The organism is Burkholderia sp. SIMBA_051 (genome assembly GCF_046534915.1).
Lineage (GTDB): Bacteria > Pseudomonadota > Gammaproteobacteria > Burkholderiales > Burkholderiaceae > Burkholderia > Burkholderia ambifaria.
In genome coordinates, this window is sequence record NZ_JAWRXS010000002.1 from 115,344 (window position 1) to 172,364 (window position 57,021).

Below are 57,021 nucleotides of genomic sequence, written 5' to 3' on the forward strand. Positions count from 1 at the left end.
GGGACTATCGCTACTGCTGGCTGCGCGACGCGACGATCACGCTGCTCGCGCTGATGCGCGGCGGCTACTACGACGAGGCGCGCGCGTGGCGCACGTGGCTCGGCCGCGTGATGGCCGGCTCGCCCGAGCAGATCCAGATCATGTACGGGATCGCCGGCGAGCGCCGGCTGCCGGAAATGGAGCTCGACTGGCTGCCCGGCTATCAGGATTCGAAACCGGTGCGCGTGGGCAACGGCGCCGCGAACCAGCTGCAGCTCGACGTGTTCGGCGAGATCATGGCCGCGCTGCATCTCGCGCGCGTGGGCGGCCTGCAGGCCGACGACACGGTCTGGTCCGTGCAATGCGCGCTGCTCGATCATCTCGAGAAGATCTGGCAGGAGCCGGATGAAGGCATCTGGGAAACGCGCGGCGGACGCCGTCATTTCACGTTCTCGAAGGTGATGGCGTGGGTCGCGTTCGACCGCGCGATCAAGTCGGCGGAGATGTTCCGGCTGCCCGGCTCGCTCGACCGCTGGCGCGCGCTGCGCGACCGGATCCACGCGGATGTATGCGACAACGCATGGCATGAAGGCAAACAGTCGTTTGCACAAAGCTACGGCAGCGACGAGCTCGACGCGAGCGTGCTGCTGATGCCGCTGCTCGGCTTCTTGCCGCCGGAAGACCCGCGCATCGTCGGTACGGTCGAGGCGATCGAGCGGGAATTGCTGCACGACGGGCTCGTGATGCGCTACCGCACGACCGAATACGACGACGGCCTGCCGCCCGGCGAAGGCACGTTTCTCGCGTGCAGCTTCTGGCTGGTCGACAATTACGCGCTGCTCGGCCGGATCGACGACGCGCACCGGCTGTTCAGCCGGCTGCTCGCGCTGTCCAACGACCTCGGGCTGCTTGCCGAGGAGTACGACCCGGTCGAAGGCCGGCTCGTCGGCAATTTCCCGCAGGCGTTTTCGCACGTGGCGCTGGTGCATACCGCGATGAACCTCATGCACCACGAAGATGCAATGGCGCGCGCGGCGGGCCAGCCGGCCCCGGCCCCGGCCATGGCGACGGGGCGCTGAACGGCGGCGGCGCGGCTTCTTCAGAGATCGTCAATTCGCAAAAGTTTGATGAAAAATCGGGGAAATGTTGCATTGCAACATTCATCGTTGTCCGATATGATCAACTCGATTGTCCGGCCGCACTGCAATATGGCCGGTCGCTGACCCACACGGCACGCCGCGACGCACCACACCGCCCCTGCGCACCGTCCCCCAAGCGGGAGTAGTCTGCATGCTTTACCAACTGCACGAATTCCAGCGGGCCATGTTGAGCCCGCTCACGGCCTGGGCCCAGGCCGCCTCCAAGTCGTTCGCCAATCCGTCCAGCCCGTTCTCGCTGATGCCCGGCGCGACGCGGATGGCCGCTGCTTACGAGCTGATGTACCGGCTCGGCAAGGATTACGAAAAGCCCGAGTTCAACCTGCACCAGATCGTCAAGGATGGTCACAACATTCCGATCGTCGAGCAGACGATCGTCGAGAAGCCGTTCTGCCGGCTGCTGCGCTTCAAGCGCTATTCGGACGACGCCGATGCCGTCACGCAACTGAAGGACGAGCCGGTCGTGCTGGTCTGCGCGCCGCTGTCGGGCCACCATTCGACGCTTCTGCGCGATACCGTGCGCACGCTGCTGCAGGATCACAAGGTGTACATCACTGACTGGATCGACGCGCGGATGGTGCCGGTCGAGGTCGGCCCGTTCCACCTGCACGACTACGTCGCGTACATCCAGGAATTCATTCGTCATATCGGCGCGCGCAACCTGCACGTGATCTCCGTGTGCCAGCCGACGGTGCCGGTGCTCGCGGCGATTTCGCTGATGGCGAGCCGCGGCGAAGACACCCCGCTCACGATGACGATGATGGGTGGCCCGATCGACGCGCGCCGCAGCCCGACCTCGGTGAACTCGCTCGCGACGCAGCACTCGACCTCGTGGTTCGAAAACAACGTGATCCACACGGTCCCCGCGAATTATCCGGGCGAAGGCCGCCACGTGTATCCGGGCTTCCTGCAGCACACGGGCTTCGTCGCGATGAACCCGGAACGCCACGCGCAATCGCACTGGGATTTTTATCAGAGCCTGCTGCGCGGCGACGAGGAAGACGCCGAAGCGCACCGCCAGTTCTACGACGAATACAACGCGGTGCTCGACATGGCCGCCGAGTACTACCTCGAGACGATCCGCGTCGTGTTCCAGGAATTCCGGCTCGCGGAAGGCACGTGGGATGTCGAAGGCGAACGCGTGCGCCCGCAGGACATCAAGCACACCGCGCTGATGACGATCGAGGGCGAGCTCGACGACATCTCGGGCAGCGGCCAGACGCACGTCGCGCACGAGCTGTGCACGGGCATCCCGCAGGACGATCGCCGCAGCCTGACCGCGGAGAAGTGCGGTCACTACGGGATCTTCTCGGGCCGCCGCTGGCGCACGATCATCTACCCGCAATTGCGCGACTTCATCCGCGAGCATGCGCCGGAACCGAAGAACGGCATGGCGAAGACGCCCACCGAGGCACCGGTCACGACGACACTCTCCGCCGTGCCGTCCAGCAAGCAGCCCGAAACGACGCGAGCCACCGTCGCGAAACGCGTGCGCGCGAAGGCACCGGCCGCGACGGTTGCTCCCGCCAGGACGGCAGCCGCGAAGGCCGCACCGGCCGCGAAAAGCGCGGGCAGCACGCGGGCGAAATCACTTCGCGCGCGCAAGGCCGCCTGACACGCCGCATTCCGACGCAAAAACGCCGCCGTGGCTTGTATGCACGGCGGCGTTTTCTTATGCAGCGGGCGGCCGCGAGCGGGCCGCGCATCGGCGCACGGCTCAGCGTCGCAGCAGATACGCGAGCAGCACCTCGGTGTTCATCCTGACCATCTCCGCACGTTCGTCGGCGTCGCTGAAGTCGCGCCCGAGCGTCGCCGCGAGCGTGAAGCGGTTCGACACGATGTAGTAGCCGAGCCCTGACAGCGTCACGTAGAAGTGCAGCGGATCGACGTCGCCGCGGAACAGCCCGGCCTTCTGGCCGCGCATCAGCACGTTGCCGAGCTTCGCGACGATCGGCGACATCATCTCGCGGATCCGCGTCGACTTGTGCAGGTAGCGCGCTTCGTGCAGGTTCTCGTTGTTGATGAGCCGCAGCAGCTCAGGATGATCGCGGTAGTAATCCCAGATGAAATGCGCGAGCCGCGTGACGGCTTCGACGGGTGCGACGCCATCGAGATCCAGCACGCGCTCCGCCTCGGTCAGCGCGGAGAACGCGTGCTCGAGCACGGCCGTAAACAGCTGCTCCTTGCTGCCGAAGTAGTAATAGAGCATGCGCTCGTTGGTTTCGGCCCGGCGTGCGATCTGATCGACGCGTGCGCCGAACAGCCCTCCACTCGCGAACTCTTCGGCTGCCGCCATCAGGATGCGACGGCGCGTACCTTCAGGATCTCTTTTGATTTTTGGCTGATTCATGTGGCGTTTTGCTATGTGAGCCGCGTGATCCGGACCGGCACCCCCACCGCCTCGGCGCCGGCCGCCCTGGAACGGGCGCACCACGTGCGGCCGCCCTCCTGCTGAGCCCCTGCAAAAAAGCGGTTCGATTATGCGCACAGACGGCGTCCAGCGCAATGCGGGAAATCGGCGATAATCAAGGTTTGGCAAACCTTTCCGGCCGCGCCACACGCGGCCGAGAGCCATTCGGCGCCACAGCGCCCGTTGTCACCGTGACTGATTCCAAGACCCTCGCGGATCGCATCGAAGATCTGCTTCCCCAGACGCAATGCACGAAGTGCGGCTATAACGGCTGCCGTCCGTACGCCGACGCGATCGCCGCCGGCGACGCGAACTACAACCAGTGCCCGCCCGGCGGCGCCGAAGGCATCGCGCGCCTCGCGAGCCTGCTCGGCAAGCCCGTGATCCCGCTGAACCCCGTCAACGGCACCGAGCATCCGCGCGCGGTCGCGTTCATCGACGAAAGCCTGTGCATCGGCTGCACGCTGTGCATGCAGGCGTGCCCGGTCGACGCGATCGTCGGCGCGCCGAAACAGATGCACACGATCGTCGAATCGCTGTGCACGGGCTGCGACCTCTGCGTGCCGCCCTGCCCGGTCGACTGCATCGCGATGGTCCCCGTGACCGGCGAGCGCACCGGCTGGGACGCGTGGTCGCAGCAGCAGGCGGACGCCGCGCGCGAGCGCCACGACCGCCGGCTCGCCCGCCAGCGCCGCGAACGCGAGGCCGCCGAAGCGCGCGCCGCCGCCCGCCGCGCGGCCAGCGCCGGTGCGGCCAAGGCGGCGCCGGCCGCCGCAGAACCCGGCAAACATCCTGACGCACCGGGCGCTGCCCCGGCCGACGACGCCGACGCAAAGAAACGCGCGATCATCGCCGCCGCGCTCGAACGCGCGCGCAAGAAGAAGGAAGAACTGTCCGAGCAAGGCACCGGGCCCAGGAACACCGAAGGCGTGAGCGCGGCCGTGCAGGCGCAGATCGACGCGGCAGAAGCCCGCCGCAAGCGGCTCGCCGAGCAGCAGGCGCAGCGCGACGCGCAAGCCGCGGCAGCCGGCGACGAAAACGACAACGAAAGCGACAACGACGATCCAGACAACAACGACGACCGGACCAGCCCGTCCGCGCCGCCCAAGAACCGTCCATGAACGCCACCAAACGACGCGCGATCTACGAAACGCTGCAAAGCCTCAATCCGCATCCGACCACCGAGCTCGAATACACGACGCCGTTCGAGTTGCTGATCGCGGTGATGCTGTCCGCGCAGGCGACCGACGTGTCGGTCAACAAGGCGATGCGCAAGATGTTTCCGGTCGCGAACACCCCGCGACAAATCGTCGCGCTCGGTGAAGAAGGCGTCGCCGACTACATCAAGACGATCGGCCTGTACCGCACCAAGGCGAAGAACGTGGTCGCCGCGTGCAAGATCCTGCTCGAGCGCTACGACGGCGAGGTGCCGGCCGATCGCGAAGCGCTCGAGAGCCTGCCGGGTGTCGGGCGCAAGACCGCGAACGTCGTGCTGAACACCGCGTTCGGCCAGCCGACGATCGCGGTCGATACGCATATCTTCCGCGTCGCGAACCGCACGGGGCTCGCGCCCGGCAAGGACGTGCGGGCCGTCGAGGCCGCGCTCGAGAAGTTCACGCCGAAGGAATTCCTGCAGGACGCGCATCACTGGCTGATCCTGCACGGGCGCTACGTGTGCAAGGCCCGCAAGCCCGAATGCTGGCACTGCGCGATCGAGCCGCTGTGCGAATTCCGGCCGAAGACGCCGCCGCCGAACGACTGAGCGCGAGCCGCGGCTGACGGGCCGCGCGTGTTGCAACCCGCCGGCCCCATTGCCGCGCCGGCGGCTTTCCCCTTCCCTGCTATGCGTTGGACGTCGCCGTTGCGTCGTCGGCCGCCGCGCCGCCCGCGCGCACGAGCGCCAGCACGGCCGCGAGGATCGCGACGCCGCCGGCCCACTGCAGCGGCGACAGCGCCTCGCCGAACAGCAGCGCCGCGAGCGCGACCGTCACGACCGGTTCGAGCGTCGACAGCATCGACGTACGCGCGGCCCCCAGCCGCTCGAGCCCGGCGAAGAACGCGAGCATCGCGGCGACCGTCGACACCAGCGCGATCGCGAGCATCGACGCCCAGCCGGCGGCCGTCGCCGGCCAGCGCGGCGGCACGCCGAACGCCGCGGTCCGCACGATCGCGATCGCGACGAGCGTCGCGGTCGCCGACAGGCAGATGATCGCGGTGGTCGCGAGCGGATCGACGCCGCGCGTCGCCTTCGTGCCGCCGACGATGTACAGCGAATAGATCACTGCGGAGGCCAGCGCGAGCGCGATGCCGAGCGGCTCGCCGTGGCCGCCGCCGACCATCAGCGCGGAGCCCGCGACACAGAGCACGAGCGCGACCGCCTTCGCGCGCGTCAGGCGCTCGCCGAGCCACCACGCGGCCAGCAGCGTGACGAAGGCCGGATACAGGTACAGCAGCAAGGCGACGAGGCTCGCCTGCGCATGCTGGAGCGCGCTGAAGTAGCAGAACGACTGTCCGACGTAGCCGAGCGCGCCCATCGCCACGAGCGGCACGAGCGTGCGGCCGCGCGGCCATGCGACGCGACGGTGCCGGGCGATCGCGGCGAGGATCGCGCCGCCGATCGCGAAGCGCACGATCAGCAGCCCGAGCACGTCGACGCCGGCCGCATACGCATAGCGGCCGAAGATCGCCATCGCGCCGAATGCGGCGGCGGACAGCGCGACATAGAGCGCGCCCTGCAGCGCGGGGGACGATGAGCGGGCGGTGGCGGACATGTTGAGTGGACTGAGCGGAGCAAGCGCGACGACGGGAATCGTCGGAGTGTAGCGGCGCGGCGGCCGGCAGCCTAGCCCGCGCTTACCCGTTGCGCGGCGCGGCGGCCGCGCAGGCTGGCTCCCGCGTACGCCGCCTACGCCCGCCCATGCCGCCCACGCCACCCACGGACCGCCACGATGCGCGTCCCGCCCACCCGCCACCGCCGCCAGCACCGCACGCCGACCCGGCGTACAATGCCCGACGCGGCATGACGCCGCCCGAATCACGACGTTTCCCCACCATGTTCAATCCGAGTCGCGACGAAGTCCGTCGCTTTTTCACCGAGACCTGGCGCAAGCAGCGCGCCGGCGAGATCCTGACGCCGCTGGAAGCGATGGCGGCCGACTGGATCGTCGAGCACCCCGAATACCACGCCGACCTTGCTGACGCCGACGGCGCCGCCGCGCGCGACTACACGCCCGAGGAAGGCCGCACGAACCCGTTCCTGCACCTGTCGATGCACCTCGCGATCAGCGAGCAGCTGTCGATCGACCAGCCGCCCGGCATCCGCGCCGCGCACGACAAGCTGGCCGCGAAGCTCGACTCGACGCACGAAGCGCAGCACATGATCATGGAATGTCTCGGCGAGACGATCTGGGAAGCGCAGCGCACCGGCACGCCGCCCGATACGGACGCGTACCTGCAGCGCATCCTGCGCCGCGCGTCGCGCGACTGAGCGCCGCGGACAAAAAAATACCCCGCCATGGCGGGGTATTCCTGCTGCACGGACCGGCAAGGCCCGGCGCGCTTACTTCTTGAAGACGAGATCGGTCTCTTTCAGCGACTCGATGTAGGCTGCGATGTCCTTCATGTCGCTGACCGACAGGTTCTGGACCTGCGCCTGCATGATCGCGTTGTTGCGGCCGAGCAGCGGGTTCGTCAGCCCCATCTGGTACTGGCGCATCGACCACACGAGGTAATCGGCGTGCTGGCCCGCGAGGCGCGGATACTCGGCGTTGATCGGCTTGTTCAGTTGCGCGCCGTGGCAGGCCGCGCAGTTGTGCGACTCGACCAGTTCCTTGCCCTTCGCGATGTCCGCCGCGTGCGCGGTACCGATCGCGAGGCCGGCCACCAGTGCAACCGCCGCCGTCTTGAATGCGTTGTTCATGAATGCTCCTGTCCCGCCGGTCAGATCGGCGGCGCGCGCTTTACTTGTAGGGATTGTCCTTCGTGTCGGCCTTCTGGGCGGCGTAGTAGGCCGCCAGATCCGCGATGTCCTGGTCCGTCAGCGAACCGGCGATCGCGTTCATCGACGGGAAATGACGATCCTTCTTGCGGTACGCCTTCAGCGCGTTCTCGAGGTATTGCTGGTTCTGGCCGCCAAGGACGGGCACCCGGTAGACCTCCGGGTACGCCGCGCGGTAATCCTGGATGCCGTGGCAACCGATGCACATGGCGGCCTTGCCCGCCCCGTCCTTCGGGTTGCCGACCACACCGGCCGCCTGCGCGCTGCCCGCGAGCGCCACGAGCGCCGCGACAACGACGTGTTTGCCGACGAATTTGTTCATAGCTCTTGTAACCTAGCTTGAGGGGAAACTGGCGCCGAAGCGGCAACGGCCCGCGCCGTTTTGCTTATCGGATCGCCACGCAGGCCAAAAAAAACGGCCAGATTGTACCGCGTCGGCGGGGAACGCGTCCACCAGGCGGCCCGGTCCGCCCCGCCGCAGCTCCGCAACGATACGCGCCCCCGGCCCGACTGGACAGCCCTTCTGACTTATACTGGGTTTTTTTGCGATTAAGAAGAGCGCCACCATGCGTTTCGAAGGATCCTCGCACTACGTCGCCACCGACGACCTGAAACTCGCGGTCAACGCCGCGCTGACGCTGCAACGCCCGCTGCTGATCAAGGGCGAGCCCGGCACCGGCAAGACGATGCTCGCCGAGGAAGTGGCGGCCGCGCTCGACATGCCGCTGCTGCAGTGGCACATCAAGTCGACGACCAAAGCGCAGCAGGGCCTGTACGAATACGACGCGGTATCGCGGCTGCGCGACTCGCAGCTCGGCGACGAGCGCGTGAAGGACATCTCGAACTACATCGTGAAGGGCGTGCTGTGGCAGGCGTTCGACGCCGAGCGCCCGAGCGTGCTGCTGATCGACGAGATCGACAAGGCCGACATCGAATTCCCGAACGACCTGCTGCGCGAGCTCGACCGGATGGAATTCCACGTGTACGAGACGCGCGAGACCGTGCGCGCGAAGCACCGCCCGCTCGTGATCATCACGTCCAACAACGAGAAGGAGCTGCCCGACGCGTTCCTGCGCCGCTGCTTCTTCCACTACATCCAGTTTCCCGACGCGTCGACGATGCAGAAGATCGTCGCGGTCCACTTCCCGAACATCCGCGAGGAACTGCTGCGCGCGGCGCTCGAGAGCTTCTTCGAATTGCGCACCGTCTCGGGGCTGAAGAAGAAGCCGTCGACGTCCGAGCTGCTCGACTGGCTGAAGCTGCTGCTCGCCGAGAACATCCCGGCCGACGCGCTGCGCGGCGTCGACGCGAAGCAGATCGTGCCGCCGCTCGCGGGTGCGCTGCTGAAGAACGAGCAGGATCTGAGCCTGCTCGAGCGGCTCGTCTACATGAACCGGCACAACCGGTAACCCACCCGCGAAGGCCCGGCCATGCTGCTCAATTTCTTCTACGCGCTGCGCGCAGCCAAGCTGCCCGTCTCGGTGAAGGAATACCTGACGCTGCTCGAATCGCTGAAGGCCGGGCTGATCTCGCCGTCGATCGACGCGTTCTACTTCCTCGCGCGCATGACGCTCGTCAAGGACGAGCAGTACTTCGACAAGTTCGACCAGGCGTTCGGCGCGTATTTCCACGGCGTGTCCGCGTTGCCGTCCGAAGCGTTCGACCTGCCGCTCGACTGGCTCGAGAAGCGCCTCGAACGCGAGCTGTCGCCGGAGGAAAAGGCGCAGATCGACGCAATGGGCGGACTCGACAAGCTGATGGAGCGCCTGAAGGAACTGCTCGACGAGCAGAAGGAACGCCACGAAGGCGGCAACAAGTGGATCGGCACGGGCGGCACGTCGCCGTTCGGGCACGGCGGCTACAACCCCGAAGGCATGCGCATCGGCGGCCCGTCGAACGGCAACCGCACGGCGGTCAAGGTGTGGGAGGCGCGCGCGTACCGCGACTACGACGATTCGGTCGAGATCGGCACGCGCAACATCAAGGTCGCGCTGCGGCGCCTGCGCCGCTTTGCACGCGAAGGCGCGGCCGAGGAGCTCGACCTGCCCGGCACGATCCGCAGCACGGCCGCGAATGCCGGCTGGCTCGACCTGCGGATGGTGCCCGAGCGCCACAACAACGTGAAGGTGCTGATGCTGCTCGACGTCGGCGGCTCGATGGACGACCACATCAAGCGCACCGAGGAGCTGTTCTCGGCCGCGAAAGCCGAGTTCAAGCACCTGGAGTTCTACTACTTCCACAACTGCGTGTACGACCATCTGTGGAAGAACAACCGCCGCCGTCATTCGGAGCGCACCGCGACGTGGGACGTGCTGCACAAGTTCACGCCCGACTACAAGCTGATCTTCGTCGGCGACGCGACGATGAGCCCGTATGAAGTGCTGCAGCCCGGCGGCTCGGTCGAATACAACAACCCGGAAGCCGGCGCCGTCTGGCTGCGCCGCCTCGCCGACCAGTTCCCCCACCATGCATGGCTGAACCCCGAGCCCGAGCGGCTATGGGAATACCGGCAATCGGTCGCGGTGATCCGCGACCTGCTCGGCCAGCGCATGTATCCGCTCACGCTCGCGGGCCTCGAAACGGCGATGCGCGCGCTCAGCAAGTAACGAACCCAACCCGCAGACACGAAGGCCGCGTCCGAGCGGCCCTTCCCCGGAGATAGCATGAACCCTTCGCCCACCGCGAGCGCAGCGCGCGCCGGCGGCCGCCGCTTTTTCACCGATACGTCCGTCTCCGCGCTCGTCGCCGGCTTCGTCGCGATGATGACGGGCTACACGAGCTCGCTCGTACTGATGTTCCAGGCCGGTCGCGCCGCGCACCTGAGCGACGCGCAGATCTCGTCGTGGATCTGGGCGCTGTCGATCGGCATGGCGCTGACGACGATCGGGCTGTCGCTGCGCTTTCGCGCGCCGGTCGTGGTCGCCTGGTCGACGCCCGGCGCCGCGCTGCTGATCGCGTCGCTGCCCGGCGTGCCGTATCCCGAGGCGATCGGCGCGTTCGTCGTGTGCGCGCTGCTGCTGACCGCGATCGGCGTGAGCGGGCTGTTCGACACGCTGATGCGGCGCATTCCGGCGGGAATCGCGGCCGCGTTGCTCGCGGGCATCCTGTTCGAGATCGGCATCGAGATCTTCCGCGCCGCGCAGTTCCAGACCGCGCTCGTGCTCGCGATGTTCTTCACGTACCTGATCGTCAAGCGGCTCGCGCCGCGCTACGCGATCGTCACGACGCTGGTCGTCGGCACCGCGGTGGCCGGCGGCCTCGGCCTGCTCGACTTCAGCCGCTTTCACATCGCGCTCGCGCAGCCCGTGTTCACGATGCCCGCGTTCTCGCTCGCGTCGATCGTCAGCATCGGCATTCCGCTGTTCGTCGTCGCGATGGCGTCGCAGAACGTGCCGGGCATCGCGGTGCTGCGCGCGGACGGCTACGCGACACCGTCGTCGCCGCTGATCGCGACCACCGGCCTCGCCTCGCTGCTGCTCGCGCCGTTCGGCTCGCACGGCGTGAACCTCGCGGCGATCACCGCGGCGATCTGCACCGGCCCCGAAGCGCACGAGGACCACGCGAAGCGCTACACGGCCGCCGTGTGGTGCGGCACGTTCTACCTGATCGCCGGGATCTTCGGCGCGACGATCGCCGCGCTGTTCGCGGCGCTGCCGAAAGCGCTCGTCGTGTCGGTCGCCGCGCTCGCGCTGTTCGGCTCGATCATGAGCGGCCTCGCGAACGCGATGCAGGACGTGAAGCAGCGCGAGGCCGCGCTCGTCACGTTCATGGTCACCGCGTCGGGACTCACGCTGCTGTCGATCGGCTCGGCGTTCTGGGGGCTCGTCGCGGGAATCGTCACGCAGGTGATTCTGAACGCGCGGCGCCCCGCGTAGCGCCGCGCCCCACGCGCGGGCCCGCCCTGCAAACGGCACGCCAAAACGTGCGCGACACGAATCGGGCCTAAAATGATGAATCGGAGGCGGCGCCCGGCGCCGCTTCGCTTCGCTGCCGCGCTCGCGCGGCCCGTGAGAACCCCGGCGCCCCGCGCCCTCCTCCCGAATCGCCATGACTACCGCACTCGACCAGCTGAAGCAGTACACGACCGTCGTCGCCGACACGGGCGATTTCCAGCAGCTTGCGCAATACAAGCCGCAGGACGCGACCACGAACCCGTCGCTGATCCTGAAGGCCGTCCAGAAGGACGCGTACAAGCCGATCCTCGAGAAAACCGTCCGCGATCACCGCGACGAATCCGCCGATTTCATCATCGACCGCCTGCTGATCGCATTCGGCACCGAGATCCTGAAGCTGATCCCGGGCCGCGTGTCGACCGAGGTCGACGCGCGCCTGTCGTTCGACACGCCGCGCTCGATCGACAAGGGTCGCGAACTCATCAAGCTGTACGAAGACGCCGGCATCGGCCGCGAGCGCATCCTGATCAAGCTCGCGTCGACGTGGGAAGGCATCCGCGCGGCCGAAGTGCTGCAGAAGGAAGGGATCAAGTGCAACATGACCCTGCTTTTCTCGCTGGTGCAGGCCGCCGCGAGCGCGGAAGCCGGCGCGCAACTGATCTCGCCGTTCGTCGGCCGTATCTACGACTGGTACAAGAAGCAGGCCGGCGCCGACTGGGACGAAGCGAAGAACGGCGGCGCGAACGATCCGGGCGTGCTGTCGGTGCGCCGCATCTACACGTACTACAAGACGTTCGGCTACAACACCGAAGTGATGGGCGCGAGCTTCCGCACGACGAGCCAGATCACCGAACTCGCGGGCTGCGACCTGCTGACGATCAGCCCCGACTTGCTGCAGAAGCTGCAGGACAGCAACGAAACGGTCGAGCGCAAGCTGTCGCCGGACGCACTGCTCGACAAGCCGACCGAGCGCGTCGCGATCGACGAGGCCTCGTTCCGCTTCCAGCTGAACGACGAAGCGATGGCGACGGAAAAGCTGTCCGAAGGCATCCGCGTGTTCGCCGCCGACGCGGTGAAGCTCGAAAAGCTGATCGACTCGCTGCGCTGATCCGCACCGCGCATCACTGCTGTCAGTCGAACTGTCAGCAACGCTGACAACAGCCGTCAGCAAGCGCCGCGAACGGCCGCGAACCTCGTGTTCGCGGCCGTTTTATTTTTCATTCCATCGTCAAGCGCGCGCACTACAATCCACGTCACGAGTGCGCCGGCCGCATCCCGACGCGCTCCTCCCGGTCAATCGTCGAAGTACCCGGGCCGGCCCCGACACGCCAGCCCGGTCAACAGGAGACAACGATGCAAGTCCAACCGTACCTGACGTTCTACGGCCGCGCGGAAGAAGCCCTTCAGTTCTACGAAAAGGCGCTCGGCGCGAAGACGATGTTCAAGATGCATTTCAAGGATGCGCCGCCGAATCCCGATCACCCGATGACGCCGGAAATGGCCGACAAGGTCATGCATGCGAGCTTCACGATCGGCGACTCGATGATCATGTGCTCGGACGGCGACTGTAGCCAGCCGGGCGGCGGCATGCACGCCGGCTATTCGCTGTCGCTGAACCCGGCGACGGTCGAGGAAGGCCAGAAGCTGTTCAATGCGCTCGCCGACGGCGGCGAAGTGACGATGCCGTTCGGCAAGACGTTCTGGGCGCTCGGCTTCGGGATGGCGAAGGATCGTTTCGGCGTGCACTGGATGGTCAACGTCGAGGACCTGTCGCAGCGCGAGGATCTCGCGAAACGCGCGCAGGGCTGACGCCAGCGAAAACGCCCGCCACTTCGCAGTGACGGGCGTCGTCGTTGCGGCGCGGCGCGCGGCCGCGCCGCCCGTATCAGCTCTCGACGACGTCGAGATAATCTTCCGGCCGCGTGCGATCCTCCGCATGCGCCATGCCCATCACGCGCACCAGCACGCTCACCGCCACCGACACCACCAGGTTCACGATCAGCGACCACACGGCCGCGTAGCCGGGAATCGCGAGACCGAACAGGTGGATCGTGAAGATCGATCCGGCCAGCTTCAGCGAGATCGCCATCCACGTGCCGCACACGATGCCTGCCGCCCAGCCGGCCAGCAGGCCGCGATGGTCGAGCATGCGCGTGTAGAGGCCGAGCACGATCGCCGGCAGCGTCTGGATGATCCAGATCCCGCCGAGCAGCTGCAACTGGATCGCATACGTCAGCGGCAAGCCGAGGATGAACGCGACCGCGCCGACCTTCACGATCAGCGACACGAGCTTCGCGACGTGCGTCTCCTGCGCGTGCGTCATGTTGCGGTTCACGAACTCGCGGTGGATGTTGCGCGTGTACAGGTTCGAGGCCGCGATCGACATGATCGCCGCCGGCACCAGCGCGCCGATGCCGATCGCCGCGAACGCGACGCCGACGAACCACGACGGGAAATACTCGAGGAACAGCGCGGGCACCGCGAAGTTCGGGCCGAACGCCTTGAAGTACGGCGCGTACTGCGGCATGTCCTTCACGCCCGCCGCGAGCGCCATGTAGCCGAGCAGCGCGAGCAGGCCGAGCACGAACGAGTACGCGGGCAGCATCGCCATGTTGCGGCGGATCGAGTTGCCCGACGACGACGACAGGATCGCCGTGACCGAGTGCGGATACAGGAACAGCGCGAGCGCGGAACCGATCGCAAGTGTCGCGTACGCGCTGTAGCCGTTCAGGCTCGTCGCGTCGGGCGCCTTCAGCAGCAGCTTGGCCGGCGGCACCGACGCGAAAATGTGCCCGAAGCCGCCGAGCTTCGCGGGGATCACGATGACCGCTGCCGCGATCGTGATGTAGATCAGCACGTCCTTCACGATCGCGATCATCGCGGGCGCGCGCAGCCCCGACGTGTACGTGTACGCGGCGAGGATCGCGAACGCGATGATCAGTGGCAGGTCGCCGACGAAGCCGGTCGTGTCGAAACCGAGCGCGCCGATCACGACTTCGATGCCGACGAGCTGCAGCGCGATGTACGGCATCGTCGCGAGGATGCCCGTCACCGCGATCGCGAGCGCGAGCATCCGGCTGCCGTAGCGTGCGTTCACGAAGTCGGCGGCCGTCACGTAGCCGTGGCGCTTCGCGATGCTCCACAGCTTCGGGAACACAACGAACGCGAACGGATAGATCAGGATCGTATAGGGCAGCGCGAAGAAGCCCATCGCACCGGCGCCGAACACCAGCGCGGGCACCGCGACGAACGTATAGGCCGTGTAGAGGTCGCCGCCGAGCAGGAACCACGTGACGATCGTGCCGAAGCGGCGGCCGCCCAGGCCCCATTCGTCGAGATGGGCGAGATCGCCGCGCCGCCAGTTCGCGGCCAGGAAACCGATGATCGTGACGCCGATGAACAGCAGCACGAAGACGAAGGTTGCGCCGAGGTTCATTGCGCACCTCCCTGCGGGCCGCTCGCCTTCCACGCGTTCTTGGTCTTGAAATAGACGAACGCGGTAATCACCGCGCTAATGAAGACCCACAGCAGCTGGTACCAGTAGAAAAACGGAAAGCCGAACCATTGCGGTTCGATCTTGCTGTACGACGGTACCCAGACCATCGCGATCAGCGGCAGCACCAGCAGCCAGAGCCAGCGCTTCGCGGCCCGATTGGCGTCGGCATCGTGAGCCATGACGTCTCCTCTTGTTTCCCGGTTATCGATCTTGTTGAGCGGGTACGGCGCCGGGAGGAGCGGCGAAACGGGTAGGCTGCGGCTCCCCTGGCTTCGCGCCAGTATAGGAGCCGCGGGCACGCGGTCAAGCAGGGGCGAACCCGAGGTGATCCGCCCCCAGTCGCGCGGTTGCACCGGCATGCGGCCGGTGCACGAGCGTCAGATCGCGAACGAGGATTCGCGTGCGCCGGTCGTTTCTTTCAAAGCTTTCACCCACTTGCGCGCGGGCAGCTTCAGCGTGTCCTCGATCAGCTTCGCGCGTGCTTCCAGCTGCGCGAACGACACGTCGAGCACGGGGCCCGAGAACGCGATCGCGATCCGGTTGCCGTCGTGCACTTCCGGCAGCGCGATCACGCGATGGTCGAACGCCGCGTTCAGGTGCTTCATGTTGCGCACGAAGCTCGGATGGTCGCCGAACAGGTTGATCGTCGCGATGCCCGCGTCGGCGAGGCAGCCGCGCACCGCGCGGTAGAACGCGACGCTGTCGAGCACCGGGCCGCGCGCGGTCGCGTCGTACAGGTCGATCTGCAGCGCGCCCGTCGTGCCGCGGTTGGCCGGATCGTTGACGAAGTCCCATGCGTCGGCTTCGTGCACGACGAGGCGTTCGTCGTCGGGCGGCAGCGCGAACATCGTGCGGGCCGCGACGATCACGGCCGGGTTCAGTTCGACGGCTTCGACCTTCGCGTGCGACAGGAAGCGGTGCGAGAACTTGGTCAGCGCGCCGGTGCCGAGCCCGAGCTGGACGATCCGCTCGGGCGTTTCGAGGAACAGCAGCCACGCCATCATTTGCTGCGCGTATTCGAGCTCGATGTGCAGCGGCTTCGAGATCCGCATCGCGCCCTGCACCCATTCGGTGCCGAAGTGCAGGAAGCGCACGCCGCGCTCTTCCGAGAACGTGACGGGCGCGAAGCGCGGCTTGCGCGGCGCTTCGAGCACGGGCACGTCGTCGTGTTCGTCGATTTCCGGGCGGCGCTTCATGCGCGGCGGCTGGAGCTTGTCGGAGCCGTTGTAGGCGGACGCCTTGCGTTGCTTGAACGCGCGCGCCTCGGCGGACGCGCGCTTGATGAGTCGGGACATGATTGAATCTCGCAGGGTGATGCTGGGTGATGCCGGATGAGCGGACGAGAGGATAGCATTGGTGGGAGGGGGGCGGCCGCCAGGCAAGCGCAGGACGGGTCGCCCGGCCATGCGGGCGACTTGCATGCGCTTCGGGCATGCAGGACGTGCCGAACGGTGACGATCCTTGCAGTTCGCCATCCGCGAGAACGCGAAGACTACTGACGACAGGGAGTCATATGACCTCGAACGACAAAAAGATCTGGTTTCCGGCCAAGCGCTACGGATGGGGATGGGGTTTGCCGGTCGCGTGGCAAGGTTGGGTCGTGTTGCTGGTGTTCGCGATCGGGATTGGCGTCACTGCATGGCTTCTGCCGCCGAAACGAGCGCCATTCGCATACGGTGCGTGCATCGTGGCGTTGGTCGCGCTGCTGACCGCCGTTTGCTGGATCACGGGAGAAAAGCCCCGGTGGAGATGGGGGAAGGACGAGTGATCACTAGGCGCGATACGCATCCGGAATAACCGCCCCTCTCCACCATCGATACGCCGCGACCGCGCTCTATGGAACGGCCGCTTGGTGTTCCCGCGCGCACCTTGAAAATATACCCAAATAGGGATAAATTCACCGACGGATCCGGACAGAAGAAATCATCGAGCGGCATCGCGACACCCAAGCCGGACGGCGATCTGGTCCGCGAACGTCTGAAAGCGGCCGAGGCTCACGCAAAAGGAGAAAGGCGATGATCGAAATCGAACAGGGCAGCACGAACGTCTACGCTGACCTGGGCATGCGCGATGCAGACGAAATGCGAGTGAAGGCTCAACTCGCCGCGAAGATCGCGGAGATCATCAAGGCGCGCAAATGGACGCAGCAGCACGCGGCCCGGCTGCTCGGCATGACGCAGCCGAAACTGTCGAACATGCTGCGCGGGCAGTTTCGCGGCGTCAGCGAAACGAAGATGCTCGAATGTCTGGCGAAGCTCGGACGCGACGTGCAAATTGTCGTCGGACCGGATCGTCAGTCGGACGTCGAAGGGCATATCGAGGTCGTATTCGCCGCCTGACGATCACGCCACGCCAACGACTTTGCAGTGCTGGCCGTGAAGTGCGGCGGCAACGCTCGGCCGCTCAGCGCGCAATGTGCCGCCACTGCTCCAGCTTCTGCTCGAACGACAGCATCGCATTCGCCGGGCTCGACGACGGCAGCACCAGCGTTTCATACCCGGCCTGCCCGATCACGTCGGCAAAGCGCCCCGCCGTCTTCCCGTTGAAACAGACCTTCTTCAGCAACGGCGCATGCTCGCGCAACGACGCAAAGTCGTTCGGCTTCGCATTCCGGATCGCAGAATCGAGACTGCCTTGCCGATGGCATGCATCGAGGACATCCCAGATGCCGATACCGTGCAAAAGCACGCGTTCGAGCCGCGCGTCGTACACAAGCTCGTGCAGCCCCGGCTCGCCGAGCACCGCACCGAGCAACCGCCAGAACTGATTGCGCGGATGCGCGTAGTACTGCGCGGCATCGAGCGACGCCTCGCCCGGAAAGCTGCCGAGGATCATCGTGTGCGTATTCGGCCCGACGACCGGCGCAAAACCTTGCAGCATCACGCGGCCCCGCGCGGCCCGTCGCCATGCGCATCGAGATGGCGCCACAGCGCGGGCAGCATGCACTCGGTGACCATCAACGGCTTGCCGTGCCGCTGGAACACCGAGCGCCGCGCGACGAATGCGTGCGGCGCCCGCGCCCCCTGCAACGCATGGCTTGCGAGCGCATACAGTGGATGACCGGCGATCACGCGCCGGCTGACGAGCGCCGAGCGCTCGACCTGCGGATCGCTGTACAGCAGCTCCGCGAGCGGCCGCGTGCGCAACCGCCGCATCGCCTGCCATACCCCCTTGCTGGCCGTGAGCGGCGCGATGCTGTGCGCGGCGACGTACGGCGTGCCGTCGACCGACAGGATCACCTCGCGCACCCACATCGGCGCGCGCGGCGCACTGTCGAGCGCGTCGTGCTCGTCGAACCACGGACAGTCGACGGCCTCGCGCGTCACGCGCACGCTCACGCGGCCGAGCCGCGCGAGATGCGCGGTCAGCGAACCGCCGCGCGTCAGCCAGTCGCGCTGGTCGAGCGTGCAGCCGGGCCGGGGCGTTGCGCGCCAGCCCGCCTGTGCGCCGTCGAATCGAATCCGCTTGCTCACGCAGCGCGCGACAGCAGCAGCGCGTTGGTCCGCTTCACGAAGCTCGCCGGATCGTCGAGCATCCCGCCTTCGGCCAGCAATGCCTGGTCGAACAGCAGATGGCACCAGTCGCCGAAATTGGCGCTGTCGGCGTTCAGCTGCTTCACGAGCGCGTGCTCCGGGTTGATCTCGAGGATCGGCTGCATCGCCGGCGCGTTCTGACCGGCCGCCTTCAGCATCCGCTGCAGGTAGCCGCTCATGTCGTTGTCGTCCGCGACGAGGCACGACGGCGAATCGGTCAGGCGGAACGTGACGCGCACTTCCTTCACCTTGTCGCCGAGCGCTTCCTTCATCTTCTCGACGACCGGCTTGATCGCCTCGCCCGCCTGCTCCTGCGCCTTCTTTTCCTCGTCGCTCAGCTCGCCGAGGTCGAGATCGCCGCGGGCAACGCTCGCGAGCGGCTTGCCGTCGAATTCATGCAGGAACGACAGCATCCATTCGTCGACGCGATCGGTCAGCAGCAGCACCTCGACGCCCTTCTTGCGGAACACTTCCAGATGCGGGCTGTTCTTCGCGGCCTGCCACGTATCGGCGGTCACGTAGTAGATCTTGCTCTGCTCCGGCTTCATGCGAGACACGTAGTCGGCGAGCGACACGTCCTGCGCGTCGGTGTCGCCGTGCGTCGACGCGAAGCGCAGCAGCTTCGCGATGCGCTCGCGGTTCGCGTGATCCTCGCCGAGGCCTTCCTTCAGCACCTGGCCGAACGCGCTCCAGAACGTCTTGTACTTCTCCTTGCCGGCATCCTCTTCCGCGTTCGCGAGTTCCTCGAGCATCGACAGCGCGCGCTTCGTCACGCCTTCGCGGATCGCCTTCACGTCGCGGCTTTCCTGCAGGATTTCACGCGACACGTTCAGCGGCAGGTCGGCCGAATCGACGACACCCTTCACGAAGCGCAGGTATTGCGGCAGCAGCTGCTCGGCGTCGTCCATGATGAACACGCGCTTCACGTACAGCTTCAGGCCGCCGCGGTAGTCGCGGTTCCACAGATCGAACGGCGCGTGCGCCGGCACGAACAGCAGCTGCGTGTATTCGCTGCGGCCCTCGACGCGATTGTGCGTCCACGTGAGCGGATCCTGGTGGTCGTGCGCGACGTGCTGGTAGAACTGCGTGTACTGCTCGTCGGTGATGTCGCTCTTCGAACGCGTCCACAGCGCACTCGCCTGGTTGACGGTCTCGTCCTCGTCCTTCAGGACCATCTCGCCCTTTTCCTGATCCCACTCTTCCTTCTGCATCAGGATCGGCAGCGCGATGTGATCGGAATACTTCTGGATGATCGACTTCAGGCGGTGCGACGACAGCAGCTCGTCCTCGCCTTCGCGCAGGTGCAGCGTGATCGTCGTGCCGCGCTGCGCGCGCTCGATCGCGTCGATCGTGAAGTCGCCCTCACCCGCGCTTTCCCAGCGCACGGCTTCGTTCGCCGGCAGGCCGGCGCGACGCGTCTCGACGGTGATCTTGTCCGCGACGATGAAGCCCGAGTAGAAGCCGACGCCGAACTGGCCGATCAGCGCCGCGTCCTTCTGCTGGTCGCCGGACAGCTTCGTGAAGAATTCCTTGGTGCCCGAGCGCGCGATCGTGCCGAGGTTCGCGATCGCCTCGTCGCGGCTCATGCCGATGCCGTTGTCGTCGATCGTGATCGTGCGGGCGGCCTTGTCGAAGCCGATGCGGATGCGCAGGTTCGGATCGTTCTCGTACAGCGCGTTGTCCGCGAGTCCTTCGAAACGCAGCTTGTCGGCCGCGTCGGACGCGTTCGACACCAGTTCGCGCAGGAAGATTTCCTTGTTGCTGTAGAGCGAATGAATCATCAGGTGGAGGAGTTGCTTGACCTCTGCCTGAAAGCTCATCGTTTCGTGTGCCATGGATGCTGTTTCCTCTTACTTGAACTTGAATGGTGTGACGCGGGCGCCCGGCGCGCGATGCCGGTGGGCCCGTCAAGGACGACCGCCTGGCGCAAGCGGTTTGCGCGGGTATCTGGGGCCGGGCTGCCGGATTTCAAGGGGCGGCGTGCCGCCCCGTCACGACGCGCGCCGTGCCGCCGACTCGATATAGCGCGCGAGAAAGCCCGGCAGCGCCGGATCGCCGCAGTTCGCGACGTTGAAGCGCGTCCACGTCGACGACGACTGCTGCGGCGAGAACAGGCTGCCCGGCGTCAGCAGGAATCCTTCCTCGTGCGCGGCGGCCGCGAGCGCGTCCGAATCGACACCCGTGTCGGCCCACAGGAACATCCCGGCCGCCGGCATCGCGAACAGCCGCAGCCCGGTGCGCTCGAGCATCCGCGCGGTCTTGTCGCGCACGCCGTCGAGCCGCGCGCGCAGGCGCTCGACGTGGCGCCGGTAATGCCCTTCGGTCAGGATCTTGTAGAGCACGCGCTCGTTGAGCTCCGGCGTCGTCATCCCGACCAGCATCTTCTGGTCGGTGATCGCCTTCGCGATCTCCGGCGCGCAGGCGACATAGCCGACCCGCAAATTCGCCGCGAGCGTCTTCGAATAGCTGCCGAGGTAGATCACGCGCTTCAACTGATCGAGGCTCGCGAGTCGCGTCGCCGGGTAGCTCGGCGGGCACAGGTCGCCGTACACGTCGTCCTCGACGACGAGAAAGTCGTACGCCTCCGCGAGCTTCAGGATCCGGAACGCCTGCGCGGCCGACAGCGACGTGCCGGTCGGGTTCTGCAGCACCGAATTGATCACGAGCATCTTCGGCCGCCACATCTGCACGAGCGTTTCCAGCGCGTCGAGATCGGGGCCGTCGGGCGTATACGGCATGCCGACGAGTTGCGCACCCTGCGACGCGAAGCGGCCGAACATCTGGAACCATGCGGGATCGCCGACGATCACCGCGTCGCCCGGCTGCACGTAGATGCGCGAGATCAGGTCGATCGCCTGCGTGATGCCCGACACCATCACGAGCTGCTCGGGCTTCGCGCCGATCTCGACTTCCGCGAGCCGCGTCTGCAATTGCTGGCGCAGCGGCAGAAAGCCCTGCGGCGTGCCGAAGCCGAGCATCTGCGCGCCGGACTGGCGCCCGAGCGCGCGCAGCGAGCCGGTGATCAGCTCGCCGTCGAGCCAGCGGCCCGGCAGGTAGCCGAGACCCGGCCCTTTTTCCGGGCTGGCGGTGTGCAGCATGTTGCGCAGCAGCCAGACGACGTCGATCGTGTTGTGCACGGGCGCGGCCTCCGCCACGCGCGCCACGTTGTCGACCGGCTGCGGACCGACGGCCGTGCGCTCGCGCACGTAGAAACCGGAGCCGCGCCGCGAATCGAGATACCCCTGCGCGACGAGCCGCTCGTACGCCTCGACGACGGTGAAACGCGACACGCTCTTGTCGAGCGCGAGCTTGCGGATCGACGGCATGCGCATGCCGGGCCGGAACACGCGCTCGTCGATGCGGCGCCGCGCCCACTGGACAAGCTGGTCGACGAGCGTGAGCGTGGCCGTATCGTGCGGCGCGGGGATCTGGGCGAGAGGGACGGTGGACACGGGCGGGCAACTCCAACTGTACCGAAGGCTATCGCGCCGATTGTACCGTTACTGTGCCGGTGCGGACGATTACAGTTGACCTCGAATGGCGACGTGCGGCCGCCGTTCCGGCCCGGCCGCACGCGGTGCCGCACCGCCCGGCACGCGGCGCGGCGCAGCGCGGCCCGGGGCACCGGCCGGTGGCGCCCCCGTCCGCCCACCATGACACTTTCGCTTCCCGACCGACGTTCATGCCAGCCCGTTCCCTGACCCTCGACCATCTCGTGATCGCCGCGCGCACGCTCGACGAAGGCGTGCGCCACGTCACTAACACGCTCGGCATCGAACCGGCCGGCGGCGGCCGCCACCCGCTGATGCGCACCCATAACGCGCTGTTCGGCGCGTGGGGCGGGCTGTACCTCGAAGTGATCGCGATCGATCCCGACGCACCGGCCACCGGCGACGACACCACGCCGCCGCGCGCGCGGCTGTTCGGCCTCGACGATCCGGCGATGCACGCACGGCTCGCGCAGGGCCCATTCCTCGCGCACTGGGTCGCGCGCGTCGACCGCCCGCGCCAGCTCGCGCTGTGGCAGAGCCAGTACCCGGCGCGCATCGCGCCGGTCGTCGCGATGCGGCGCGGCGACCTGAGCTGGGGCCTCACGGTGCCCGACGACGGCGCGTTCCCCGCGTGGCAAGGCGCCGGCGACGGCCTCGCGCCGTCGCTGATCCAGTGGGACAGCCCGCGTCATCCGTCCGAATCGCTGCCGGACAACGGCGTCGCGCTGAAGGCGCTCAAGGGCGTCCACCCGCGTGCGGACACGATTCGCGAGCAGCTCGACTGGCTCGGCGCCGGCCATCTGCTCGACGTCGAAACCGGCGACGGCCCGCCCGCGCTCGTCGCGGAATTCGACACGCCGCAAGGCGCTCGCACGCTGCGCTGATCGCGCGGCCGCCCCTTCGATTACACGAACCCAGCCAAACCCGGCAATACGGAGACACCCAGTAATGAATTCGCGCGAAACCCGGGGCATGCTGCTCGGCCTCATCGGCGTGATGATCTTCAGCCTGACGCTGCCGATGACGCGTATCGTCGTCTCCGAACTCAATCCGCTGCTCAACGGGCTCGGCCGCGCGCTCGCCGCATCGGTGCCGGCCGGCCTGCTGCTGTGGTGGCGCCGCGAACGGCTGCCGACCCGCGCGCAGCTGAAAAGCCTAGCCGTCGTCTCGGCCGGCGTGATCATCGCGTATCCGGTGTTCTCCGCGTGGGCGATGAAAACCGTGCCCGCGTCGCACGGCGCGGTCGTCAACGGCCTGCAGCCGCTGTTCGTCGCGCTGTACGCGGCGTGGCTGTCGCACGAGCGCCCGTCGAAGGCGTTCTGGGCCAGCGCGCTGGCGGGCAGCGCGCTCGTGATCGCGTTCGCGCTGCGCGACGGCGGCGGCACCGTGCAGGCGGGCGACGCGCTGATGCTCGTCGCGGTCGGCATCGGCGCGCTCGGCTATGCGGAAGGCGCGCGCCTCGCGCGCCAGATCGGCGGCTGGCAGGTGATCTGCTGGGCGCTCGTCGTGTCCGCGCCGTTCCTCGTGCTGCCGGTCGGCTGGCTTGCGTGGACGCAGCACGTCGCCCATCCGGCCCCGCTTGCGTTGCGCACGTGGCTGGCGTTCGGCTACGTGACCCTTTTTTCGCAATTCATCGGCTTTTTCGCGTGGTACGCGGGGCTCGCCATGGGCGGCATCGCGCGCGTCGGCCAGGTCCAGCTGCTGCAGATCTTCTTCACGATCGCCTTCTCCGCGCTGCTGTTCGGCGAGACGGTAACGCCGTCCACCTGGCTGTTCGCTGCCGCCGTGATCGCGACCGTGATGCTCGGCCGGCGCTCGGCCGTGGCCACGGCCCCGCGTGCTGCTCGCGCCGGTTGATGAGGTGCGCCATAATGTTTGTTTTGCCAGAACGGTTTTGCCCACCCGGCCGCGACGGCCCGATCGCGCTCCCGCATGCCTACCCGGCCGCGTCGACGCAATCTGCCTGATCGACCTTTCTTGACTGACCCGATATCCGAACGAGGAGACTATGAATCCGACCGACCTGCATCCGCCGCACTGGCAGCTTTCCGAACGCGCCCGCAAGCTGACGAGCTCTGCGATCCGCGAGATCCTGAAGGTCACGGAACGCCCCGAGGTCATCTCGTTCGCAGGCGGCCTGCCGGCTCCGGCGACGTTCCCGGCCGAACGCATGCGCGCCGCGGCCGACCGCGTGCTGCGCGACGCGCCGGCCGCCGCACTCCAGTACAGCGCGACCGAAGGCTACCTGCCGCTGCGCGAATGGATCGCCGAGCGCTACAGCGTGCGCGTGTCGCAGGTGCTGATCACGACCGGCTCGCAGCAGGCGCTCGACCTGCTCGGCAAGGCGCTGATCGATCCGAACAGCCCGATCCTCGTCGAAACCCCGACCTACCTCGGCGCGCTGCAATCGTTCTCGCTGTACGAGCCGCGCTACGTGCAGGTGCCGACCGACGAGCAGGGCCTGTTGCCCGAAGGCCTCACGCCCGAGCTGACCCAAGGCGCGCGCCTGCTGTACGCGCAGCCGAACTTCCAGAACCCGACCGGCCGCCGCCTGCCCGTCGAGCGCCGCCGCGCGCTCGCCGCGTTCGCGCAGTCGAGCCCGTTCCCGGTGCTGGAAGACGACCCGTACGGCGCGCTGAACTACCAGGGCGAGCCGCTGCCGACGATGCTGTCGATGGCGCCGGACCACATCGTGCACCTCGGCACGTTCTCGAAGGTGCTCGCGCCGGGCCTGCGGATCGGCTACATCATTGCCCCCGAAGAACTCCACTTCAAGCTCGTGCAGGCCAAGCAGGCCACCGACCTGCACACGCCGACGCTCACGCAGCGCATCGCGCACGAAGTGATCAAGGACGGCTTTCTCGACGAGCACATCCCGACGATCCGCCAGCTGTACGGCGCGCAATGCGAAGCGATGCTCGCGTCGCTCGCACGGCACATGCCGGAAGGCGTCACGTGGAACCGTCCGGAAGGCGGGATGTTCATCTGGGTGAACCTGCCCGCGCAGATCGACAGCATGAAGCTGCTCGCCACGGCCGTAGACAACCACGTCGCCTTCGTGCCGGGCGCGCCGTTCTTCGCGGACGATGCTCAACAGAACACGCTGCGCCTGTCGTTCGTGACGGTGCCGCCCGAAAAGATCGAGGAAGGTGTCGCGCGCCTCGGCAAGCTGCTGCGCGAGCGCCTCTGATCCCCGCTTTTTCCTGTCACGACTCTCTACGAGGAATCGAACGCATGGCTAACGTCTACGACAAACTGAAGTCGCTCGGCATCGAGCTCCCGACCGCCGGCGCACCGGCCGCCGCCTACGTGATGAGCGCGCAAAGCGGCAACACGGTCTACCTGTCGGGCCACATCGCGAAAAAGGACGGCAAGGTCTGGGCCGGCAAGCTCGGCGCGGATCTGCAGACGGAAGACGGCAAGGCGGCCGCCCGCTCGATCGCGATCGACCTGCTCGCGACGCTGCACGCGCACACCGGCGACCTGAACAAGGTCACGCGCATCGTGAAGCTGATGAGCCTCGTCAACTCGACGCTCGACTTCACCGAACAGCACGTCGTCACGAACGGTGCGTCGGAGCTGATCGCGGAAGTGTTCGGCGATGCGGGCAAGCACGCACGTTCGGCGTTCGGCGTCGCGCAGATTCCGCTCGGCGCATGCGTCGAGATCGAGCTGATCGCCGAAGTCGCGTAACTCGCGTCACGCGATCGTCACGATGACTAGCCACGGCGTCCGTTTCAAGCAGGTCGACGTCTTCACGTCGGTGCCGTTCAAGGGCAATCCGCTCGCGGTCGTGTTCGACGCCGATTCGCTCGGCGACGACGACATGCTCGCGATCGCCCGCTGGACGAACCTGTCGGAAACGGCGTTCGTGTGCACCCCGACCGATCCGGACGCCGATTACCGCGTCCGGATCTTCACGCCGGGCGGCGAACTGCCGTTCGCCGGCCACCCGACGCTCGGCACCGCGCATGCGTTCCTGGAAAGCGGCGCGCGACCGCGCACGCCAGGCGTGCTGATCCAGCAATGCGGCGTCGGGCAGGTCGAACTGCGCGAACAGGCCGACGGCTGGGCATTTGCCGCGCCGCCGGCTCGGTTCACGCCGCTCGAGCGGGCCGACTATCCGGTGCTGGCGGCCGCGTTGCGCAGCAATGCGATCGATCCGGACGCCGAACCGTGCGCGGTCGACAACGGCGCGCCGTGGCTCGTCGTGCGGCTCACGTCGGTCGAAGCCTGCATCGGCCTCGCGCCCGATCCGGCCGCGCTCGGCGCCCTCATCCACCGCTACGGCGCGCACGGCCTCGCGGCCTACGCGCCGCACCCCGACGACGGCCCCGCGACGTTCGAAATCCGCTGCCTGATGACGGGCGACGGTTTCGGCACCGGCGAGGATCCCGCCACCGGCAGCGCGAACGCCGCGCTGGCCGAGCTGCTGAGCCGCCAGCAGCGCCGCCCCGGCACGTCATACACGGCCCGCCAGGGCACGGCGATCGGCCGCGCCGGCCGCATTGCCGTTCGCTATGACGACGACGGCACGATCTGGATCGGCGGCCACGTCGTGACGGTCGTGGACGGCACGTTCCAGATGCCCGCCTGACGTTTCGTCGTTTCCCCACGTGCGATGGCGCCACAGCGGCCGACGCCCTGAGGTTGCCCGTCTATCGCAAAAACGTTCCAGCCAGTAATATCGGGCCTAATCCGTCGCTTCGGCGGGTCTGTCCATGGTTGCGCATCCCGCGAACGAACAGACGCCGGGGCGACCCCAACCATAGCCGGCCATCCCCACGAGGATGGCGCAAGCGAGCAGGACGCCGCCCTTCTTCAATGAGCTCCGCCCGGTCCAACCACACGCCGCCGACCCGGCCGCTGCGCGCGCCGCGCAAATCGCGCCGGCGCGCGCTGTTCGCGATCCCGTTGCTCGGGATGCTGGCGCTTGCGCTGCTGTGGGCGGTGATCATCGCGCGACTGTCGGTGGAAAAGGACAGCGCGTACAAGGAAGCGGCGGCATCCGCGGCGATCCTGTCGTCCGCGCTCGAGCAGCACACCGTCAAGGCGATCCACCAGGTCGACCAGATCACCCGCTTCGTCAAGTTCGAATTCGAGAAGTCGCCCGCGCACTTCAATCTCGCGAGCGCGGTCGAAAAAGGCGTCGTGCCGAGCGACACGCTGATCCAGGTCTCGCTCGTGAACGCGAAGGGTATCCTGTTCGCGAACACGGCCGACATCCATCCGCAGCCGATCAACCTGTCGGATCGCGAGCACTTCAAGGTCCATCTCGCGCACAACGACGACCGCCTGTACATCAGCAAGCCGGTGTTCGGCCGCGTGTCGAGCCACTGGACGCTGCAGATGACGCGGCGCCTGAACAACCCGGACGGCAGCTTCGCGGGCATCGTCGTGGTGTCGGAAGACCCGAGCTACTTCACCAACGATTTCTACAACAACGCGGCGATCGGCAAGGAAGGCGTGATCGCCGTGGTGTCCGACACGGGCGCGGTGCTCGCGCGGCGCACCGGCTCGGTCAGCAACGCACCGGGTGCGTTCTCCGCGTCGGGCGTGTACCCGATCGCCGAGCGCGTGACGGGCACGATCATCGACCCGATCGACGGCGTGACGCGCATCGTGTCGTACCGCCACCTCGACGGCTACCCGCTCGCGGTGATGGTCGGGCTGTCGCAGACCGAGGAATTCGCGGACTACTCCCACACGCGCAACGTCTACCTGCTGATGACGAGCTTCATCACGCTCGCGATGCTCGCGTTCTTCAGCGTCGCGACGGGGCTGATCGGCAAGCTGCTCGGGCGCGAGCGCGAGATGACCCAGCTCGCCGAATACGACCTGCTCACCGGCCTCGCGAACCGCTACGCGACGCTGCGCGGGCTGCGCAACGACGTGTCGATGCCGGCCAGCCTGTCGCGGCTCGGCCTGCTGTTCATCGACCTCGACAACTTCAAGACCGTCAACGACACGCTCGGCCACAACGCCGGCGACATCGTGCTGCAGATGACCGCGTCGCGCCTGTCGGATGCGGTCGGCGACGAAGGCTCGCTCGCGCGGATCGGCGGCGACGAGTTCGTGGTCGTGATGAAGGGCGACGACATCGAACGGCGCGCGGTGCGGCTCGCGGAGGCGATCATCCGGATGTTCGGCGAGCCGTTCGACGTGCGCGGCAGTTCGTTCGTGCTGCACGCCAGCATCGGCATCGCGCTGCACAGCGTCGCGAACGAAAGCGAGATCGACCTGCTGAAGAAGGCCGACCTCGCGATGTACAGCGCGAAGGACGCCGGCAAGAACTGCTACCAGTTCTACGCGCCGCACCTGTCGCACCGCGCGGACCACCTGATGCGCTGGGAACAGCAGTTGCGCGTCGCGCTCGCCGAAGGACAGCTGTTCCTCGCCTACCAGCCGAAGATCGACCTGACGCACCGCACGATCACCGGCTTCGAGGCGCTCGCGCGCTGGGACCACCCCGAGCACGGGATCATCTCCGCGAACGAATTCATTTCGATTGCCGAATCAACGGGCCTGATCGTGCCGATCGGCGACTTCGTGATCCGCACCGCGTGCGAGCAGATCGCGCGCTGGCGCGACGACGGCCACGACACGCTGACGCTCGCGATCAACATCTCGCCGGTGCAGTTCTGGCGCGGCGACCTGATCGAGACGATTTCCCAGGCGCTGCAGGACACCGGCATCGACGCGAACCGGCTCGAGATCGAGATCACCGAGACCGCGATGATGGAATACCCGGAGCTCGTGTCCGAGAAGATCGTCGCGCTGAAGAAGCTCGGCATCCGGATCGCGCTCGACGATTTCGGCACCGGCTATTCGTCGCTGTCGTACCTGCACCGCTTCTCCGTCGACACGCTGAAGGTCGACCGCTCGTTCGTGCAGGCCATCCCGAACGATCGCAGCGTGTGCGTGATGGTGTCGTCGATCGTGCATCTGGCGCGCTCGCTCGGCCTGACGGTCGTCGTCGAGGGCACCGAGACCGAGGAGCAGATCGCGTGGCTGTCCGCGCTCGGCGAGATCGAGGCGCAGGGCTTCCTGTTCTCGCGCCCCGTGCCGGCCGACGCGATTCCCGCGCTGATCGCACGCTTCGGCGTGCGCGGCGCCCGGCCGGACGTCCTCACCCACCGCGCGACCGGCAGCACGGGCGCCTGAGCCCGCCACCCGCGCGGCGCCTGCGCGGCACCCGTTGCGCGGACCACCGATCGTTTCGTTTTCCGATCCGATTGTTTAGTCCATTTACTAGCGTTTTCGCGCATGGCAGTGTCACGATGCGCGGCGGACAATCGGGAGGGCCACCGTGTCGGCGGGCCGCCGGCACGATTTCAAGCGCGAGACCAGGCCCAGCGCCAACAGCATAGTCATGACAACCGTCGAAGTCGAAGCGGCCGAACGTGTCCAACCGGCACAGGCCTCCCTATGGACCTTGTTCAAGGTCATCGCCGGCATTTCCGCCGTGTCGTGGGGCGGGCTGTCGATGATGGCCCAGCTCGAACGCCACTACGTCGACCGGTTGCAGCGCATCGAGCCGCACGTGTTCGCCGATTTCATCGCCCTCGCATGGCTCGTGCCGGGCCCGGTCGGCTGCAATGTCGCGGTGCAGGTCGGCCAGACGCTGCACGGCCGCGTCGGCGCGTGGATCGCCGGCATCGCGAGCGTGCTGCCGTTCTTCCTGCTGATGACGCTGTTCGCGATCTTCTACCGCACGCCGATCGTGCGCTCGCTCGCCGCGCCGATGCTGATCAATCACTTCGGGATGGTGCTCGCCGCGCTGATCGGCGTCACGTGGATCAAGCAACTGCGTACGCTCGCACGCACGCGGCTCGAACAGTTGATTGCCGCGCTCTCGACGATTCTGCTCGCTTTCGCGCATAGTCCGGCCGCGTTCGTCGGGATTCTTTTCGCCGCGTTTGCAGCCGGCTGGCTGACCGGGCCGCCGCAAGACGACGCGGTCGATTTCACGCTATCGAAGCGCGACCGCAACCTGCTCGTGCTGCTCGCCATCCTCGTCGCGCTGTTCGCGCTGCCGCTGTCCGGCGACTACCAGATGACGCTGCTGTGGCCGCGGCTCGCCGGCGCCGGGATGACGCTGTTCGGCGGCGGCTTCTCCGCGCTGCCCGTGCTCAAGACGCTGTTCGTGTCACCGGCGACCGGCATCTCCGATCACGACTTCACGCTCGCGTTCGCGCTGTCGCCCGTGTCGCCCGGCCCGCTGCTGAACGTCGTGCCGTTTCTCGGCTACCTGACCGACGGCTGGACCGGCGCGCTGCTCGCGACCGCCGCGCTGTTCATTCCGTCGGGATGTCTCGTCGTGTTCGCGCAGAACCATCTGTTCCGGCTCAAGCGCCACTCGCGCTTCGAGCACGGGATGCACCTGATGCGCGCGGCGACGACGGGCTTTCTGGTCGTCGCCGTCGTGAAGATCCTGCATCGCGAACCGGCCGATCCCGTCTATTGGCTCACGGGCGCCTTTGCGATGCTGTGCTTCGCGCGCTTCAAGCTGCCCGTGTATGCCGTCTACGGCGCGGTCGCGATCGCGTGCGGCGCTTGGCTGTGGGCCGTCGCGCATTGACGGCCGGCTGCGATTGCCGCCACCGCCCGCCCCGCCGCTTGCCGCTCAGCCTGCCTGCACCGCGACGCGGCGTGCGACCCAGCGCGCCCGCAGCGCGTCGTACGCGAGGTTGAAGCAGAACGTGTAAGGCAGGAAGAACAGCACGATGCCGAGGTCGAGCAGCAGCGCCTCGACGAGGCTCACATCCAGCCACCACGCGGCGACCGGCACCACCATCGCGACGAGGCCGAACTCGAACGCGACCGCATGCGCGACCCGCATCCCAACCGTGCGCGTGAGGCCGGCGCGCCGCTCGAAGCGGTCGAACAGCGTGTTGAACGTCATGTTCCAGGCCATCGCGATCAGCGACACCATCACCGTCAGCACGCCGACGTGCGACACCGGCATGTCGAGCAGCCATGCGCCGATCGGCGCGCATAGCGCGATCGCCACCAGCTCGAACGTCAGCGCGTGAACGAGGCGTTCCGTCACCGTTTTATTCATCTGTTTCATGCTTCCCTCCGATTCGTTTGCTCAGATCATGTGTGGCATTCTGATCGGCACGACCGTATGAATCCAGTTTGATATCATCGGTTTTACCGATACAACGCGATGAGATCCGCCACATGCGTCACGCACCCGAAGCCCTGCTCGCCTTCGCCGAAGCCGCGCTGCTCGGCTCGTTCACGGCCGCCGCGCGCAAGCTCGGCAAGCGCCAGTCGACGGTGTCCGAAGCGATCGCGAACCTCGAGATCGATCTGGGCGTGCAGCTGTTCGACCGCTCGACGCGCACGCCGACGCTGACCGATGCCGGCCGCGCGCTGCTGCCGCAGGTGCAGCGCACGCTGGAAGCCGGCGCGGCGATCGACCGCACCGCCGCGCGGCTCGCGCAGGGCGAGGAGGCGCGGCTCACGCTCGTCGTGTCCGATACGTACCAGTCGAAGCGTTACGAGGAGACCTTGATGGCGCTCGAGCGGCGCTTTCCGGCGCTCGAGCTCGAATGCCAGATCGCCGAGCACGAGGACGTGCTCGACCTGATCCAGCAGGGCCGCGCGCAGCTCGGGCTGATGGCCGCGCGCGCCGTCTACCCGCCCGATATCGGCGCGGCGACGGTGGCGGAGGAATCCGAGATCGGTCTGTTCGTCGGGCGCACGCACGCGCTGGCCGCCTATGGAGACGCCGACGTGCCGCATGCGGCGCTGCGCGACGCGCGCGAGCTGCGCCTGAACACCTACGTGAAACCGGAGGATCGCGGCGCCGACGACCGGATCGTCGTCGGCACGCAGCGCTGGCTCGCGCCGAGCTATCTGATGCTGCTGGAGATGGCGGTGCTGGGGTTCGGCTGGGCCGAGCTGCCGCGCTGGATGGTCGAGCACTTCGCGCGCGACCGGCTGTGCGAGCTGCGCTCGCGCGGCTGGCCGCGCCGCGTGCGGGTCGATGCGGTGTGGTCGCGCAACCGGCCGCTCGGCCCGGCCGGCGCGTGGCTGCTCGACGCGATGCTGGCCGCGTAGCGGCGCGCGGCACCGCGCCGGCGGCGAACGCCGAACGGCGCTGCGGAATCGGAGGTCAGAAGCCGCGCGACAACACGGCGGCGCCGATCGTCACGACGCCGAGCACGAGATTGACGACGACGAGCAGGCGCACCGCGTTCACCGCGCGCGCGCCATCGGGCCAGTTCTGCGCCTGCACCGCGCGGCGGATACGCGGGAACAGCGCGAAGCGGATGTGGCCGAAGATCAGCATCATCACGACGCCCAGCCCTGCCATCGCATGCAGCGTCCACGTCGCGTGCGCGCCGCCGAATGCCATCAGCAGGAACCCGCCGGACAGCAGGATCACGATCACCGAGCCCGACACCCAGTTGAAGAAGCGGCCGAACACGCCTTCGATCAGCGGCAACCGGAGCTGCGGCGTCAGGTCGGACAGCGCCGGGCGCAGGCAGAAATTCGCGAAGACCATCCCGCCCACCCACACGGCGACGGCCAGCAGGTGAAGAAACAGCGCGACGGCAACAGCGTGGGACATGGCGACAATCCTGATAGGGGTTGGGTGCAACGAACAGCCGCGTCACGCGCGGTCTCGAGCGACGTTCGACCGGCGGCCCGCCGCTCGGTTCGGACCCCGGGGCGGCATTTCACACTATTTTGCAAATTCCGCGTGACGCTGCCACTGTCGCTTACCTGAATACGCCGCCCAAAAGAACAGGCCGCACGCCCGCCGAAGCGGAGGTGCGGCCTGCGATGCCGGTCGAGCCGGCGCGCGGATGCGGCGTCAGCCGAGCAGCGGACGCAGTTCGTTGACGACCTTGAGCTTCGTCTCCGGCGTGCGGCCCTTGCGTGCGCGCTTGCCGATGTGCGGCGCGAGCCCCGCGTACGACAGCGTTTCGTCCTGCGCCTTGCCGCCGCGGCCGGTGCCGATCAGCACGACGCCGGCCGGGTCGATCGCGAGCGCCTGCACGAGCGTTTCCTTGTCGTCGAGCGCCATCAGGATCACGCCGCGGCCGCCGCCGGACAGCGTCTTCATCTCGTCCATCCCGAACACCAGCAGCCGGCCGCCGCTCGACAGGCACGCGACCTGCGTCGCGTTCGGCAGCACCGGCATCGGCGCGAGCGGCACCGCGCCCGTATCGATGGTCATGAACGCCTTGCCGGCCTTCACGCGGCTCACCATGTCGCCGACCTTCGCAAGGAAGCCGAACCCGTTGCTCGACGCGAGCAGCAGTTGCTGGTCGACCGGCGCCGCGAAGTAGTGCATCAGGTGCGAGCCCGATTCGAGCTCGATCAGCGACGTCACCGGCACGCCGTCGCCGCGGCCGCCCGGCAGCACCGACACGTCGACCGAGTACACGCGGCCGCTGCTGCCCCACGCGATCAGGCGGTCGGGCGTGCGGCACTGGAACGCCGCGTACAGGTGGTCGCCGGCCTTGAACGTGAAGCCGGCCGGGTCGAGCCCGTGACCCTTCAGCGCACGCACCCAGCCCTTCTGCGACACGACGACCGTCACCGGCTCGTCGACCACCTTCGCCTCGAACGTCGCACGCTTTTCCTGCTGGATCAGCGTGCGGCGATCGTCGCCGTACTGCTTCGCGTCGGTCTCGATCTCCTTGATCATCAGCCGCTTCATCGCGCTTTCGTTCGCGAGCAGCTCCTCGAGCTTCGCCTTCTCGTCGCGCAGCGTCTCGAGCTCCTTCTCGATCTTGATCTTCTCGAGCCGCGCGAGCTGGCGCAGCCGGATTTCGAGAATGTCTTCCGCCTGGCGGTCGGTCAGGCCGAACGCGCTCATCAGCGCGGCCTTCGGCTCGTCCGCCTCGCGGATGATGCGAATCACCTCGTCGATGTTCAGGAAGACGATCATCCGCCCTTCGAGGATGTGGATGCGGTCGTCGACCTTCGCGAGACGATGGCGGGACCGGCGCGTCATCGTCAGCTGTCGGAACTTCACCCATTCGTCGAGGATCGTCAGCAGCCCCTTCTGGCCCGGCCGGCCGTCGGCGCCGATCATCACGAGGTTCAGCGTCGCGTTCGACTCGAGGCTCGTGTACGCGAGCAGCGTGTTCACGAATTCCGTCTGGTCGATCGTGCGCGACTTCGGCTCGAACACGAGCCGCACCGCCGCTTCCTTGCCCGACTCGTCGCGCACCGCGTCGAGCAGGTCGAGCATCGCCTTCTTCGTGTTGAGCTGTTCGGGCGTGAGCGTCTTCTTGCCGAGCTTGAGCTTCGGGTTGGTCAGCTCCTCGATTTCCTCGAGCACCTTCTGGCCCGACGTGCTCGGCGGCAGCTCGGTGACGACGAGTTGCCACTGGCCGCGCGCGAGATCCTCGATCTTCCAGCGCGCGCGCACCTTCAGGCTGCCGCGGCCGGTTTCATAGGCCGCCGCGATCTCGGTGTCGCTCGAGATGATCTGGCCGCCGCCCGGGAAGTCCGGGCCAGGGATCAGGTTCATCAGCTCCGCGTGCGTGAGCTTCGGATTGCGGATCAATGCGACCGCCGCCGCCGCGACCTCGCGCAGGTTGTGCGACGGGATTTCGGTGGCGAGGCCGACCGCGATGCCCGATGCGCCGTTCAACAGCACGAACGGCATGCGGCTCGGCAGCGTCTTCGGTTCCTCGAACGAGCCGTCGTAGTTCGGCATGAAGTCGACCGTGCCCTGGTCGATTTCGTCGAGCAGCAGCTTCGAGATCGGCGTGAGCCGCGCTTCGGTGTATCGCATCGCCGCCGCGCCGTCGCCGTCGCGCGAGCCGAAGTTGCCCTGCCCGTCGATCAGCGGATAGCGCAGCGAGAAATCCTGCGCGAGACGCACGAGCGCGTCGTATGCAGACTGGTCGCCGTGCGGGTGGTATTTACCGAGCACGTCGCCGACCACGCGCGCCGACTTCACCGGCTTCGCGTCGGGGCCGAGGCCCATTTCGTTCATCGCGAACAGGATCCGGCGCTGCACCGGCTTCTGGCCGTCGCACACGTCGGGCAGCGCGCGGCTCTTCACGACGCTGACCGCGTAGCTGAGGTACGCCTGCTCCGCGTAATTGCCGAGCGTCAGCGCATCGGCATCCGGTGCGTCGGACCCGGCGAAGAGATCGGAAGTATTGTCGTCCATCTGAATTCCGTATTCGTAAATGGCGTGAGGCCGGGCCGGGCGTCATGCCCGGCCGCGCGGGTTAGATGTCCGCTTCGACGTCGTTGCCCTTTTCCTCGAGCCAGCCGCGCCGCGCGGCTGCCTCGCCCTTGCCCATCAGCATCGTCATCCGCGCGACGGTCGACTCGTAGTCGAGCTCGCCGAGCTTCACCGGCATCAGGCGGCGCGTGTCGGGGTTCATCGTGGTGTCCCACAGCTGCTCCGCGCTCATTTCGCCGAGACCCTTGAAGCGGCTGATGCTCCATTGGGTTTCACGCACGCCGTCCTTGCGCAGCTTGTCGAGCGTCGCCTCGAGTTCGCCTTCGTCGAGCGCATAGAGCTTCTGCGCGGGCTTCTTGCCGCGCGCGGGCGCATCGACGCGGAACAGCGGCGGCCGCGCGACATGCACGTGGCCGCGTTCGATCAGTTGCGGGAAGTGCTTGAAGAACAGCGTGAGCAGCAGCACCTGGATGTGCGAGCCGTCGACGTCCGCGTCCGACAGGATGCAGATCTTGCCGTAGCGCAGGTTCGACAGGTCGACGGTTTCGTCCGGGCTGTGCGGATCGACGCCGATCGCGACCGAGATGTCATGCACCTCGTTGTTCGCGAACAGGCGGTCGCGCTCGGTTTCCCAGGTATTCAGCACCTTGCCGCGCAGCGGCAGGATCGCCTGGTATTCCTTGTCGCGGCCCATCTTCGCGGAACCGCCCGCCGAGTCGCCCTCGACGAGGAACAGCTCGTTGCGCGCGATATCTTCCGTCTCGCAATCGGTCAGCTTGCCGGGCAGCACCGCGACGCCCGAGCTCTTGCGCTTCTCGACCTTCTGGCCCGCGCGCGTGCGCGCCTGCGCCTGCTTGATCACGAGTTCGGCGAGCTTCTTGCCGTGCTCGACGTGCTGGTTCAGCCACAGCTCGAGCGCCGGCCGCGAGAACGACGACACGAGCTTCACCGCGTCGCGGCTATTCAGGCGCTCCTTGATCTGCCCTTGAAACTGCGGGTCGAGCACCTTCGCGGACAGCACGAACGACACGCGTGCGAACACGTCTTCCGCGAGCAGCTTCACGCCCTTCGGCTGCAGGTTGTGCAGTTCGACGAAGCTTTTCACCGCCTGGTAGAGACCGTCGCGCAGGCCCGACTCGTGCGTGCCGCCGGCCGGCGTCGGGATCAGGTTCACGTACGACTCGCGCACGAGCGAACCTTCCTCGCTCCATGCGACGACCCACGACGCGCCCTCGCCTTCGGCGAAGGTTTCGTCGGTCGAACGCGCATCGGCGAAGCGCTCGCCCTCGAACAGCGGGATCAGCAGCTCGCTGCCGTTCATCTCGTCGAGCAGGTAGCCGCGCAGGCCGTCCTCGTATTTCCACGTCTGGCGTTCGCCGGTCTTCTCGTTGACGAGCACGACCTCGACGCCCGGCAGCAGCACGGCCTTCGAGCGCAGCAGGCGCTGCAGCTCGCCGAGCGGCAGGTTCGGCGAATCGAAGTACTTCGGATTCGGCCATACCTGCACGCGCGTGCCGGATTTCTTCTCGCCGCGGCCCGCGCCTTGCGTCGCGAGCGGCTTGACGACATCGCCGTCGGCGAAGCCGAGTTCGGCGATCTTGCCGTCGCGCCAGACCGTCACGTCGAGGCGCGTCGCCAGTGCGTTCGTGACCGACACGCCGACGCCGTGCAGGCCGCCCGAGAACGTGTACGCGCCGCCGGCGGCCTTGTCGAACTTGCCGCCCGCGTGCAGGCGCGTGAACACGATCTCGACGACCGGCACGCCTTCCTCGGGGTGCATGCCGAACGGGATGCCGCGGCCGTCGTCCTCGACCGATACCGACTGGTCGGTGTGCAGCGTGACGATGATCTGCTTGCCGTAGCCGCCGAGTGCCTCGTCGGACGCGTTGTCGATGACTTCCTGAATGATGTGCAGCGGATTTTCGGTACGGGTGTACATGCCGGGCCGCTGCTTGACCGGCTCGAGACCCTTGAGCACCTTGATCGATGCTTCGCTATAGGCCGCGCTGGGCTTCTTCGTTGACATAGGCGCTGAATTTCGTCATTCATCGGGACGTTGTCCACACCTGGTGTGGATAACGTCGTGGACAAAACGTTGAGTTCCGTAAAAAAGCGAATCGAAACAACGCTGTGCTTGGACTGCTTCGAAAGCGGGCGCGCGGCATGCGCTGCGCGACCCGGGACGCGCGGTATTTTACTGGTTCCGCGTGGCGCGCCATCGCAAGATCGTCGCGCGGTGCGGCCGGCCATGCGGCGGGCGTACGACGCGCCGGCCCGCGACGCGCCGCGCGCCGTGCGTCAGACCGGTTTGCGCTTCGCTTCGAGCGTTTCCCACCGCTCGAGCGCGGCGAGCAGTTCGTCGTCGATCGCCGCGAACCGTTCAGTCAGGCGCGTGCCTTCCTGCGGATCCTTCGCGAAGATCGCGCCGTCCTCGAGCTGCGCGTTGATCGTCTTCTGTTCTTCCTCGAGCGCCGCGATCTTCTGCGGCAGCGCATCGAGTTCGCGCTGCTCGTTGAACGACAGCTTGACCGTGCGCTGCGCGTTGCGGCCGGCCGCGCTTTTCGCCGGGTCTTCCTTGACCGGCGCCGCTTCCTTCACCGCGCGCTTCGCCGCTTCCTGCTGCGCGAGCTGCTGCGAACGCTCGCTCTGGATCTGCCAGTCGGTGAAGCCGCCGACGTATTCGCGCCACTTGCCGTCGCCCTCCGCCGCAATCACCGACGTCACGACGTTGTCGAGGAACGCGCGATCGTGGCTGACGAGCAGCACCGTGCCGTCATAGTCGGCCAGCAGCTCTTCGAGCAGTTCGAGCGTCGGGATGTCGAGGTCGTTCGTCGGTTCGTCCAGCACCAGCACGTTGGCCGGACGCGCGAACAGGCGCGCGAGCAGCAGCCGGTTGCGCTCGCCGCCCGACAGCGACTTCACCGGCGAGCGCGCGCGTTCCGGCGCGAACAGGAAGTCGCCGAGATAGCTCATCACGTGCTTGCGCACGCCGCCGATCTCGACCCATTCGCTACCGGGGCTGATCGTATCGGCCAGGCTCTTGTCCTGGTCGAGCTGCGCGCGCATCTGGTCGAAATACGCGACCTGCAGATTCGTGCCCGTGCGCACCGTGCCCGAGTCGGGCTTCAGCTCGCCGAGGATCAGCTTGAGCAGCGTGGTCTTGCCCGCGCCGTTCGGGCCGACGAAACCGATCTTGTCGCCGCGCATGACCGACGTCGAAAACGTGTCGACCACCGTTCGATCGCCGTAGCGCTTCGTCACGTCCGTCAGCTCCGCGACGATCTTGCCCGACTTCTCGCCCTGCGCGACGTCGAGCCTCACGTTGCCCTGCGAATTGCGGCGCTCCGCGCGCTCGTTGCGCATCTGCACGAGCCGCGCGATGCGCCCGACGCTGCGCGTACGGCGCGCCTCGACGCCCTTGCGGATCCACACTTCTTCCTGCGCGAGCAGCTTGTCGAATTTCTCGTTTTCCACGCGCTCGACTTCGAGCTGCTGCGCCTTGCGCGTCTGGTACGCGGAGAAATTGCCCGGATACGACAGCAGCCCGCCGCGATCGAGCTCGACGATGCGTGTCGCGACGCGGTCGAGGAATGCGCGATCGTGGGTGATGAACAGCAGGCCCGCGCGCTGCGAGACCAGCAGTTCTTCCAGCCAGCGGATGCCGTCGAAGTCGAGGTGGTTGGTCGGTTCGTCGAGCAGCAGCACGTCGGGCTGCAGCACCAGCGCGCGCGCCAGCGCGACGCGCTTCTGCATCCCGCCCGACAGTGCGTCGACGCTGGCGTCGCCGTCCGTCAGGCCGATCTGCGCGAGCGTCATCGACACGCGCGTGCGCCAGTTCCACGCGTCGTGCATGTCGAGCGACGACTGCAGCGCGTTCATCCGCGCGAGCAGCGCATCGTGCTCCGCGCCTTCGGGTGTCTCGGCGAGCCGGTGCGCGATCGAATCGTATTCTTCGAGCACTTCGCGCGTGTGCGTGAGCCCCGATGCCACGGCCTCGAACACCGTCGCGCCGGGTTCGAATTCGGGCTCCTGCGGCACGTAGACGGTCACGAGCTCCTGCTGGCGCGTGATCAACCCGTCATCGGGCTTCGCGAGCCCGGCGACGATCTTCAGCAGCGACGACTTGCCCGCGCCGTTGCGGCCGATCAGGCCGACACGCTCGCCGGCTTCCAGCGAGAAGTCCGCGTGATCGAGCAACGCGACGTGACCGAACGCGAGTTGCGCGCCGGTAATGGAATAAAGCGACATGGGGAGACGGCGAAGAGAGAAATCGGAAGCGCCCATTGTACCGGTGGCGGAGGCCGGCGCCGGGATGGCCTGACGGACTATGCCGGTGCGTGGTGCTTTTCGTGCTGTGACTGCCTGCAGGCGTGCGCTCGGCGGACGGCGCCGGCGTGGCGCGCTTCGGCGCCCTGCGGGGCCGGCGCGGCGGGCATCCGGCCGCAGCTTCCCGGCCGGGCGCCCGCACGCGGGAGGTGCGATTACTTCACGTTGACCGTGATAGTCGAGCTCAGCTCGGGACCATACGAACGGTGTGCGCCGTCGCCGAGCTGCAGCGTCAGCGTGTGCTTGCCGGGCGGCAGCTTCACGTCGGTTTCGGTCTGGGCCTTGCCGAAGTGCAGCGAATGTTCGGAGGCGGGAATCACGTCGCCCTTGGGCACCGGCTTGCCGTCGATCAGCAGGTGATGGTGGCCCGTGTCCGGCGTCATGTCGCCGGCCGGCTTGAGCGCCATCCCTTCAAGGCCGAACTGCACATGCACGGGGCTCGACACCGTCGCGCCATCCTTCGGCTCGACGAAAAACACGCGCGCCTCGGCACGCGCGAGCGTCGACACGGCCAGTGCCGCGACACATACCGCACCTGCGATCCATTTCTTGTTGAGCATCGTTTCCTCCTTCAGATTGAAAGGCTCACGAAGCATACACTGCGTGCCCGGCTCGTGCGATGTCGGGCGTTGTTCGCGATGCGTACGTTTAAAAGGACGTTGCGCAGGTGTTCGGCGAAATTACGGTACTATTGCGCCTTTCGTCCGTTGGCCGCGCCGCGGACGGCATGACCGACTTTCTTCATCCCGAACGCCCTATGAGCGACGTAATCGAATACCAAAGCTGGGTCTGCCTGATTTGCGGGTGGGTCTATAACGAAGCGGAAGGCCTGCCCGACGAGGGGATCCCCGCCGGCACCCGTTTCGCCGACATTCCCGCCGACTGGCGATGCCCGCTGTGCGACGTGGGCAAGGAAGATTTCGTCGTCGTGGATTTCTGATTTCGGTTTCCGGAAACACTGAGCACGCGCGCGGCGCACCGGCACGCATTCCGTCCGCCGATGCGCCGCGCGTTTGCTATACTCTGCGCGCTGTCCACATCGCCGTCCCGGTCGCGTTTTTTCACACGCAATATCGCGGACTCGGCTCTCCCCGTAGTTCAATGGATAGAACAAGCGCCTCCTAAGCGCTAGATACAGGTTCGATTCCTGTCGGGGGGACCAGCCAAGCCCCAAACCTCCCCCAAGATTCACAATAGATCGCCCGCTCAGGCCCGTCTGACCGGACCTCTAGCTCCCATCGTTACCCAAGGTTGCTCAGTGACAGCCGGAGAAAGTGTTGGCATTTTTTGTTGGTATCAGCAGATACCAACAACACAGATACCAACAATGCCTCTCACTGACGTGCAGGTACGGAACGCGAAGGCCAGCGCGGCCCCGTACAAACTCACGGACGGCAACGGAATGTTCTTGCTTGTCCAACCGAACGGCGCGAAGTACTGGCGCTTGTCCTACCGCTTCCTTGGCAAGCAGAAGACGCTCGCCCTCGGCGTCTATCCGGTCGTCACGCTCGCGACGGCACGGAAGAAGCGCGACGAGGCCCGCGAGCAGATCGCAGCCGGCATCGATCCGGGCGAGGCGAAGAAGGAAGCCAGACGGGCCGCCGAGATCGCGGCGGCCAACTCGTTCGAAGCGGTAGCCCGCGAGTGGTTCAACTCCCAGCGTCCGGGCTGGAGCGACGGCTACGCGGAGAAGGTGCTGAATACGCTTGAGGTCCACGTGTTTCCGAAGATCGGCCCTCGCCCGATCGCGGAGATCGATTCGCCGCAGATGCTCAGCATCGTTCGCGAGGTTGAAGCGCGCGGGGTGCGCGAGACAGCGAAGCGGATTCTCCAGCGCGCGGTCTTCCAGTACGGGATCATGACCGGGCGATGCTCCAGGAACCCGGCGGCCGACATCGATGCGCAGACGGTCTTGAAGAAGGGTCCCGGCGTGCAGCACATGGCCCGCGTCAAGGCGACGGAGATTCCGCAGCTCATGCGCGACATTGACGCGTACCAAGGCGACCTTGTTACCCGGCTCGCGCTCCGCTTGATGGCTCTGACCTTCGTGCGGACAACGGAAATGATCCGTGCGGAGTGGTCAGAGTTTGACGAGGCCGCAGCGGAATGGTGCATTCCGCCTGAACGCATGGAGATGCGCGACCCGCACATCGTGCCCCTATCGCGGCAGGCGCTCGACGTGCTCGCCCAGCTCCGCGCACTCAACGGCCAGCGTCGCTTCGTGTTCTATAGCGTGCAAGGCCGAAGCCACATTTCGAACAACACCATGCTCTACGCGCTCTATCGCATGGGCTACAAGTCGCGAATGACGGGACACGGCTTTCGCGGGTTGGCGGCGACGGCATTGCGCGAACTCGGTTTCGGCCGAGACGTTGTAGAGCGACAGATGGCACACGCCGAACGCAATCAAGTGACGGCCGCCTACGTCCACGCCGAATATCTGCCGGAGCGCAGGCGAATGATGCAAGCGCGGGGAGATCACCTAGATCATCTCAAAGCTGGAGCGGAAATCTTGCGTATCGCGTCAGTTCGATAACGGGCCAACATTGTCCACGGCACTCCTCCCGCCCCCCACTGCCAGTGATGGGGAGCGGGCGCTTTACCAGTTGCTCGCAAACTCCCGGCATATCTACCGCTTATCGACCCATATGCGCTCTTCGGTCAAGCGTGATCCCCCGTGGCAGCCCCCAACTGGAACGACCATTCGCGTCGCCTAGGCAAAGAATTGGCCGTTGAACGAGTGCCCTTGCAGGTACGGCGCGGTGTTTAGATTGGCGCCTTCCATTCCCATGGTCGCAAGTTGCAGTGCGAGAAAGAAGTAGAGAAGACTGCCGCGCTCACCTTCCCACATAAACATCTTCGCGCGGGCATCAGCGGAATTGAACATTGGGGAGTTGCATAGCGTATATATCCCGCGTCCGAGAAGCGTCACTGCGTCAAGTGAATGACCGGCCTTAGTCAGCCTATCCCGGTCGGTCCAGTCGTCGGCAGGCAGTTCTAGTTGCTCGGTGACTTTCGTTTGCCAACTTCTGACTGTCTCCATGCGAGCAGGACCATCGTAAGCAAGTACGAATGACAGTGGTTTGGGCGGAATCCAACCAAAGGATGCATAGCGGGTTGACTGCGACTCGAGTGCCTTCAAGTTCGCCGCGGCCGAACATGCTTGCAACATTGCAGCCTCGTCTAGCAATGATTTAACTTCAATCGTTGCGACAACTGACTCAACGAGGAAGCCCGTAACGCCGCCGAAATCCAATTTCGGGTAGTTCGTCCGATAAATTACGATGTCGAACTGGTTGCGCTTATCGCGAGGCATCGAACGGTGATCGATGACTTCTCCAGTGCCAATTGCAACGTTCGCACCAAGGTGAGTCGATAGGAAGTTGGTGATCAAATTCTCCCGTGGCGTCCCGCGATGAAGCGTGTGTCCCGCGTTAGCTGCAATTCTAGAGGTTTGTAATAGAGTTGATTCAACCTCATCGAAATGTGCTTCAAGCATTCTCTTCATGCCATTGATCCTCAATTGTCTCTCTCCGAATCATATCTAAAGACCGCGAATGACTACTTGCTGAGCGAATCTATCGTCTGAATGTCCTAGCGCAGCTTCGGGTGATAGTCCTTAACGGACGAACGCGGAATGCGTCGTGCTCTTCATACGCCCTCAGTGAACAACCGTTACGCCGCTAGGGTTCGCCGTAGAGGCACGATCGACCCGGACCAAAGGAGGCGGGCGTTCCGTCGCGACCTTCCCTGCATGGTTATGACTTTCCGTGCGTTTCCCACCAGTAAAACGGCCATTGCCTAGCCATAAGGCGATCATCTGATTTGCCCCCTTATATGTGGCCCCCCTATGTCCGCGGTCAGTAGAGAAAGGACGCGGGTGTGAGCCCCGCGTCTTCGCCCTAGACGCAGGGTCCCCCGCTTTCCGGCCACCCCGACACTTGCGGCCGGCGCAACAATGCCCGATCGGCGCGTGTCGCGGACACCCCCCTCGAAAACACGTTGTCGATGCACCTCGAATCCCGGAGAGCCGCACCCCGTCTAGCTTCGCGGTCGACGCAGACGGTCGACGCCTGCCCGCTCACTGCAAAACGAGTTGGAGATTTGGAGATAAACGCCTGAATCGGCCGAAAAGCCTTGTGGGGTAAGGCTTCGTGTGTCTCCAAACGATTTGGAGAATGCTGGAGATACTGGAGATAAACCAGCCCGGATTGTTACGGTGGCGGCAAGATTCGATCGCCGGCCCGGTTCCACCTGGAGCGCATCGCTCAAAGTAACTTTGGCGCGCGGGCGAAAAATGCCGCGCAAAGGAATGCCCGCCACCGCCCTCCCGGACGGCGGCGGCGTCTTTCACAGTTCGAGCGTGAAGATCGACGGCAGCACGCGATAGACCATGAATTTCCCGTGGCCGGGGATGTACTCCTGCCGGTACGGGTAGCCGTCGCTACGCGGCATCAGCACGCCCCGCTTCATCAGTGCCTTGGCGACGACCTTGTGATCGAAGCCGGCGCACACGTCCTTGCGAAACACGGCCGCTTCACTCAGGTATTCCGTCTCGACGCTTTCGGCATCGTCGGCGCTCATCTTGCCGCCGAACTCGGCGTAATACTCGCGATCGGATGCGATGGGCGTGCGGCGCTCGTCGCGCTTCACATGCGGCTTGAAGCCCGCTCGATGCGGCACGTTCGGCCGATGGCCGTCCTGCGCCCGGTTCATCCACACGAATCGGTTGTCGCCGTGTGCGGCGAGGAAATGCTGTACCTGCCGCACGGCTTCCGCCTCGTCCGAATTGCCCGTGCCGCCGCGCAGTTCGAGCCAGCCTTCGAAGCAGCGACGTGCTGCCTCGACCACTTCGCCCTGCGGCCAGCGGGTCAGCCCGTGCGCCGTCGCCAGCTCGCCGGCCACCGCAACGAGGCAGAACCGCTTGGCGACGCGCGCGACCTGCGAATGCGATCCGTCCGGCACCCATTGCCCGACCAGCTCATCGACGCGCATGCGCAGATGCTCGGCCAGCTCGCCCGCCTGCGACGACGCCCACTCGATGAACGCGGGGCCGGCCGTGCCGTAGTGCATGCCCGCGTGCCGCTCTAGATGCTCGATCAGTGCGGCCGGCGTCGGGAAGCCGTGCAGCTTCTCCACGACGCCCATTTCGCCCACCTCGGCCGGGATCGCGGGCAAGCGCACTTCGATACCGCCTTTCATCGGTTTGTTACCCTCGGCCATCAGTGCGGACACGCTCGTTTCGCCGTTCGACAGGAACAGCAGCCGCGACGTGAGAACCGGCTTTGCCGAGCCACTACGCGATGCGCGGGCCTTGCCCGACTCGTTCGCGAGCATGTAGATCACATCGCCGACCAAGCGCGGCTCGACCTGCCCGATTTCATCAAGGATCAGCAGCGCGTCGCTATGCTGCGTGGCGACCGCTTCGAGTGCGTTATCGGTCGCCTTCCAGCTCCGCACGTAGTCCGGCGAGCCGAACACGGACGCGGCGATGACGCCGCCCGTCGACTTACCCTTGGACGTCGTGCCGAGCAGGTGGAAGCCGCCCGACTGAAGCCCGGAGAAGTGCAGCAGTGGACCAGCGAAGGCGGTTGCGACGCAGAACAACAGCCGGCTATTGCCGACGCAGTAGGCCGCTACCTCGCGCTGCCAGTCGTCCAGCGTGCCGCGCTCCTTGAATTGGCTTTGGATCGGCGTATCGGCCTGATAGATCAGCGCCTCCTTGCCAGTCCCGATCACGCGATCGGGCAGCACGAACGCGCCGTGATGCCAGCCGACGCGCGGCACGCAGCGCACGCGCTCATCGGGTTGCGCCATCTGCACATAGTTAGCGATCTGCGTGCGGGCGATCTGCGTCACGCCAAGCTTCACGCCCATATCGAGCAGCATGCGTCGCAGCTCCGTCCCGTCGCCGGCAAAGAGGCCGGCCGGCACCGCCCATCGTTTCAGGATGCCGTCGCGGTCAGTGAATTCGAGCAGGTAGCCCCACTCTCTGTTCATCTCGTTTCGCGTCTCCGCGATCACGTCGATCCGCGTGCTGACCCAATGCGGCGGAAGCGGATCGCCCTGATTGTTGAAGCCGTGAAACCACACGCCCTTGTCGTCAACGACGAACCGCGACTTGCCGTCCTGCGCGCGGGCCGTTTTGGGGCGCTTGGCGGGCTTCGCAGCGGGCAGTGCTGCCTCGGCCTTGCCTGCGTCGGCCGAGCCGGCCGGCGCAAGCGCAGCGCGCACGGCGGCGGCCACCGTATCTGGGCCGACGTGCGCAGCCAGGTCGTTGAAGTCGGTGCCAGCCGGAGGACGATTCGAGCCGAAGTCGGGCACGGCCACAATGCCGGCGACAGCCTCGGCCGCCGCGCGGGCCTTCGTCACGCCCGGATTACCCTTTGTCGTGTGGTCGTCGTCGGCGCAAACAACGGTTGTGATCGGGGCGATTCACCTCGGCCACGAAGTGAGGCGCGGGCGGTTGCACGGCGTTCTTGTTCGTCTTTGCCATGGCCGTCCCCTCAGTGCGTCGTGCGCGGTTCGCGCGTGACAAGGCCGAGCGCCGCGAACAGGTGCCGCTGCACGCGCCCCATCAGGCCGGCCGCGAACGCTTGGCGGCTGATCGTCACGCGGTGCGCGTCGACGTCGCCCGCGTCCTGCATGGCGGCTTCCATGCCGCGTGCGAACGCGGCGACTTGATGCGCCGCGTAGTCGTGCAGCCGCACGTCGCCTTTCAGGTCGAGCCATGCGTCGGCGCAGATCGCGCCAAGGTCGACGGCGAATTGCAGCTCGATCGGAGCGCCGGTATCGAGCGGCGGTGCGTTGTCGAAGCCATTGATAACCGCGGTTCGGATGCGCTCATCAGTCATGGCATACCTCCGGTTGCGCGGTACGGCGCATTTCGGCCGAATACCGGCTTGCAACGCTTTGCCCCATGTCGACGAGCGAGCGCTCGTAAGTGCCCTCAGCAAGATGCAGTTGACTCGTCTCGCGGGCAGATAGACGGCCAAGCGCGCTCACGTCCGCGAGCAAAAGTAACTTTTCCGCATGGACGCGGTACTCAGTCACGTCCTCCAAGCTCGGATAGAAATAACGTAGCGCAGCACGATCAAGAGCTAACTCCACCTCGTCATCAAACATCGAGCGGCCAATCGGGTCCGCCTGAATGCCTGGCTCGTGCAACCGGTGTAGCCGTCGGACGAGCGATGCGTCATTCTCAACAGCGTTCGCGCTGTCGATCAAACACTCAATCGCTGTACTCGCCTGATGGACCGCGAGCCCGGACAGCAACTGCGCATCGGACAGAAGGCCGCTATAGCCGATGTACTGACGTGCAGCAGCGAGCAAATCCCCGTCATCAGATTCCGCTTCATCGCCTCGCTTCAAAATGCTGTACGCTTGACGCATGAGGTTCGTGGCAGCACGTTGGGCCCATGCTAGATAGTCCCATCTCTCTACCACCTCAGCGCGTCGCCAACAGTACACATTTCGACGACACGCACCGTCAATCTCCCAATGACGTGCAAGGGCAGTCTCAACGAAATGCGCGAGGCCCATGGCAATCGCTCTCCATTCAGGGCGGCGGTGAATTACTTCGTAGTTATCAAGGGGAGCGAGCAGATCTTCAAGGAAGTGTTCCGATAGTGGATTTCTTGAATGGCGTCGGTTCCGTATGGCGATCGTTTCAAGGCAACGTATCTCATCACCAAGCCCCCCTACGGTGGCACCCGACGACACGACAACGTTCATCGCCCACACTTCACATGCACCCTTACTGAAAAATGCCGAGCAGCCAGCGCAGGCATTTTTTCCTTCAAATAGCCGCGCCAAGCTTATTGACTAATATTTTACTGTGACGGGTCGCGCCGGCCTTTCTGTTTCACTAAAATCTCCCTCCAACCGGCGCGACACCCATCCACTCGGCATTACTGTCTATGCGTTACATCCCGGCCATGAACCGCTTGTACAGTTCGCCAAATTTTTGAGGTGGAACCTCGGCTAACTTGTTACCGTGCCGAACAAAAAATACGCCACCGAAGTTCGACGGTTCGTCTTGGGCTTGAGCTTCGAAGACAAAGACCGTCTTGTCGTAGTACCTGACTGCCTTTACGTTACGCGCGACATAATCCCGCAAAGGCTCCGACAGCGCCGAATCTTTTATCCGAGTCGTTAACTCCATAAAAAGATCATCCAGCGACTTTTTTAAGGCAGCAGCCTCGTGCTCGATACCCGTTATAAAAAAGCGCTCGAACGGGCGTGCATCCACCCCGTACAGTTTCGTTACTCGCTGCGCGTCTGCCTCAGTGTCAGCCACACCGACGAGAACATATCCACGCACGCCCTTACGAATGTTCGCGATTCCCGCGAGCGTCTTTAAAATTTTGTCAAAGCTGTCTTCATCGAATTGGTCTTTACCGTCCAGTCGGAGGAAACCCTGTTTGAAATCGTAAGCCCCTTGTTCCGTGTACGATTGTGTCAGGATATTTTCCATCTGGGTGATCCACCGAACCTGCGCGGGGTCATAGCCTTTGGCCGGGCCGAACGCGGGCCCATATACTCCTGCGGCGCCGTTCACTGCGTTAGCGCGAGCCTCGGCGCCCCAGCGACCACCCTCAGGAACCGGAATGTTAGCGCCGCTGCCATCGAGAAACTTCACCAGCATGTCTTGATCGATTACCTCCTGATTCTGTAGAACGATGAGCTTATGCAAAGCTAGGAACACCACTTGGAAGTATCGAGGTGCGCGAGGCGACTGCTCACCAAACAAGAGCTGGCTGAGTGTCCGCCCCGCACGGTTAAGCGTCACCTTGATCTGATCCAGCACTCGCTGAAAATCACTCTCAGCAATTTCGATCGTGTGCTTTTGCGTTGCAAGTTCGATTTGGGCGTACCGTTGTTGCTGCGCCTGCCCATCGCTAAAACCGAAGAAGTCGTCAAGAAACTCACTGCGCGATGATGGCTTCTCGTCGAGCAGCATGAATGCCAGAATGTCGGCAACCAGTTCTTCGTCACGCGATTCACGCACCTGCTCCTTTGTCAGCACCCCCTGCTTGATCCAGAAAATCTCGTCCGCGTTGATACCGTATGGCAACTCGCGATTCGTGATCGAAATCTTCTTCATCTCGTTAAGCGGAAGCTCATTCGTAGCGGACACGTCACCACGAACCTTCGAAGAAATGAGCCGGACAGCGTCCGCAAAGTGGCCTGTTGCTCCAGCGATCCGCAGCTCCTGTCGCGACAGCTTGCGTCCACCAGAGTTAATTCGCCGAAACACCTCATCGACATCGTCATCATTGGCAAATTCGTAGATCGACAGAGGTATCGTGTACGCGGCAATTCGAACGCACACGTCTCTCGCCAGGGTAGGCTGTTGTTGCTGCAACTTGCCGTCGTCGAGAAGCGCTTTTGTCTCCGCCATTGTATTAAGATCGAAGTAGCATCCCTCGACGTCGTACTCATTTTCAATGAAGGAGAATATCGCGTTGAGCCGCTGCATTCCGTCGATAATCTCGAATAAATTCTGCGACTCCTTCTTTTGCTCCGCGAGGAGCACAATCGGGACCGGGTACCCTGAAATTATTGAGTCGATGAACTGACGCTTTTCCTCGAGCGTCCAGACCAGCTTGCGTTGATAGCGCCGATTCACCATATAGCGCCAAGCCTGATAGTTACCATAGATGCGCTGGATCGCTTCGCCTTTAACAGTAAGGTCCTGATGCGTACGCTGTTGTTCTGGTTCAGTCATAGGATTGGCTTCCATTGTGCGTCAGTGGGCTGGTACCAAATTCTACTGTAGCGGATCGACGCTCAAGCTTACAGCGTCAACTGGCATGTCCGAAACCGAACCTTTTCGTACAGTAGTTCACAGCCATGTCCGAAAATATGGGAAAGTAAGATTCGTACATATGCTACGATTCGGACATCCATTTCGAACATATCGAATACGCAACATGTCCCGGACCTTCGCATACGCCCGTGTCAGCACCACCGACCAGTCGACGGCCAACCAACTCCGCGAGATTGAGGCAGCCGGCTTTTCCGTCGACAAACGCCGAGTTGTTGAGGAGAGCATTTCCGGCAGTGTCAGTGCGAATCAACGACCCGGGTTCGCGGAGTTACTGGTCAGGATGGAAGAAGGTGACGTGCTGATTGTCACAAAGCTCGACCGACTTGGCCGGAACGCAATGGACGTGCGCGCGACCGTCGAGGCTCTCGCGGATCGCGGTATTCGAATTCATTGCCTCGCGCTCGGCGGTGTTGACCTGACTAGTGCAGCCGGCCGGATGACGATGCAGGTACTAAATGCTGTCGCGGAGTTTGAACGTGACCTGCTTATCGAGCGGACGCATGCAGGTATTAGTCGAGCAAAGGCAGAAGGGAAAGCACTGGGGCGACCATCCACCCTTACCAAGCAACAACAAGCCGAAGTTTTACGGAAAATCGAGCAAGGTTCGAGCGTATCTGGACTTGCGAGGGAATATGGCACAAGCCGCCAGACGATCATGCGGATACGCATGTCGGGATAAGCCTTGAACGGCCGCCGTTAGGAATTGTCCTAACGGCTCCCAGTCTAGCGATTCATATCAAGCCACAATTGGTGTCGTTGCCACACATCAGATGTCGCCTTGCCCCTCGTTCCGGCCTTTTGACGCTACCAACTTTGCATAGTTGATATGGCCCAGCACCATCGGCATCGTTTCCGGAGACACCGAGCCCTTCTCAAGCAGATGAGTCAGCGCTCGAATGCGATGCCGATATCCCTTCGTCAGACGAGGACTATCGCCATCGACAAGTAATCCGTGCACCTTTAGTCGATTTGGCTTCGTAGCGAGCTTTTCCTTTCTTTCCGAAAGTTTCCATCCACCTGCCTCAATCGTTTGACGAACAAAAGCCTTCAGATCGTCAGGCGGTTGACCGCGCCCCGAAAGGACAACGTCATCTGCGTAGCGCGTATACATAACGCCACGCTCACCAGCGTACTCTTCCAGCCGCCGGTCATAAGGAAAAAACACCAGATTGGATAACACCGGGCTCGATGGGGCGCCCTGAGCAAGAAAGCCCCTGAAGCAACTGTAGGTCGCGACGAGCTGCGCCGCTTTCGGCTGATAACCTACCTCCTCTAATGCTCGCTGCACGGCATCGAAGCTGGTGCTCGGGAAGAAGTCCGTTACATCAACGGAATAAACCCAATCGGCGCCGCAGTGCTTTGCCGCCGCGTCGATGTGCGAGCGACCTAGCACAAATCCATAGACACTATCGGGATATGTCAACGATGTCGCCAAATTTCCACCTATCCACCGTTGAACAAGCTTCAAAGCAACTTTGGGAGACTGGATCAATCGCCTCTTCGTACCAGACCGGATTTCAAATTGACGATAGTAGCGATCTGGCCGCCGAGCAATAGCGCTCAGAAAGAGCGGGCTAAAGCCGAATAGAGTCGCGATAACACGCGTCGAAACGGCCGGCGGAAGTTTCCGCTCGATCAGGAAGCGAACCTCGTCAGCATGAACCTCCCTGGACTCTTCCATAAGAGCCTTGAGCAGGTAGTCCAAAGACGGGAAATTTACGAGAAGTGGTGGCGTGTTCACGGGAAGAGCAAAGCTGAGATTGCTTTCGTTGAGTCGCCTGCCGAACGGCGGACGATCCGAAGGAGCGTCCGCCGTTCGGCAGGCACCCTTCTGTCCATGGTCTTCGCAAATGAGCGCGATACGCGCTCTCGCGAAACACGCCACCGCGGCGAGTATATCACTCCCATTTTCGTCTGCTCAGTCTAAGTGCACGAATCACATCAGTGGAACTCTTGCGTCGCCCATGAGGCACAGTCACGAGGCCCAACTCGGTCACATGGAACCGGCCATCATGATCTCGTAACAAGAAGCCCTTCTTCCGCAGCGTGTCCAACTTCGTCGACAGCCAACGCTCTGATGGCATCCAAAAATTTTCCGCAAGCACCTTGTACAACTCATCGACGGTGGCGGGCGACAGGATCTTCGCCTGCACAAGAATCGCAACCACAGTGGGCTCTTGCACCACCGGCGCCTGTATGTGAATCGTATTGTGAGGAAGTGCTACAGCGTCGAGAACAGCTTGTGCCGCGCCCCTTATCTCGTTGGCACGCTCGATCGACGTCACGCCGTCAGCGACAATCCAAACAACACCTTGGTCAGCCTCTATGGAGCCAACGGTAACCTCAGTGACAATGTCCGGAAACGCACGTTTTAGGGTGTCGCGCAAGAGGGACTCAACTCGCTCATTTTCGTCGTCAGACGAGAAAGCGATATGCACGTCCATGTTAAAGCGAGCATTGAGCACCTTGGAGAGGTAGCCTAATCGCCGGCGAGATGTCTGGTTTTGTTCATTAGCGTTGGACGCTACCCGTTGGCCATCCATCGATAGAAAAATAGTTCCATCGGCGATTCGGACACTCTTCACGTACTGCCGATGATCACCAAGTGCGGCCAATACATCCTGTTCGCTAGATGAGCCCAAGTTTTCTCCAAATACTCACGACATTTCCGATAGCTTGACGTGCACGCTTATTCCAATTCCGGGCTGCGTCCGAGTTCTTGTCCTCCAGCCTGACGCGCTTGTCCTCTACGATTGCAAGAACAGCTGGCCTGTAGTCAGCAATAACCCGCATACGGTAGCCATCCCGGAGAATATCGGCCAAGCTGGTAAGCGCAGCAGTCGCAACATGAATCATCGCCTCACCATCGCCGTGGATCAACAGGTGCAGTTTCACTTGCCGGCGGACTTCCACCTTGATGCGCTTCAGAACCGCGCCTTCCAAGAGCCCCGGAAGATCGCTGTGAGACGCGCCTGCATAATCCGGCTGCCCGGACTGGAGCATTTCGCGGACGGACAAATAGGCTGCGTAATAGTATCGATTGAATGCGCTACGGCCGTAGAGGTTAGCGATCGCTAGGTCCTGGGCATCGATCGCTTGTTGCGCCAAAGCGTTTGCCACTCTTTCCATCGTAGTCGCTGACACGCATCAACAAGGAGGCCATTATACGAATCGTTTGAGTCTGGCGGGTATCGAAAAAACTCACACACAGTCGCGGGGCGCTCTCCGTTGCTGAGGCCGGGAAGGCGGTGGCGAGGGGACCTTTGCGCGCAACGCTCCAGACGGCGAAGTGACTCACGCGACGACGATGCAAACAACGTACGCCACCCGTCTGTCTCCAACCTTGTCTCCAAGAAAATGTATGTTCTGGAGATAGACTTGGAGACAGTTACAGCCTTACCAGACAAGGCAGACGAGCCGAAATGAATGCTTGTCTCCAAATCTCCAACAATTTTTTGCGTCCGGCGCCGCGGTAACCGTCACTTACAGCACCTACTATCGTCGACTACTCGTATGCTCGGATGCGTGTTGGTATTTTTGTTGGTATCTATGCAGTCTGCTCGCTCGAATACCGCACGGTAGCGAAAGACATGAATTCTGTCGGGGGACCAGAGAGTCTCCAAAGTTTCACCAGCTTCGCCACAAGAACCCCGTCACGCTTGGCTGTGCGGGGTTTTTTGTTGCGGACTTCCACCAGCGACCACCAGTGGAAACAACCGCCGATTCCCCGCGGGCCTTCCGGCGCCCTTCCGAATGCGCGGGCACTGCGCGCCGCGTTTTTCGACCAGGTGTTCCGGCTGTTACCCAAAGTGTTATCCAACCGCCGGAGGGTAACAAACATGGATCGGTTACTTGATCGAAACGAAGGTAACGCTCGGGTATCCGAGAGAACCCAGGCAATGCAAGCGAGCGCATTCTGATGGGCGACGCGCAATCGCCCCGGACGAGCCATATCATTGATCGTTTGACGCACCGCAACAGTGCGAGTACACTTCGCGCCGCGGGGTGGAGCAGTCTGGCAGCTCGTCGGGCTCATAACCCGAAGGTCATAGGTTCAAATCCTATCCCCGCAACCAACATCGAAGCCCGCTCTGCGAAAGCAAGCGGGCTTTTTGATTTGATTGCTGCTCCAGCACGACTGATCCCACCTATCCTTTTGTCTTGATCTATTAGCGCACGAGGCTGCCATCGTGGCCGCGTCGGAGCGTCGCTACGCTGCCCGGTGAAAAACGCTCTTGCAATGATTGGACGGCCTCAAGCGTTCACGTGGAATGGAATCCCCATCCCGCGCAGTTGTCACCACGCTGGGCTGGAAATCGCGTCGCCCGCGTTCGCCGCATCCAGTCGTTAGATCGCCCACGTTCACAACTGGCCGCCTGCTCCGCCGAACCCGCATACGCCGAGCTTTACCCAGGCAATGGCCACCGGCCTCACCGCCCCCTCACCGCATCAACCCCGTCCTGACCTTCGGCATCAAACTCGCATTCACCCCCGTCACCGCAAACGTCCCCGTCGACGACGCCCCGGCCGGCAGCGCCAGCACACTGCCATCCCCGAGCCGATTCGCGTCGACGACGATCTGCTCCACCGCGCACCCGTTCGTCAACAGCCCGACCGGCAACCCGGCGATCGACGAGAACGTATTGCCCGTCACGCTGAACGAACACACGTTCCCATACGCCCGGAACCCCGCATAGCCGGATCCCGACACGCGGTTATCCGTCACCGCGACGCCCGACACCGTTCCCGTCCACGTATCCAGCTCGATCGCGCCCTGTTGCGTGGGCTGCAGGCCGTTGTTCACGTTCGAGTTCTGGATGTTGGTCACGGTATTGCCGGCGATGACGACGTTCGATGACCCATAAGTCTTCCAGCTGTCTTCCTGCGCGACGAGGATACCCGCCGCCTTCTCGACGCCGTCGACCGTATTGTTCGAGATCGTCACGCCCTGCCCGCCGACGACAGTAATGCCGCGTCCCCACGCATTACCCGACACCGCATTGTGGTCGATGAGCACGTTGCTGCTGAGCCGGCCGTCGCCGAGATAACTGACCACGGCGATCAGATCGTCGCCGGTGTCCGTCACCGTATTGTTCTGCACCAGCACGTTGGTCGACCCGTAGGTCGTATGGATGCCGTCGGCCAGCGTCGCGCGCACGGTGTTGCCCACGATCGCGATACCGCTGCCGCCGAACACGAAAATCCCCGCGCTCGCGCCCCCTTGGATCGTCACGCCGAGCACCTGAACGTCCGCGCCCGTCACCTCGACCTTGGTCGACTCGGGTGTCGTGAGCCGCGTCGTGCCGGTGCCGGCGAGCGTCACGCCGACGAGGGTCGAACCGGTGCCGCGCATCACGATGGTCTGGTCGGCCGGATTCGTGGCGGCGAGCGTCGCGCCATATCCGGAGATCACCGCCTGCGGCACGTTCACGGCAAGCGAATGCCCGACGACGTAGCGGCCCGGCGCGATCACCAGGCGCTGGCCGGCCTGCAGGCTGTCGAATGCTTTCTGCAACGCGTCGGCTTGATCACGGCCGTCGGCGGCCGGGGAGACCGTCACATCGGCGACGAGAACCGGTTTGGAGCCGCTGGACGGCAGAAGCGTCGCGCCGGGAGTGATGCCGGTCGAGCCAGAGCTGCCGGAATTCGTCGATGAAATGGATGCGCCGGATGCGGCGCCGGCAGATGTCGATGTACCCGCAACGGTTTGCGATGCCGCCGCATTGTTGTCATCGCCACCGCCGCATGCGGCAAGACAAAGGCAGAGCGCGGCAAGCATCGCTTGATCGACTGTACGCATACGATGTTCCGCTAGCCCAGATTGGCGTCATCGTAAGTACGCCAGCGCACTTTGTAAATGAATTCCGTGCGGAGGCCACCGTTCGCAATCCTCCGTGATTCAACGCAACTGACACGTATCCGACATTGCATAGAATCCCGAACCTTCTTCATCAGGCGAACGTCTGGGCTGATTCAGGCGCGCGCGACCGCGAGATCGCGCGCGGCATCGGTGCAGCGATTACCGGCAGCACACGAGCAAATTACATCGCACTTCTACGCTTATGCATTCGCACCGCCATCGATTGTCAACCCGGTACCGTTAATCGAACGCCCTTCCGGCCCGACGACGAACGCGACGAGTGCCGCCACGTCCTCCGCCTTGCCGTACTGCGGAATCGCCATCCGCGAACGTTGCGCGCCGGCATGCTCGCCGTCGGCCGGATTCATGTCCGTATCGGTCGACCCCGGATGCACGATATTGACCGTGATGCCGCGCGCACCGAGATCGCGCGCGAGCCCCTGCGTCCAGCCGATCAGCGCGGCCTTGCTCGCCGCATAGAGGCTCATCCCCGCTTCGGGCACGCGCGTCGCGAGGCAACTGCCGGTCGACACGATGCGCCCGCCCTCCCCGAGATGCCGCGCGGCCGCCTGCGACGCGACGATCACCGCGCGCACGTTCACGTTCAGCGTGGCGTCGATATCGTCGAGCGTGAGGTCGTCCAGCGCGCCCGCGCGGAAGATGCCCGCGTTGTTGACGAGGATGTCGAGGCCGCCGAGCGTCTGCGCGGCATGATCGACCGCGCCACGCACGGCAACCGGATCGGCGCTGTCGGCCTGGATCGCGACGGCCCGGCGGCCGAGCGCCTCGATGTCGGCAACGACGGCCCGCGCCCGCTCCGCCGATTTCTCGTAAGTGATCGCGACGTCCGCACCGTCGGCCGCCAGCCGTTTCGCAATGGCCGCGCCGATGCCGCGACTGCCGCCCGTGACGAGTGCACGCTTGCCTTGAAGTCGATTCATGAAAGCTCCTGTGGTCACTTATGTAACGATCGACACAGAATGTGGCAGGTTGCGCGGCGCTGTCAATTGAATTATTTTATCGATCGATACAGATATCGACGAAGGAACGAATGTCATGGCTGAACGGGGCCGACCGAGAAGCTTCGACAAGGAAGCGGCGCTGGATCGCGCGATGGAAGTGTTCTGGCGCCTCGGCTACGAGGGTGCGTCGATGACGGACCTGACGGCCGCGATGGGCATTGCGTCGCCGAGCCTGTACGCGGCGTTCGGCAGCAAGGATGCGTTGTTCCGGCAGGCGATCGAGCACTATCGGGAAACGGAGGGCCGTGAGATCTGGGACGGCGTCGAACAGGCCGGCAGCGCACACGACGCGATCGAGAACTATCTGATGCAGACCGCCCGCGTGTTCACGCGCCGGTCGAAGCCGGCCGGCTGCCTGATCGTCCTGTCGGCGCTGCATCCGGCCGAGCGATCGGACACGGTCCGGCAAATGCTGATCGCCATGCGCGAGCAGACGGTCGCCGCGTTACGCGCGCGGCTCGGCGAAGGCGTTGCAGCGGGCGAGATTTCCGCGCACGCGGATCTCGACGCGATCGCGCGCTACTACGTGACGGTGCAACAGGGAATGTCGATTCAGGCGCGCGACGGCGCGAGCCGTCGCGATCTGGAAGCGGTCGCGCAAGCCGCGCTGGCCGCGTGGCCGGCGCTCGCGGACGCGCGCGCCGGCTAACGGCGGGCCCCGGAAAGCAACCCGCGAAACCACGCGCGGCCGGCCGGCGCAAGCGCCCGGCATGGCCGCGCGGGTACCTTACTGTGTCACGGCGTGCTGCACGTCCTTCGACGCATGCCACACGCGGTAGCGCACGTCGAAACCGTCCGGCACGTACACGACGAGCGGCAGGCGGCTGTTGTAGCGCAGCAGTTGGCCGTCGCTG

52 protein-coding genes, 2 tRNA genes and 1 pseudogene (2 of these 55 running past the window's edge) are annotated in these 57,021 nt (G+C 65.0%); 27 read left to right on the forward strand and 28 right to left on the reverse strand.

The features are described from left to right. Together SB771_RS04490 and SB771_RS04495 are read left to right on the forward strand one after the other, a co-directional pair. Positions 1-1,058, forward strand: partial view of a glycoside hydrolase family 15 protein gene (locus SB771_RS04490; RefSeq protein ID WP_105830617.1) — the 3' portion only. Its footprint begins 778 nt before the window's first position; 1,058 of the gene's 1,836 nt are visible here — the last part of the coding sequence; the start codon falls outside the window, past its left edge; the stop codon is at positions 1,056-1,058. 211 nt (positions 1,059-1,269) lie between these two features. Then, positions 1,270-2,751 carry a polyhydroxyalkanoate depolymerase gene (locus SB771_RS04495; RefSeq protein WP_175660206.1) on the forward strand — a complete coding sequence of 494 codons (1,482 nt, stop codon included), beginning with the start codon at positions 1,270-1,272 and terminating at the stop codon, positions 2,749-2,751. A gap of 102 nt (positions 2,752-2,853) precedes the next feature. Here SB771_RS04495 and SB771_RS04500 read toward each other — a convergent pair whose 3' ends face one another. Continuing rightward, positions 2,854-3,486, reverse strand: a complete 633-nt coding sequence (locus tag SB771_RS04500) for a TetR family transcriptional regulator (RefSeq protein WP_011657546.1) — start codon at positions 3,484-3,486, stop codon at positions 2,854-2,856. A gap of 155 nt (positions 3,487-3,641) precedes the next feature. Between SB771_RS04500 and rsxB the strand changes: the two genes are divergently transcribed. Continuing rightward, positions 3,642-4,667, forward strand: a complete 1,026-nt coding sequence (gene rsxB, locus SB771_RS04505) for an electron transport complex subunit RsxB (protein WP_175660431.1) — start codon at positions 3,642-3,644, stop codon at positions 4,665-4,667. Next, positions 4,664-5,308 carry an endonuclease III gene (gene nth / locus SB771_RS04510; protein ID WP_012364373.1) on the forward strand — a complete coding sequence of 215 codons (645 nt, stop codon included), beginning with the start codon at positions 4,664-4,666 and terminating at the stop codon, positions 5,306-5,308. Before rsxB ends, nth begins: the two co-directional genes overlap by 4 nt. Before the next feature lie 79 nt (positions 5,309-5,387). Here nth and SB771_RS04515 read toward each other — a convergent pair whose 3' ends face one another. Continuing rightward, the gene (locus SB771_RS04515; RefSeq protein WP_175660207.1) at positions 5,388-6,317 is read right to left on the reverse strand and encodes a DMT family transporter; all 930 of its coding nucleotides are present in this window, start codon (positions 6,315-6,317) and stop codon (positions 5,388-5,390) included. Positions 6,318-6,565: 248 nt separating this feature from the next. Here SB771_RS04515 and SB771_RS04520 point away from each other — a divergent pair, with 248 nt between their 5' ends. Beyond that, positions 6,566-7,033 (forward strand): DUF1841 family protein, encoded by a 468-nt coding sequence (locus SB771_RS04520; RefSeq protein ID WP_410721207.1) that lies wholly within the window; start codon positions 6,566-6,568, stop codon positions 7,031-7,033. Between the two features lie 72 nt (positions 7,034-7,105). Here the strand turns inward: SB771_RS04520 and SB771_RS04525 are convergent, their stop codons facing one another. Continuing rightward, positions 7,106-7,465, reverse strand: a complete 360-nt coding sequence (locus SB771_RS04525; RefSeq protein WP_126228269.1) for a c-type cytochrome — start codon at positions 7,463-7,465, stop codon at positions 7,106-7,108. A gap of 40 nt (positions 7,466-7,505) precedes the next feature. Continuing rightward, on the reverse strand, positions 7,506-7,865 hold the full coding sequence (locus SB771_RS04530) for a c-type cytochrome (RefSeq protein ID WP_006754446.1): 360 nt from the start codon (positions 7,863-7,865) through the stop codon (positions 7,506-7,508). A 244-nt stretch (positions 7,866-8,109) separates the two neighbouring features. On the opposite strand from SB771_RS04530, the gene SB771_RS04535 reads away from it, so the two are divergent. The 5 genes from SB771_RS04535 to SB771_RS04555 all read left to right on the forward strand — a co-directional run bounded on the left by SB771_RS04535 (position 8,110) and on the right by SB771_RS04555 (position 13,245). Further along, complete coding sequence (locus tag SB771_RS04535; protein ID WP_012364377.1) at positions 8,110-8,952, forward strand: AAA family ATPase; 843 nt, start codon at positions 8,110-8,112, stop codon at positions 8,950-8,952. 21 nt (positions 8,953-8,973) lie between these two features. Then, on the forward strand, positions 8,974-10,149 hold the full coding sequence (locus SB771_RS04540) for a vWA domain-containing protein (RefSeq protein WP_011657551.1): 1,176 nt from the start codon (positions 8,974-8,976) through the stop codon (positions 10,147-10,149). A 57-nt stretch (positions 10,150-10,206) separates the two neighbouring features. Further along, entirely contained in the window at positions 10,207-11,418 is a 1,212-nt protein-coding gene (locus tag SB771_RS04545; protein ID WP_175660208.1) for a benzoate/H(+) symporter BenE family transporter, read from the forward strand. A 172-nt stretch (positions 11,419-11,590) separates the two neighbouring features. After that, the gene (tal, locus tag SB771_RS04550) at positions 11,591-12,544 is read left to right on the forward strand and encodes a transaldolase (RefSeq protein ID WP_175660209.1); all 954 of its coding nucleotides are present in this window, start codon (positions 11,591-11,593) and stop codon (positions 12,542-12,544) included. Positions 12,545-12,789: 245 nt separating this feature from the next. Then, positions 12,790-13,245 carry a VOC family protein gene (locus SB771_RS04555; protein ID WP_175660210.1) on the forward strand — a complete coding sequence of 152 codons (456 nt, stop codon included), beginning with the start codon at positions 12,790-12,792 and terminating at the stop codon, positions 13,243-13,245. A 76-nt stretch (positions 13,246-13,321) separates the two neighbouring features. Here SB771_RS04555 and mctP read toward each other — a convergent pair whose 3' ends face one another. From mctP to SB771_RS04570, 3 genes are all read right to left on the reverse strand, one after another. Further along, positions 13,322-14,872, reverse strand: a complete 1,551-nt coding sequence (mctP, locus tag SB771_RS04560) for a monocarboxylate uptake permease MctP (protein ID WP_012364381.1) — start codon at positions 14,870-14,872, stop codon at positions 13,322-13,324. Further along, positions 14,869-15,111, reverse strand: a complete 243-nt coding sequence (locus tag SB771_RS04565; RefSeq protein ID WP_006754439.1) for a DUF3311 domain-containing protein — start codon at positions 15,109-15,111, stop codon at positions 14,869-14,871. Before SB771_RS04565 ends, mctP begins: the two co-directional genes overlap by 4 nt. Positions 15,112-15,309: 198 nt before the next feature. Beyond that, a complete protein-coding gene (locus SB771_RS04570; protein ID WP_105833018.1) occupies positions 15,310-16,227 on the reverse strand; it encodes a spermidine synthase in 918 nt (305 codons plus the stop codon). A gap of 218 nt (positions 16,228-16,445) precedes the next feature. Here SB771_RS04570 and SB771_RS04575 point away from each other — a divergent pair, with 218 nt between their 5' ends. Beyond that, on the forward strand, positions 16,446-16,700 hold the full coding sequence (locus SB771_RS04575; RefSeq protein WP_175660211.1) for a hypothetical protein: 255 nt from the start codon (positions 16,446-16,448) through the stop codon (positions 16,698-16,700). Between the two features lie 247 nt (positions 16,701-16,947). After that, complete coding sequence (locus SB771_RS04580) at positions 16,948-17,271, forward strand: helix-turn-helix domain-containing protein (protein WP_138847374.1); 324 nt, start codon at positions 16,948-16,950, stop codon at positions 17,269-17,271. A gap of 64 nt (positions 17,272-17,335) precedes the next feature. Here the strand turns inward: SB771_RS04580 and SB771_RS04585 are convergent, their stop codons facing one another. The 4 genes from SB771_RS04585 to SB771_RS04600 form a co-directional block, all read right to left on the reverse strand. Continuing rightward, the gene (locus tag SB771_RS04585) at positions 17,336-17,812 is read right to left on the reverse strand and encodes a DNA-deoxyinosine glycosylase (protein WP_175660212.1); all 477 of its coding nucleotides are present in this window, start codon (positions 17,810-17,812) and stop codon (positions 17,336-17,338) included. Beyond that, a complete protein-coding gene (locus SB771_RS04590) occupies positions 17,812-18,393 on the reverse strand; it encodes a chorismate--pyruvate lyase family protein (RefSeq protein ID WP_175660432.1) in 582 nt (193 codons plus the stop codon). The genes SB771_RS04585 and SB771_RS04590 overlap by 1 nt, the downstream gene beginning before the upstream one ends. Positions 18,394-18,401: 8 nt before the next feature. After that, entirely contained in the window at positions 18,402-20,300 is a 1,899-nt protein-coding gene (gene htpG, locus SB771_RS04595; protein ID WP_175660213.1) for a molecular chaperone HtpG, read from the reverse strand. Positions 20,301-20,456: 156 nt separating this feature from the next. After that, positions 20,457-21,917 carry a PLP-dependent aminotransferase family protein gene (locus SB771_RS04600; protein WP_006752869.1) on the reverse strand — a complete coding sequence of 487 codons (1,461 nt, stop codon included), beginning with the start codon at positions 21,915-21,917 and terminating at the stop codon, positions 20,457-20,459. A gap of 230 nt (positions 21,918-22,147) precedes the next feature. On the opposite strand from SB771_RS04600, the gene SB771_RS04605 reads away from it, so the two are divergent. The 7 genes from SB771_RS04605 to SB771_RS04635 all read left to right on the forward strand — a co-directional run bounded on the left by SB771_RS04605 (position 22,148) and on the right by SB771_RS04635 (position 30,537). After that, positions 22,148-22,840: a VOC family protein gene (locus tag SB771_RS04605; protein ID WP_175660214.1), complete on the forward strand. Its 693-nt coding sequence runs from the start codon at positions 22,148-22,150 to the stop codon at positions 22,838-22,840. 64 nt (positions 22,841-22,904) lie between these two features. Beyond that, positions 22,905-23,813, forward strand: coding sequence for a DMT family transporter (locus SB771_RS04610; RefSeq protein WP_124626763.1), 909 nt, complete (start codon positions 22,905-22,907; stop codon positions 23,811-23,813). Between the two features lie 151 nt (positions 23,814-23,964). Continuing rightward, positions 23,965-25,146 carry a PLP-dependent aminotransferase family protein gene (locus SB771_RS04615; RefSeq protein WP_011657566.1) on the forward strand — a complete coding sequence of 394 codons (1,182 nt, stop codon included), beginning with the start codon at positions 23,965-23,967 and terminating at the stop codon, positions 25,144-25,146. 44 nt (positions 25,147-25,190) lie between these two features. Further along, positions 25,191-25,649, forward strand: a complete 459-nt coding sequence (locus tag SB771_RS04620; protein WP_006478174.1) for a RidA family protein — start codon at positions 25,191-25,193, stop codon at positions 25,647-25,649. Between the two features lie 22 nt (positions 25,650-25,671). Beyond that, positions 25,672-26,553, forward strand: coding sequence for a PhzF family phenazine biosynthesis protein (locus SB771_RS04625; RefSeq protein ID WP_175660215.1), 882 nt, complete (start codon positions 25,672-25,674; stop codon positions 26,551-26,553). A gap of 227 nt (positions 26,554-26,780) precedes the next feature. Continuing rightward, a complete protein-coding gene (locus SB771_RS04630) occupies positions 26,781-29,120 on the forward strand; it encodes an EAL domain-containing protein (protein WP_165751821.1) in 2,340 nt (779 codons plus the stop codon). A 208-nt stretch (positions 29,121-29,328) separates the two neighbouring features. Continuing rightward, a complete protein-coding gene (locus SB771_RS04635; RefSeq protein ID WP_175660216.1) occupies positions 29,329-30,537 on the forward strand; it encodes a chromate transporter in 1,209 nt (402 codons plus the stop codon). Positions 30,538-30,582: 45 nt separating this feature from the next. Here the strand turns inward: SB771_RS04635 and SB771_RS04640 are convergent, their stop codons facing one another. Continuing rightward, complete coding sequence (locus tag SB771_RS04640; RefSeq protein ID WP_175660217.1) at positions 30,583-31,029, reverse strand: multidrug/biocide efflux PACE transporter; 447 nt, start codon at positions 31,027-31,029, stop codon at positions 30,583-30,585. A 113-nt stretch (positions 31,030-31,142) separates the two neighbouring features. Between SB771_RS04640 and SB771_RS04645 the strand changes: the two genes are divergently transcribed. Then, on the forward strand, positions 31,143-32,027 hold the full coding sequence (locus SB771_RS04645; RefSeq protein WP_006752877.1) for a LysR family transcriptional regulator: 885 nt from the start codon (positions 31,143-31,145) through the stop codon (positions 32,025-32,027). Between the two features lie 55 nt (positions 32,028-32,082). Here SB771_RS04645 and SB771_RS04650 read toward each other — a convergent pair whose 3' ends face one another. From SB771_RS04650 to SB771_RS04670, 5 genes are all read right to left on the reverse strand, one after another. Continuing rightward, on the reverse strand, positions 32,083-32,541 hold the full coding sequence (locus SB771_RS04650; protein ID WP_126228282.1) for a CopD family protein: 459 nt from the start codon (positions 32,539-32,541) through the stop codon (positions 32,083-32,085). 246 nt (positions 32,542-32,787) lie between these two features. Next, positions 32,788-35,109, reverse strand: coding sequence for a DNA topoisomerase IV subunit A (gene parC, locus SB771_RS04655; RefSeq protein WP_175660218.1), 2,322 nt, complete (start codon positions 35,107-35,109; stop codon positions 32,788-32,790). A 61-nt stretch (positions 35,110-35,170) separates the two neighbouring features. Continuing rightward, positions 35,171-37,153 (reverse strand): DNA topoisomerase IV subunit B, encoded by a 1,983-nt coding sequence (locus SB771_RS04660; protein ID WP_011657573.1) that lies wholly within the window; start codon positions 37,151-37,153, stop codon positions 35,171-35,173. Positions 37,154-37,425: 272 nt separating this feature from the next. Beyond that, positions 37,426-39,411 (reverse strand): ATP-binding cassette domain-containing protein, encoded by a 1,986-nt coding sequence (locus tag SB771_RS04665; RefSeq protein WP_175660219.1) that lies wholly within the window; start codon positions 39,409-39,411, stop codon positions 37,426-37,428. A 197-nt stretch (positions 39,412-39,608) separates the two neighbouring features. Continuing rightward, a complete protein-coding gene (locus SB771_RS04670) occupies positions 39,609-40,013 on the reverse strand; it encodes a DUF4399 domain-containing protein (RefSeq protein ID WP_041491385.1) in 405 nt (134 codons plus the stop codon). A gap of 197 nt (positions 40,014-40,210) precedes the next feature. Here SB771_RS04670 and SB771_RS04675 point away from each other — a divergent pair, with 197 nt between their 5' ends. The 3 genes from SB771_RS04675 to SB771_RS04685 all read left to right on the forward strand — a co-directional run bounded on the left by SB771_RS04675 (position 40,211) and on the right by SB771_RS04685 (position 41,989). Continuing rightward, positions 40,211-40,393 carry a rubredoxin gene (locus tag SB771_RS04675; protein WP_041491231.1) on the forward strand — a complete coding sequence of 61 codons (183 nt, stop codon included), beginning with the start codon at positions 40,211-40,213 and terminating at the stop codon, positions 40,391-40,393. A 147-nt stretch (positions 40,394-40,540) separates the two neighbouring features. Further along, positions 40,541-40,615, forward strand: a tRNA-Arg gene (locus SB771_RS04680). Positions 40,616-40,780: 165 nt separating this feature from the next. Next, the gene (locus SB771_RS04685; RefSeq protein WP_175660220.1) at positions 40,781-41,989 is read left to right on the forward strand and encodes a tyrosine-type recombinase/integrase; all 1,209 of its coding nucleotides are present in this window, start codon (positions 40,781-40,783) and stop codon (positions 41,987-41,989) included. A 177-nt stretch (positions 41,990-42,166) separates the two neighbouring features. Here SB771_RS04685 and SB771_RS04690 read toward each other — a convergent pair whose 3' ends face one another. The 5 genes and pseudogenes from SB771_RS04690 to SB771_RS04710 form a co-directional block, all read right to left on the reverse strand. Beyond that, positions 42,167-42,961, reverse strand: a complete 795-nt coding sequence (locus SB771_RS04690) for a DUF6602 domain-containing protein (protein ID WP_208446590.1) — start codon at positions 42,959-42,961, stop codon at positions 42,167-42,169. Positions 42,962-43,803: 842 nt separating this feature from the next. Further along, positions 43,804-45,870: pseudogene (locus SB771_RS04695) on the reverse strand (DUF927 domain-containing protein); the annotation flags it as partial. Positions 45,871-45,959: 89 nt separating this feature from the next. After that, a complete protein-coding gene (locus SB771_RS04700) occupies positions 45,960-46,307 on the reverse strand; it encodes a hypothetical protein (protein WP_175660221.1) in 348 nt (115 codons plus the stop codon). Beyond that, complete coding sequence (locus tag SB771_RS04705; protein WP_175660162.1) at positions 46,300-46,845, reverse strand: hypothetical protein; 546 nt, start codon at positions 46,843-46,845, stop codon at positions 46,300-46,302. The genes SB771_RS04700 and SB771_RS04705 overlap by 8 nt, the downstream gene beginning before the upstream one ends. 532 nt (positions 46,846-47,377) lie before the next feature. After that, positions 47,378-49,183: a DUF262 domain-containing protein gene (locus SB771_RS04710; protein ID WP_175660222.1), complete on the reverse strand. Its 1,806-nt coding sequence runs from the start codon at positions 49,181-49,183 to the stop codon at positions 47,378-47,380. A 205-nt stretch (positions 49,184-49,388) separates the two neighbouring features. On the opposite strand from SB771_RS04710, the gene SB771_RS04715 reads away from it, so the two are divergent. Continuing rightward, positions 49,389-49,964, forward strand: coding sequence for a recombinase family protein (locus SB771_RS04715; RefSeq protein WP_175660223.1), 576 nt, complete (start codon positions 49,389-49,391; stop codon positions 49,962-49,964). An 87-nt stretch (positions 49,965-50,051) separates the two neighbouring features. Here the strand turns inward: SB771_RS04715 and SB771_RS04720 are convergent, their stop codons facing one another. The 3 genes from SB771_RS04720 to SB771_RS04730 all read right to left on the reverse strand — a co-directional run bounded on the left by SB771_RS04720 (position 50,052) and on the right by SB771_RS04730 (position 52,414). Then, on the reverse strand, positions 50,052-50,990 hold the full coding sequence (locus tag SB771_RS04720) for a reverse transcriptase family protein (RefSeq protein WP_175660224.1): 939 nt from the start codon (positions 50,988-50,990) through the stop codon (positions 50,052-50,054). Between the two features lie 193 nt (positions 50,991-51,183). After that, positions 51,184-51,927, reverse strand: coding sequence for a hypothetical protein (locus SB771_RS04725; RefSeq protein ID WP_175660225.1), 744 nt, complete (start codon positions 51,925-51,927; stop codon positions 51,184-51,186). Next, on the reverse strand, positions 51,914-52,414 hold the full coding sequence (locus SB771_RS04730) for a hypothetical protein (RefSeq protein WP_175660226.1): 501 nt from the start codon (positions 52,412-52,414) through the stop codon (positions 51,914-51,916). The genes SB771_RS04725 and SB771_RS04730 overlap by 14 nt, the downstream gene beginning before the upstream one ends. Positions 52,415-53,284: 870 nt before the next feature. On the opposite strand from SB771_RS04730, the gene SB771_RS04735 reads away from it, so the two are divergent. Further along, a tRNA-Met gene (locus tag SB771_RS04735) sits at positions 53,285-53,361 on the forward strand. A 365-nt stretch (positions 53,362-53,726) separates the two neighbouring features. Here the strand turns inward: SB771_RS04735 and SB771_RS04740 are convergent. Further along, a complete protein-coding gene (locus tag SB771_RS04740) occupies positions 53,727-54,905 on the reverse strand; it encodes a right-handed parallel beta-helix repeat-containing protein (RefSeq protein WP_244096778.1) in 1,179 nt (392 codons plus the stop codon). On the opposite strand from SB771_RS04740, the gene SB771_RS04745 reads away from it, so the two are divergent. Further along, the gene (locus SB771_RS04745; RefSeq protein ID WP_175660228.1) at positions 54,865-55,071 is read left to right on the forward strand and encodes a hypothetical protein; all 207 of its coding nucleotides are present in this window, start codon (positions 54,865-54,867) and stop codon (positions 55,069-55,071) included. The genes SB771_RS04740 and SB771_RS04745 overlap by 41 nt on opposite strands. 274 nt (positions 55,072-55,345) lie before the next feature. Here SB771_RS04745 and SB771_RS04750 read toward each other — a convergent pair whose 3' ends face one another. Continuing rightward, entirely contained in the window at positions 55,346-56,086 is a 741-nt protein-coding gene (locus tag SB771_RS04750; RefSeq protein ID WP_175660229.1) for an SDR family NAD(P)-dependent oxidoreductase, read from the reverse strand. Positions 56,087-56,201: 115 nt separating this feature from the next. Between SB771_RS04750 and SB771_RS04755 the strand changes: the two genes are divergently transcribed. Next, entirely contained in the window at positions 56,202-56,816 is a 615-nt protein-coding gene (locus tag SB771_RS04755; RefSeq protein ID WP_410721765.1) for a TetR/AcrR family transcriptional regulator, read from the forward strand. Positions 56,817-56,894: 78 nt separating this feature from the next. Here the strand turns inward: SB771_RS04755 and eco are convergent, their stop codons facing one another. Further along, a protein-coding gene (gene eco / locus SB771_RS04760; RefSeq protein WP_011657609.1) for a serine protease inhibitor ecotin crosses the window boundary here: on the reverse strand, positions 56,895-57,021 show its end. It continues 374 nt past the right edge of the window; only the last 127 of its 501 coding nucleotides appear in the window; the start codon falls outside the window, past its right edge; the stop codon is at positions 56,895-56,897.

Coding starts and splice junctions, on each gene's coding strand:
- SB771_RS04495 (WP_175660206.1), top strand. CDS start 1,270: ATGCTTTACCAACTGCACGAATTCCAGCGGGCCATGTTGAGCCCGCTC.
- SB771_RS04500 (WP_011657546.1), bottom strand. CDS start 3,486: ATGAATCAGCCAAAAATCAAAAGAGATCCTGAAGGTACGCGCCGTCGC.
- rsxB (WP_175660431.1), top strand. CDS start 3,642: ATGCGGGAAATCGGCGATAATCAAGGTTTGGCAAACCTTTCCGGCCGC.
- nth (WP_012364373.1), top strand. CDS start 4,664: ATGAACGCCACCAAACGACGCGCGATCTACGAAACGCTGCAAAGCCTC.
- SB771_RS04515 (WP_175660207.1), bottom strand. CDS start 6,317: ATGTCCGCCACCGCCCGCTCATCGTCCCCCGCGCTGCAGGGCGCGCTC.
- SB771_RS04520 (WP_410721207.1), top strand. CDS start 6,566: ATGACGCCGCCCGAATCACGACGTTTCCCCACCATGTTCAATCCGAGT.
- SB771_RS04525 (WP_126228269.1), bottom strand. CDS start 7,465: ATGAACAACGCATTCAAGACGGCGGCGGTTGCACTGGTGGCCGGCCTC.
- SB771_RS04530 (WP_006754446.1), bottom strand. CDS start 7,865: ATGAACAAATTCGTCGGCAAACACGTCGTTGTCGCGGCGCTCGTGGCG.
- SB771_RS04535 (WP_012364377.1), top strand. CDS start 8,110: ATGCGTTTCGAAGGATCCTCGCACTACGTCGCCACCGACGACCTGAAA.
- SB771_RS04540 (WP_011657551.1), top strand. CDS start 8,974: ATGCTGCTCAATTTCTTCTACGCGCTGCGCGCAGCCAAGCTGCCCGTC.
- SB771_RS04545 (WP_175660208.1), top strand. CDS start 10,207: ATGAACCCTTCGCCCACCGCGAGCGCAGCGCGCGCCGGCGGCCGCCGC.
- tal (WP_175660209.1), top strand. CDS start 11,591: ATGACTACCGCACTCGACCAGCTGAAGCAGTACACGACCGTCGTCGCC.
- SB771_RS04555 (WP_175660210.1), top strand. CDS start 12,790: ATGCAAGTCCAACCGTACCTGACGTTCTACGGCCGCGCGGAAGAAGCC.
- mctP (WP_012364381.1), bottom strand. CDS start 14,872: ATGAACCTCGGCGCAACCTTCGTCTTCGTGCTGCTGTTCATCGGCGTC.
- SB771_RS04565 (WP_006754439.1), bottom strand. CDS start 15,111: ATGGCTCACGATGCCGACGCCAATCGGGCCGCGAAGCGCTGGCTCTGG.
- SB771_RS04570 (WP_105833018.1), bottom strand. CDS start 16,227: ATGTCCCGACTCATCAAGCGCGCGTCCGCCGAGGCGCGCGCGTTCAAG.
- SB771_RS04575 (WP_175660211.1), top strand. CDS start 16,446: ATGACCTCGAACGACAAAAAGATCTGGTTTCCGGCCAAGCGCTACGGA.
- SB771_RS04580 (WP_138847374.1), top strand. CDS start 16,948: ATGATCGAAATCGAACAGGGCAGCACGAACGTCTACGCTGACCTGGGC.
- SB771_RS04585 (WP_175660212.1), bottom strand. CDS start 17,812: ATGCTGCAAGGTTTTGCGCCGGTCGTCGGGCCGAATACGCACACGATG.
- htpG (WP_175660213.1), bottom strand. CDS start 20,300: ATGGCACACGAAACGATGAGCTTTCAGGCAGAGGTCAAGCAACTCCTC.
- SB771_RS04605 (WP_175660214.1), top strand. CDS start 22,148: ATGCCAGCCCGTTCCCTGACCCTCGACCATCTCGTGATCGCCGCGCGC.
- SB771_RS04610 (WP_124626763.1), top strand. CDS start 22,905: ATGAATTCGCGCGAAACCCGGGGCATGCTGCTCGGCCTCATCGGCGTG.
- SB771_RS04615 (WP_011657566.1), top strand. CDS start 23,965: ATGAATCCGACCGACCTGCATCCGCCGCACTGGCAGCTTTCCGAACGC.
- SB771_RS04620 (WP_006478174.1), top strand. CDS start 25,191: ATGGCTAACGTCTACGACAAACTGAAGTCGCTCGGCATCGAGCTCCCG.
- SB771_RS04625 (WP_175660215.1), top strand. CDS start 25,672: ATGACTAGCCACGGCGTCCGTTTCAAGCAGGTCGACGTCTTCACGTCG.
- SB771_RS04630 (WP_165751821.1), top strand. CDS start 26,781: ATGAGCTCCGCCCGGTCCAACCACACGCCGCCGACCCGGCCGCTGCGC.
- SB771_RS04635 (WP_175660216.1), top strand. CDS start 29,329: ATGACAACCGTCGAAGTCGAAGCGGCCGAACGTGTCCAACCGGCACAG.
- SB771_RS04640 (WP_175660217.1), bottom strand. CDS start 31,029: ATGAAACAGATGAATAAAACGGTGACGGAACGCCTCGTTCACGCGCTG.
- SB771_RS04645 (WP_006752877.1), top strand. CDS start 31,143: ATGCGTCACGCACCCGAAGCCCTGCTCGCCTTCGCCGAAGCCGCGCTG.
- SB771_RS04650 (WP_126228282.1), bottom strand. CDS start 32,541: ATGTCCCACGCTGTTGCCGTCGCGCTGTTTCTTCACCTGCTGGCCGTC.
- parC (WP_175660218.1), bottom strand. CDS start 35,109: ATGGACGACAATACTTCCGATCTCTTCGCCGGGTCCGACGCACCGGAT.
- SB771_RS04660 (WP_011657573.1), bottom strand. CDS start 37,153: ATGTCAACGAAGAAGCCCAGCGCGGCCTATAGCGAAGCATCGATCAAG.
- SB771_RS04665 (WP_175660219.1), bottom strand. CDS start 39,411: ATGGGCGCTTCCGATTTCTCTCTTCGCCGTCTCCCCATGTCGCTTTAT.
- SB771_RS04670 (WP_041491385.1), bottom strand. CDS start 40,013: ATGCTCAACAAGAAATGGATCGCAGGTGCGGTATGTGTCGCGGCACTG.
- SB771_RS04675 (WP_041491231.1), top strand. CDS start 40,211: ATGAGCGACGTAATCGAATACCAAAGCTGGGTCTGCCTGATTTGCGGG.
- SB771_RS04685 (WP_175660220.1), top strand. CDS start 40,781: ATGCCTCTCACTGACGTGCAGGTACGGAACGCGAAGGCCAGCGCGGCC.
- SB771_RS04690 (WP_208446590.1), bottom strand. CDS start 42,961: ATGAAGAGAATGCTTGAAGCACATTTCGATGAGGTTGAATCAACTCTA.
- SB771_RS04700 (WP_175660221.1), bottom strand. CDS start 46,307: ATGACTGATGAGCGCATCCGAACCGCGGTTATCAATGGCTTCGACAAC.
- SB771_RS04705 (WP_175660162.1), bottom strand. CDS start 46,845: ATGCGTCAAGCGTACAGCATTTTGAAGCGAGGCGATGAAGCGGAATCT.
- SB771_RS04710 (WP_175660222.1), bottom strand. CDS start 49,183: ATGACTGAACCAGAACAACAGCGTACGCATCAGGACCTTACTGTTAAA.
- SB771_RS04715 (WP_175660223.1), top strand. CDS start 49,389: ATGTCCCGGACCTTCGCATACGCCCGTGTCAGCACCACCGACCAGTCG.
- SB771_RS04730 (WP_175660226.1), bottom strand. CDS start 52,414: ATGGAAAGAGTGGCAAACGCTTTGGCGCAACAAGCGATCGATGCCCAG.
- SB771_RS04750 (WP_175660229.1), bottom strand. CDS start 56,086: ATGAATCGACTTCAAGGCAAGCGTGCACTCGTCACGGGCGGCAGTCGC.
- SB771_RS04755 (WP_410721765.1), top strand. CDS start 56,202: ATGGCTGAACGGGGCCGACCGAGAAGCTTCGACAAGGAAGCGGCGCTG.